Annotated in this window: 48 protein-coding genes, 2 tRNA genes, 1 other RNA gene and 1 riboswitch (1 of these 52 running past the window's edge); of the genes, 26 read left to right on the plus strand and 25 right to left on the minus strand. The window is 52.5% G+C overall.

Features of this window, described 5'->3' with window-relative positions:
- A partial coding sequence (locus tag F605_RS11030; protein ID WP_156005280.1) for an LPXTG cell wall anchor domain-containing protein occupies nt 1–1075 on the plus strand: 1075 nt, incomplete at its 5' end.
- A 97-nt stretch (nt 1076–1172) separates the two neighbouring features.
- Here F605_RS11030 and F605_RS0105185 read toward each other — a convergent pair.
- Nucleotides 1173–2690: a xylulokinase gene (locus F605_RS0105185; RefSeq protein WP_022864836.1), complete on the minus strand. Its 1518-nt coding sequence runs from the start codon at nt 2688–2690 to the stop codon at nt 1173–1175.
- 221 nt (nt 2691–2911) lie between these two features.
- Nucleotides 2912–2999 (minus strand) — tRNA-Ser (locus F605_RS0105190).
- A gap of 187 nt (nt 3000–3186) precedes the next feature.
- On the opposite strand from F605_RS0105190, the gene ffs reads away from it, so the two are divergent.
- The 5 genes from ffs to F605_RS0105210 all read left to right on the plus strand — a co-directional run bounded on the left by ffs (nt 3187) and on the right by F605_RS0105210 (nt 9134).
- An RNA gene (gene ffs, locus F605_RS11305) (signal recognition particle sRNA small type) lies at nt 3187–3282 on the plus strand.
- 55 nt (nt 3283–3337) lie between these two features.
- Nucleotides 3338–5992, plus strand: a complete 2655-nt coding sequence (locus tag F605_RS0105195) for a DNA polymerase III subunit gamma and tau (protein WP_022864837.1) — start codon at nt 3338–3340, stop codon at nt 5990–5992.
- A gap of 5 nt (nt 5993–5997) precedes the next feature.
- A complete protein-coding gene (gene recR, locus F605_RS0105200; RefSeq protein WP_022864838.1) occupies nt 5998–6594 on the plus strand; it encodes a recombination mediator RecR in 597 nt (198 codons plus the stop codon).
- 186 nt (nt 6595–6780) lie between these two features.
- Nucleotides 6781–8088 carry an aspartate kinase gene (locus F605_RS0105205; RefSeq protein WP_022864839.1) on the plus strand — a complete coding sequence of 436 codons (1308 nt, stop codon included), beginning with the start codon at nt 6781–6783 and terminating at the stop codon, nt 8086–8088.
- Complete coding sequence (locus F605_RS0105210) at nt 8085–9134, plus strand: aspartate-semialdehyde dehydrogenase (RefSeq protein WP_022864840.1); 1050 nt, start codon at nt 8085–8087, stop codon at nt 9132–9134. Before F605_RS0105205 ends, F605_RS0105210 begins: the two co-directional genes overlap by 4 nt.
- Nucleotides 9135–9265: 131 nt before the next feature.
- Here the strand turns inward: F605_RS0105210 and F605_RS0105215 are convergent, their stop codons facing one another.
- Together F605_RS0105215 and F605_RS10020 are read right to left on the minus strand one after the other, a co-directional pair.
- Nucleotides 9266–10516 carry a variant leucine-rich repeat-containing protein gene (locus tag F605_RS0105215; RefSeq protein ID WP_146001731.1) on the minus strand — a complete coding sequence of 417 codons (1251 nt, stop codon included), beginning with the start codon at nt 10514–10516 and terminating at the stop codon, nt 9266–9268.
- Nucleotides 10517–10680: 164 nt separating this feature from the next.
- A complete protein-coding gene (locus tag F605_RS10020) occupies nt 10681–11400 on the minus strand; it encodes a TetR/AcrR family transcriptional regulator (RefSeq protein ID WP_022864842.1) in 720 nt (239 codons plus the stop codon).
- 312 nt (nt 11401–11712) lie between these two features.
- On the opposite strand from F605_RS10020, the gene efeU reads away from it, so the two are divergent.
- The 6 genes from efeU to F605_RS10025 all read left to right on the plus strand — a co-directional run bounded on the left by efeU (nt 11713) and on the right by F605_RS10025 (nt 21004).
- On the plus strand, nt 11713–12699 hold the full coding sequence (gene efeU / locus F605_RS0105225; RefSeq protein ID WP_022864843.1) for an iron uptake transporter permease EfeU: 987 nt from the start codon (nt 11713–11715) through the stop codon (nt 12697–12699).
- Nucleotides 12700–12761: 62 nt separating this feature from the next.
- Nucleotides 12762–14000 carry an iron uptake system protein EfeO gene (efeO, locus tag F605_RS0105230; RefSeq protein WP_022864844.1) on the plus strand — a complete coding sequence of 413 codons (1239 nt, stop codon included), beginning with the start codon at nt 12762–12764 and terminating at the stop codon, nt 13998–14000.
- Between the two features lie 12 nt (nt 14001–14012).
- The gene (gene efeB, locus F605_RS0105235) at nt 14013–15377 is read left to right on the plus strand and encodes an iron uptake transporter deferrochelatase/peroxidase subunit (protein ID WP_022864845.1); all 1365 of its coding nucleotides are present in this window, start codon (nt 14013–14015) and stop codon (nt 15375–15377) included.
- A gap of 191 nt (nt 15378–15568) precedes the next feature.
- Nucleotides 15569–16759, plus strand: coding sequence for an MFS transporter (locus F605_RS0105240; RefSeq protein ID WP_022864846.1), 1191 nt, complete (start codon nt 15569–15571; stop codon nt 16757–16759).
- A 97-nt stretch (nt 16760–16856) separates the two neighbouring features.
- The gene (locus F605_RS0105245; protein WP_022864847.1) at nt 16857–18098 is read left to right on the plus strand and encodes an MFS transporter; all 1242 of its coding nucleotides are present in this window, start codon (nt 16857–16859) and stop codon (nt 18096–18098) included.
- 278 nt (nt 18099–18376) lie between these two features.
- Nucleotides 18377–21004: an aldehyde dehydrogenase family protein gene (locus F605_RS10025; RefSeq protein WP_022864848.1), complete on the plus strand. Its 2628-nt coding sequence runs from the start codon at nt 18377–18379 to the stop codon at nt 21002–21004.
- Between the two features lie 84 nt (nt 21005–21088).
- Here the strand turns inward: F605_RS10025 and F605_RS0105255 are convergent, their stop codons facing one another.
- The 7 genes from F605_RS0105255 to F605_RS0105290 all read right to left on the minus strand — a co-directional run bounded on the left by F605_RS0105255 (nt 21089) and on the right by F605_RS0105290 (nt 28710).
- Nucleotides 21089–22045 carry a carbohydrate kinase family protein gene (locus F605_RS0105255; protein ID WP_156005312.1) on the minus strand — a complete coding sequence of 319 codons (957 nt, stop codon included), beginning with the start codon at nt 22043–22045 and terminating at the stop codon, nt 21089–21091.
- 269 nt (nt 22046–22314) lie between these two features.
- On the minus strand, nt 22315–23178 hold the full coding sequence (locus tag F605_RS0105265) for a metal ABC transporter permease (RefSeq protein WP_022864850.1): 864 nt from the start codon (nt 23176–23178) through the stop codon (nt 22315–22317).
- Nucleotides 23175–24320: a metal ABC transporter permease gene (locus F605_RS10030; RefSeq protein WP_022864851.1), complete on the minus strand. Its 1146-nt coding sequence runs from the start codon at nt 24318–24320 to the stop codon at nt 23175–23177. Before F605_RS10030 ends, F605_RS0105265 begins: the two co-directional genes overlap by 4 nt.
- Nucleotides 24317–25105: a metal ABC transporter ATP-binding protein gene (locus F605_RS0105275; protein ID WP_022864852.1), complete on the minus strand. Its 789-nt coding sequence runs from the start codon at nt 25103–25105 to the stop codon at nt 24317–24319. Before F605_RS0105275 ends, F605_RS10030 begins: the two co-directional genes overlap by 4 nt.
- Before the next feature lie 115 nt (nt 25106–25220).
- The gene (locus F605_RS0105280; RefSeq protein WP_022864853.1) at nt 25221–26159 is read right to left on the minus strand and encodes a metal ABC transporter substrate-binding protein; all 939 of its coding nucleotides are present in this window, start codon (nt 26157–26159) and stop codon (nt 25221–25223) included.
- 382 nt (nt 26160–26541) lie between these two features.
- Nucleotides 26542–27999 carry an FtsX-like permease family protein gene (locus F605_RS0105285; RefSeq protein WP_022864854.1) on the minus strand — a complete coding sequence of 486 codons (1458 nt, stop codon included), beginning with the start codon at nt 27997–27999 and terminating at the stop codon, nt 26542–26544.
- On the minus strand, nt 28000–28710 hold the full coding sequence (locus F605_RS0105290; protein WP_022864855.1) for an ABC transporter ATP-binding protein: 711 nt from the start codon (nt 28708–28710) through the stop codon (nt 28000–28002).
- Between the two features lie 109 nt (nt 28711–28819).
- Between F605_RS0105290 and F605_RS11535 the strand changes: the two genes are divergently transcribed.
- From F605_RS11535 to F605_RS11310, 4 genes are all read left to right on the plus strand, one after another.
- On the plus strand, nt 28820–29215 hold the full coding sequence (locus F605_RS11535; protein ID WP_022864856.1) for a hypothetical protein: 396 nt from the start codon (nt 28820–28822) through the stop codon (nt 29213–29215).
- 193 nt (nt 29216–29408) lie between these two features.
- Nucleotides 29409–31034 (plus strand): ATP-binding cassette domain-containing protein, encoded by a 1626-nt coding sequence (locus F605_RS0105300; protein ID WP_022864857.1) that lies wholly within the window; start codon nt 29409–29411, stop codon nt 31032–31034.
- 204 nt (nt 31035–31238) lie between these two features.
- Complete coding sequence (locus tag F605_RS0105305; RefSeq protein ID WP_022864858.1) at nt 31239–31511, plus strand: type II toxin-antitoxin system RelB/DinJ family antitoxin; 273 nt, start codon at nt 31239–31241, stop codon at nt 31509–31511.
- A complete protein-coding gene (locus tag F605_RS11310) occupies nt 31508–31813 on the plus strand; it encodes a type II toxin-antitoxin system YafQ family toxin (protein WP_022864859.1) in 306 nt (101 codons plus the stop codon). Before F605_RS0105305 ends, F605_RS11310 begins: the two co-directional genes overlap by 4 nt.
- A gap of 463 nt (nt 31814–32276) precedes the next feature.
- Here the strand turns inward: F605_RS11310 and F605_RS0105315 are convergent, their stop codons facing one another.
- The 4 genes from F605_RS0105315 to F605_RS0105325 are packed head-to-tail and all read right to left on the minus strand — an operon-like array spanning nt 32277 to nt 33538.
- Nucleotides 32277–32639 (minus strand): hypothetical protein, encoded by a 363-nt coding sequence (locus F605_RS0105315; protein ID WP_022864860.1) that lies wholly within the window; start codon nt 32637–32639, stop codon nt 32277–32279.
- Nucleotides 32640–32678: 39 nt separating this feature from the next.
- Nucleotides 32679–33026, minus strand: a complete 348-nt coding sequence (locus F605_RS11315; RefSeq protein WP_081639148.1) for a GIY-YIG nuclease family protein — start codon at nt 33024–33026, stop codon at nt 32679–32681.
- The gene (locus F605_RS0105320) at nt 33013–33297 is read right to left on the minus strand and encodes a type II toxin-antitoxin system YafQ family toxin (RefSeq protein ID WP_022864861.1); all 285 of its coding nucleotides are present in this window, start codon (nt 33295–33297) and stop codon (nt 33013–33015) included. Before F605_RS0105320 ends, F605_RS11315 begins: the two co-directional genes overlap by 14 nt.
- Nucleotides 33284–33538 (minus strand): type II toxin-antitoxin system RelB/DinJ family antitoxin, encoded by a 255-nt coding sequence (locus tag F605_RS0105325; RefSeq protein WP_022864862.1) that lies wholly within the window; start codon nt 33536–33538, stop codon nt 33284–33286. Before F605_RS0105325 ends, F605_RS0105320 begins: the two co-directional genes overlap by 14 nt.
- Nucleotides 33539–33962: 424 nt before the next feature.
- Here F605_RS0105325 and F605_RS0105330 point away from each other — a divergent pair, with 424 nt between their 5' ends.
- Nucleotides 33963–35672: an LPXTG cell wall anchor domain-containing protein gene (locus tag F605_RS0105330; protein WP_162138275.1), complete on the plus strand. Its 1710-nt coding sequence runs from the start codon at nt 33963–33965 to the stop codon at nt 35670–35672.
- Nucleotides 35673–36047: 375 nt separating this feature from the next.
- Here the strand turns inward: F605_RS0105330 and F605_RS0105340 are convergent.
- Nucleotides 36048–36118: transfer RNA gene (locus F605_RS0105340), tRNA-Gly, on the minus strand.
- A 135-nt stretch (nt 36119–36253) separates the two neighbouring features.
- On the opposite strand from F605_RS0105340, the gene F605_RS10040 reads away from it, so the two are divergent.
- On the plus strand, nt 36254–36730 hold the full coding sequence (locus F605_RS10040) for an NUDIX domain-containing protein (RefSeq protein ID WP_022864865.1): 477 nt from the start codon (nt 36254–36256) through the stop codon (nt 36728–36730).
- Nucleotides 36731–36732: 2 nt separating this feature from the next.
- Here F605_RS10040 and F605_RS0105350 read toward each other — a convergent pair whose 3' ends face one another.
- The 7 genes from F605_RS0105350 to F605_RS10045 form a co-directional block, all read right to left on the minus strand.
- Nucleotides 36733–37980, minus strand: coding sequence for an anaerobic glycerol-3-phosphate dehydrogenase subunit C (locus tag F605_RS0105350; protein ID WP_022864866.1), 1248 nt, complete (start codon nt 37978–37980; stop codon nt 36733–36735).
- Nucleotides 37973–39220: a glycerol-3-phosphate dehydrogenase subunit GlpB gene (glpB, locus tag F605_RS0105355; protein WP_022864867.1), complete on the minus strand. Its 1248-nt coding sequence runs from the start codon at nt 39218–39220 to the stop codon at nt 37973–37975. The genes F605_RS0105350 and glpB overlap by 8 nt, the downstream gene beginning before the upstream one ends.
- Entirely contained in the window at nt 39217–40863 is a 1647-nt protein-coding gene (gene glpA / locus F605_RS0105360; protein WP_022864868.1) for an anaerobic glycerol-3-phosphate dehydrogenase subunit GlpA, read from the minus strand. Before glpA ends, glpB begins: the two co-directional genes overlap by 4 nt.
- 357 nt (nt 40864–41220) lie before the next feature.
- Nucleotides 41221–42342: an ABC transporter ATP-binding protein gene (locus F605_RS0105370; protein ID WP_022864870.1), complete on the minus strand. Its 1122-nt coding sequence runs from the start codon at nt 42340–42342 to the stop codon at nt 41221–41223.
- Between the two features lie 38 nt (nt 42343–42380).
- Nucleotides 42381–43682, minus strand: coding sequence for an ABC transporter substrate-binding protein (locus F605_RS0105375; protein ID WP_022864871.1), 1302 nt, complete (start codon nt 43680–43682; stop codon nt 42381–42383).
- A 23-nt stretch (nt 43683–43705) separates the two neighbouring features.
- A complete protein-coding gene (locus F605_RS0105380; RefSeq protein ID WP_022864872.1) occupies nt 43706–44593 on the minus strand; it encodes a carbohydrate ABC transporter permease in 888 nt (295 codons plus the stop codon).
- Nucleotides 44590–45573 (minus strand): carbohydrate ABC transporter permease, encoded by a 984-nt coding sequence (locus F605_RS10045; RefSeq protein WP_022864873.1) that lies wholly within the window; start codon nt 45571–45573, stop codon nt 44590–44592. The genes F605_RS0105380 and F605_RS10045 overlap by 4 nt, the downstream gene beginning before the upstream one ends.
- 188 nt (nt 45574–45761) lie before the next feature.
- Between F605_RS10045 and dcd the strand changes: the two genes are divergently transcribed.
- The 7 genes from dcd (at nt 45762) to F605_RS10065 (ending at nt 53672) form a co-directional block, all read left to right on the plus strand.
- Nucleotides 45762–46358 (plus strand): dCTP deaminase, encoded by a 597-nt coding sequence (gene dcd / locus F605_RS0105390; protein ID WP_022864874.1) that lies wholly within the window; start codon nt 45762–45764, stop codon nt 46356–46358.
- Nucleotides 46355–47506 (plus strand): hypothetical protein, encoded by a 1152-nt coding sequence (locus F605_RS0105395; RefSeq protein WP_022864875.1) that lies wholly within the window; start codon nt 46355–46357, stop codon nt 47504–47506. The genes dcd and F605_RS0105395 overlap by 4 nt, the downstream gene beginning before the upstream one ends.
- Before the next feature lie 165 nt (nt 47507–47671).
- Nucleotides 47672–49408 (plus strand): MDR family MFS transporter, encoded by a 1737-nt coding sequence (locus F605_RS10050; protein ID WP_022864876.1) that lies wholly within the window; start codon nt 47672–47674, stop codon nt 49406–49408.
- A gap of 34 nt (nt 49409–49442) precedes the next feature.
- Nucleotides 49443–49712 carry a DUF4235 domain-containing protein gene (locus F605_RS0105410; protein ID WP_022864877.1) on the plus strand — a complete coding sequence of 90 codons (270 nt, stop codon included), beginning with the start codon at nt 49443–49445 and terminating at the stop codon, nt 49710–49712.
- A 78-nt stretch (nt 49713–49790) separates the two neighbouring features.
- A riboswitch (TPP riboswitch) is annotated at nt 49791–49892 on the plus strand.
- A gap of 36 nt (nt 49893–49928) precedes the next feature.
- The gene (locus F605_RS10055) at nt 49929–50984 is read left to right on the plus strand and encodes a thiamine ABC transporter substrate-binding protein (RefSeq protein WP_022864878.1); all 1056 of its coding nucleotides are present in this window, start codon (nt 49929–49931) and stop codon (nt 50982–50984) included.
- 7 nt (nt 50985–50991) lie between these two features.
- On the plus strand, nt 50992–52662 hold the full coding sequence (locus tag F605_RS10060) for an ABC transporter permease (protein ID WP_022864879.1): 1671 nt from the start codon (nt 50992–50994) through the stop codon (nt 52660–52662).
- On the plus strand, nt 52662–53672 hold the full coding sequence (locus F605_RS10065) for an ABC transporter ATP-binding protein (protein WP_022864880.1): 1011 nt from the start codon (nt 52662–52664) through the stop codon (nt 53670–53672). The genes F605_RS10060 and F605_RS10065 overlap by 1 nt, the downstream gene beginning before the upstream one ends.
- On the opposite strand, the gene F605_RS0105430 is transcribed toward F605_RS10065, so the two are convergent.
- Nucleotides 53633–55372, minus strand: coding sequence for an outer membrane protein assembly factor BamB family protein (locus tag F605_RS0105430; protein ID WP_022864881.1), 1740 nt, complete (start codon nt 55370–55372; stop codon nt 53633–53635). The genes F605_RS10065 and F605_RS0105430 overlap by 40 nt on opposite strands.
- A 298-nt stretch (nt 55373–55670) precedes the next feature.
- On the opposite strand from F605_RS0105430, the gene F605_RS10070 reads away from it, so the two are divergent.
- Complete coding sequence (locus F605_RS10070; protein ID WP_022864882.1) at nt 55671–56513, plus strand: glycosyltransferase family 2 protein; 843 nt, start codon at nt 55671–55673, stop codon at nt 56511–56513.
- On the opposite strand, the gene F605_RS0105440 is transcribed toward F605_RS10070, so the two are convergent.
- Nucleotides 56456–57671, minus strand: the end of a protein-coding gene (locus tag F605_RS0105440; RefSeq protein WP_156005286.1) for a hypothetical protein. It continues 3383 nt past the right edge of the window; only the last 1216 of its 4599 coding nucleotides appear in the window; the start codon falls outside the window, past its right edge; its stop codon occupies nt 56456–56458. The genes F605_RS10070 and F605_RS0105440 overlap by 58 nt on opposite strands.

A 57671-nucleotide genomic window follows, 5' to 3' on the forward strand; every position in this document is an offset into this window, starting at 1 on the left:
GGCCGGTACCGACATTGGCCCAGATGGCAAGGTCGTCAAGGATGAGAACGGTAAGCCGAAGGTTGATGATTCTAAGGCCACCAAGACTGACCCGACCAAACCTGACACTGATGAGGATGGGGTTAATGAGGGTAAGGATGCTTCCTCGGATCAATGCCCGCTTCTAGCTGGCCCGTCCTCTAATAAGGGATGTCCGGCTTGGGGTGACGGTAGTGGCGCTCCGGGTACGGATGTGACCTTGACTAAGGATCCGGCGAATGGCAAGTTGCCGAAGACGGTTAAGTGTGAGGCTGATAAGGGTGCGACCTGTGCTTTCGATAACGATGGCAACGTTAAGGTCACTGTTCCTGCCGATGCTGCCTCCGGAACTACTATCACGGTTACCGTTAAGGATGGCGACAAGACCCTGGATAGTTCCACGGTGACGGTCACTAAGCCCAGTGCGGATGATAGTGATGGTGACGGTGTTAGCGATGAGCGGGAAAAGGAACTTGGTACTGACCCGAAGAATCCTGATACTGATGGTGACGGCTTGACTGATGGTCAAGAGGCCGGAACTGACGTTGACAAGGATGGTAAGGCCGTCAAGGATGAGAACGGTAAACCGAAGGTTGATGATTCTAAGGCCACCAAGACCGACCCCACCAAGGCTGATACTGATGGTGATGGCATTAATGATGGTGACGAGGTAAATGGCACCAAGAATCCGTTCAAGGGTGATAAGGCTGATCCGAACGGTAAGCCCGGAAATACTGACCCGAACAATGCCGACACTGATGGTGATGGCATTAATGATGGTGACGAGGTGACCGGAGCTAAGAACGGTGGTAAAGCCACTAACCCGAACAAGGCTGACACCGACGGTGACGGCATCAATGATGGTAAAGAAATCAAAGATGGTACCGATCCGCTAGATCCGAACGATCCCGGCAAGAAGGGCAAAGGCACTACCAAGGTAGTCAAGGTGTGGCAGAAGCTGCCCAAGACTGGTTCCGCGGCAGTGCCGGCACTGGCGCTAGGGTTACTAGCCATTGGCGCGGGTGCAGTCATGGTTCGCCGTCGTAAACAGCAGTAACCATTAAGAACAACTAAATAGCAGTTTGGGTCGCCCCTCAAAAAAGGGGCGACCCAAATTTATTGTCTTCTTCGCACCATGTCCTAGTGCCTAGTGCTTAGTGCAAGGGGTGCCGCAAAGAGAACTGGTACTGCCTATCCATAATCGCTTTCAAGGCCGGATAGGCCTGGTTTTGCAGCTCCGCTAGTTCCAGATAGATTTCATGGTTCTTAAGGTTCGGTTCCGAGGTGTCGCCCAAGGCCGCCATCCCTTTCGAAGCCTCTTCCACGGAATCGTAGGCATCAGTTTGCGCCATCGCCATCACCGCGGCGCCCATAGCCGAAATCTCTTCGGTATCGCAACTGGTAAGCGGCAGCCCGATACAGTCCGTCATAATCGCGCGCCATAGGGGAGAACGCTGCCCGCCACCCATTACCCGCACCGACCGCAAAGGCACCCCGGTAGTATTAGCGAGGGCGTGCAGGTTGGTAGCCATAGTTAAGGAGATACCTTCCAGGATAGAGCGGTAGATTTCCGCCCTCCCATAGGCCCCAGCCAACCCGATGATGGCGCCGTGAGCAATCGGATCCCAGAAAGGTGACTGCACTGCATTCCAATAGGGCATGGTTACCAGCCCGCCACAGCCGGTCGCCACCTGGGCGGCCGCTTTATCTAGTTCCGGATCCGGGCGCCCCTCCAGTTCAGGATTACCCAGTTCGCTGCGGAACCAGCCCGCCAAGTGGGCACCAGAGTTTTGTACGATTTCCAGCACATATTGGCCGGGAATACCCGCCACATCGGTACGGAACACGTCGGCTATCTGATAGCGAGGTGAATGCACTCCGGCTACCAGGGCAGTCCCCATATTCAGGTAGGCTTCCTCCATACCGATAGCCCCGGCACCCAATGCGGCTGCTTGCCCGTCCCCGCAGGCGGCCACCAGTTCTATCGACTGTTTGATTCCCCAGTTGTCTAGCACCGATTTCTTGATCGGGGCAATGATCGAGGCTGCGGGAACCAGATCTGCAAGCTGGTCACGTTTGATTCCGATTAGATCGAGCAACTCTGCAGAGTAGTCCAATTTTGCAGAATCTAGGAATCCGAGAGAATCGGCAGTTGCCACCGAATCAACCCATTGCCCGGTCAGAGCATGAGTCAGGTAGCCGTGCACGCCCACGATCTTGTGGGCAGCAGCTAGTTTTTCTGGTTCGTGCTCTTTTAACCAGGCAATCTTGTATATCGAGGGGGTGGTATCAGGTTGGAAACCAGAAAGTTCATGTACTCGCCGACTACCAATCTTTTTAACCTGCTCCGCGGCTCTGCCATCGAGCCATAAAATCCCAGGACGAAGAGGCGTGCCTTCCGAATCCACCAGCGCGAATGATTGGCGCTGAATAGTGGCGCAGAGAAATTTGATGCGGCCGCGATCAGTGTTGCTAAGCTGCGCAACTGCCTGCCCTACCGCCTCATTGGTGCTCTTCCACCAGTCGCGAGGGTCTTGTTCATAAAAGTCCACTCTGGGGGTGGACATTGCGAACTCTACCTTTGCCTGTGAAAGTACCGACCCGGCACTGTCGACAATAATCGCCTTGGTACTGGTGGTAGAGGAATCTACTGCGATTACTAAACTACCCATGCTGATTGAACCTCCTCATTGCGGTTTACTCACAGGTGATTCTACTTTGCTAGTTAACAGAATTGGGTGAATTGGTAGGTGAAAGTAGGAAATGGGGTTAGCGGATCCCCGTGGGTATCTGCAGAAAAACTGGTTAAAATCGCTAGCAGTTAAGGCGCCTTTTATTTTGAATACACAACGTAGACACAGCAATAAAGATTTATTGACTTAATCGTTTCTATTGGCGGAGGTAGGGGGATTCGAACCCCCGAGGGCTTGCACCCAACCCGCTTTCCAAGCGAGCGCCATAGGCCACTAGGCGATACCTCCAGGCACAAGTTTGAGTTTACCTAAATGATCTCGCTAATGTCGATTCTGGAAATGAGGAGTCGAACACAGCCCGGCAATAAGAGCGGCGTTACTTCCGTAGAAACCCCGCACGCATCCTCGGTAGTTACCTTCTCGCCCCGCGCTGACCCTAGCGTTTCCAGTTAGCGCCCTCCTAAGCTAAACTGGGAGAGATCCTTCACGCGGCGATATCATTCGAACCTCCCCAGGGCCGGAAGGCAGCAAGGATAAGGGTGCGCTATCGGGTGCGTGAAGGGTCTTTTTTATCGCAATCCTCTCTAGGCACCCCGCTTATCGCTGGGCTTTAGTACAGTAGATCCGTGAGCATCGCACTTTATCGCCGCTACCGGCCAGACACTTTCCAAGACGTGATTGGGCAAGATCACGTGGTTAAGCCGTTAATGGCGGCGCTGCGCTCTGGGCGGATAAGCCATGCGTACCTCTTTTCTGGGCCGCGCGGGTGTGGGAAAACCACTTCGGCGCGAATCATGGCGCGCTGTCTGAACTGCGCAGAAGGCCCCACCGATACTCCTTGCGGAAAATGCGAATCCTGTAAAGACCTAGCTACCGGGGGTTCTGGTTCCCTTGATGTGGTAGAAATTGATGCTGCCAGTCATAACGGGGTAGATGATGCGCGGGAACTGCGCGAGCGGGCAGGGTTTGCCCCGGTGCGTGACCGCTACAAAATTTTTATACTAGACGAAGCCCATATGGTCACTCAGCAGGGATTTAACGCCCTGCTAAAAATCGTGGAAGAACCCCCCGAACACGTAAAGTTCATTTTCGCGACCACCGAACCCGACAAGGTAATCGGCACGATTCGTTCCCGAACTCATCACTATCCGTTCCGCCTGGTACCGCCAGAAATAATGGAAAAATATATGGCGAAACTTTGCGAGGCAGAAAACATCGAACCTGCCCCCGGGGTGTTACAACTGGTAATGAGGGCGGGCGCAGGCTCGGTCCGTGACTCGCTTTCAGTGCTAGACCAGTTAATGGCGGGCGCTGAGGATGGCAAGCTGGAATATGGGACTGCCGCGGCACTACTGGGATACACCGATAGCTCTATTTTGGAGCGTTCGGTAGATGCCATTATTGACCGGGATGGCTCCGCCCTGTTCGAGGTAATCGCCAAGATGGTTGAGGGCGGGCATGAGCCTCGGCGCTATCTGGAAGATTTGCTGTTGCACCTGCGGGACCTGCTGGTACTTTCGGTTTCTTCTCCGGAGGATGCCCAGACAGCCCTGGCGGGGACTCCGGCAGACCAATTAGCGGCGATGCAATCCCAAGCGCAGCGTTGGGGGACTACCGGGATTTCCCATGCCAGCGACCTCACCAATACCGCTTTAACCGAACTTACGGGAGCAACCGCCCCGCGCCTACAAGTAGAGCTGTTGGCGGCAAGGCTATTATTGCCAGAGCAGAGCCCGGCAGTTGCAGGTGAACCCAGTTCCACCCCGTCGGGATTGAGCGGGGCAGAGGCCGCAATGGCAGCCTTGCATCGTCCGGGACAGAAGCGTCCTCAGAATACTGCAAATGCCATACCGGGATCTACAGCTCCCGCAGCGCCTAGAACTCCGGAAGCTCCTGCTGAACCAGCCCCAGCGGCTCCCCGCGCTAACGCGGCCCCAGCGGCTCCCCGCGGAGGTAACGAGGCGCCAGAACTGGCTGCTCCGCGCCCGCAGATGACGGATAGTAAACCGTCTGCTCCAACTGTAGATAAACAGGAAAACCAGCAAGAACCGGCTCCCCGCAATGAAGTAGCGGAGCAGGAATCCTCTCCCAAGGAGGCTGCGGCTAGCAGTTCCCTGCGCGAGGTGCCGGAAGTAGAAAAAGGGGAGCAATACTGGCAGATACTGCAATCGTGGGGTAAGGTTTCTGCGTGTTTGCGGCACACTGATCAGCGGCTGTGGTCGACTTGCAATCGCCACCTGCAGCTTGGCGGTGCCCAAAACCGGCAAGTTACCTTGTTGGCAGATACTCCGCAGACCGTTGAATACTTGGAAAAACAACTGGCTCCGATAGAAAAGTGCTTACAGGAGGAGCTGTCAGATTCCTGGACGGTGCAGGTGCTTGCGGGAAGCGATGATAGCCGCGCGCCCGCTATGAGCGAGGTGCTATCCCGGATCAAACTAGATGCTTCCTCGGGAGAAGAGAAAACGCTGCCCCAGGAGGCACCCCCGGAAGAAGAGGAATATCCTCCCGAAGGCGCGGATCCGGCAGATGGCAGTGAAGAGATTTCCTATCCAGAACCAGTGGATGGTGCAGCAAACCCTGCTCCCGCCTCTAGCGCCTCCCAGGACGCTGCAAACTCAAATGCGGAAACTGCAGGTGAGGCTCCAAAAGCAGTGGGTAAACCCGGGGATAAACCTGGGCAAGAAAGTGACCCGGCATCTCTAAATGGTGACTGGATCATTGCTAATCCCACAGGGTCAGAATCCGTTTCTAAGGAAAATGATCAGGGCGCAGAGGACGCGGCGCATCCGGTAGCATCGGAGCCTGCGACACCATTTGCGGCAGCGCCCTCACCGTTCGGGGCGCCAGCGGCAGAAATGGCAGCGCCTCGCCCCGAAACCTCTGTTTCGCCGGCACCTGGCAGGGATAATGCGGTGATGGCGGCACCCCGTGACTTTGCCGAGGAACTAGTCGCTCCCAGAGCAGACCAATCTGCGGCACCCTTTGAAGCTACTGCCTCTACGCCCCTAGCAGCGCCGCGTGAGCAGATTTTAGAGCCGGATATCCCAGCTGCTCCCCGGGGGCCGGCCGCCACAGGCGCGGACGCTGAAAGCGCTTCCCCAGCACCGGGCGCACCTCCCAGCTATGAAGACGAAGATATCCCCGACCTCTCCGATCCTGATGTTTCGCTCGATGAAAGCGGCGGACGTTGGGGGGTCGAGGTCGCAAAATCTTTGCTTGGTGGCAAGATAATTGAGACGGTAGATAATTCTGGCGGCAGCGGGAAAGCGGGTATTTAACTTATATGTATGACGGCGCTTTGCAAGATCTAATCGATGCTTTAGGGCGGCTGCCGGGGATTGGACCAAAATCAGCCCAGCGCATCGCGTTCTATGTGCTGTCGCGTCCCAAAGCTGAAGCAGAACTCTTGGCGCAGGCCTTAATCGACGCGAAAGAAAAGATTCGTTTTTGCGCTAAATGCGGCAATATTGCCCAAGAAGAACTCTGCGCCATTTGCCGCAATCCCAAACGGGATCAGGCGGTTATTTGCGTAGTTGAAGAAGCTAAAGATGTGGGGGCGATTGAACGTACCCGCAGCTATCGTGGTCTTTACCATGTGCTGGGAGGGGCAATCGACCCCATTAACGGGATCGGCCCTGAACAGTTACGTTTGCGGGAGCTCCTAACCCGCCTGTCGGGCGATACCGTACAAGAGATCATTATCGCCACTAACCCTAATATTGAGGGCGAGGCTACGGCCACCTACCTGACCCGCACCATCTCCCCGCTGGGGTTAAAAGTTACCCGCCTGGCCTCGGGGCTACCGGTAGGCGGGGATCTGGAATACGCTGATGAAGTTACTCTGGGGCGTGCTCTGGAGGGCAGGCGCTCCGCCGAATAACCGCTAGCGCCAGCGCCCATAAACCGCTGAGCAGTGGCAAAAGTCCCAGGAGTAGCCGGGGCAGTACGGATGATTTTGTGCGTTTGCTTACCTACCAGCAAATTTGAGACGCTAAAGCCGAGAAATCGCTAGCTTCTTAGAATAATTGCAGAAGACAGCTAATCGCTAGGCATACAAGGGGAACAAATGGCACTGATTGTGCAAAAGTATGGCGGATCCTCGGTTGCCGACACCCAGTCGTTGCAGCGGGTTGCGCGCAGAATTGTGCAAACCCGTCAAGCCGGGCATCAAGTGGTGGTCGTGGTCTCCGCTATGGGAGATACTACCGACGACCTGATTGATATGGCGGCCGAACTTAATGCTCATGCTCCCGCTCGGGAAATGGATATTTTACTGTCTGCGGGTGAACGTATCTCCATGTCTTTACTGTCTATGGCCATCTCCGCGCAAGGAGTACCGGCGATGGCTTTTACCGGCGCGCAAGCCGGTATCCGTACCGACGCCAAGTATGGTAAAGCCCAGATTGTAGGGATGGTTCCGGAAAGAATCGCCCGCGTAATCCGGGACAATAATGTGGCGATTGTAGCCGGGTTCCAGGGAGTCAACGATGCCGAAGATGTTACTACTCTGGGGCGTGGCGGCTCGGATACTACCGCCGTGGCGCTAGCGGCCGCCCTGCATGCGGATGTGTGTGAAATCTACACCGATGTTGACGGATTGTTCACCGCTGATCCGCGCCTGGTACCGACCGCCCGGGCGTTGCACTCCCTCGACTATGAGGAAACTTTAGAGCTAGCAGCAAATGGCGCCAAGATTTTGCATTTGCGAGCAGTAGAGTTTGCCCGGCGCTACCGGGTGCCCTTGCATGTAAGGTCTAGTTTTTCCGATAAAGATGGCACTTGGATTGCCCAAGGTCCGGCCCCGAAATCATTGCGGGGGATTGTCCCTGCTAAAGCCCTTGAGGAGGAAAACGTGGAAGCTCCCGTTATCTCTGGTATCGCCCATGATCGTTCCCAGGAAAAGCTGACTGTGGTGGGTTTGCCTGACCGCCCGGGGGTGGCCGCTGATCTGTTCGCGGCGGTGGCAAAAGTCGGTGCCAATATCGACATGATCGTACAAAACATTTCTGAGGCGCGCCCTGGCAGGGCTAATATTTCGATCACTATGCCGGCGGAAGATATTCCGGGAGTGATGGAAGAACTGCAGCACGAAAAGAGTGCTCTGGATTTCATCCGCATTGACCACGACACCAACGTGGGGAAGGTATCCCTAGTTGGGGCTGGTATGCGTAACAATCCGGGTATTTCGGCGTGCTTTTTCCAGGCGCTATCGGACGCCGGGATCAACGTCGATATTATTTCTACTTCGGAAGTGCGTATCTCCGTGCTGATCAGTTTAGATCGGCTCGATGATGCAGTGTTGGCCATCCATAAAGCTTTCGATTTAGATTCCGAAGAAACTGAAGCCGTGGTCTATGGAGGTACCGGACGATGATTAAAGAACTAACCGTGGCCTTAGTCGGAGCAACCGGACAGGTCGGACGGGTGATGCGGACTCTGCTGGAAGATAGAAATTTCCCCGCAGCGGGTATTCGTCTGTTCGCCACCTCGCGTAGCGCGGGCAAGCAGCTTTCTTTCCGCGGTCAGCAAATAACTGTAGAGGACGTGGAGGGCGCAGACCTGGAGGGGATCGATATTGCGATTTTTTCCGCCGGAGGGTCAGCGTCGCGTACCTATGCTCCCCGTTTTGCTGCTGCCGGGGCAGTGGTAGTCGATAATTCCTCCGCGTGGCGCAAAGACCCCGAGGTTCCCCTGGTAGTTTCCGAGGTCAACCCGGAAGATATCAAGGATCGCCCTAAGGGGATTATCGCCAACCCTAATTGCACCACGATGGCGGCAATGCCTACGGTGAAAGTACTTCATGAGCTCTTCGGCTTGGAGAGTTTGGTGGCTTCGTCCTATCAGGCGGTGTCGGGCTCGGGCAGAGCCGGGGTGCAAGAACTTTCTTCCCAGCTGGAAGCGAGCGTAGACCGTTGTGAAGAACTAGCTTTAGACGGAGTCGCTATAGAGTTTCCCGCGCCGAAAACCTATGTGCGCCCGATCGCGTTCAACGCGGTGCCGGTAGCCGGAAACTTCGTTGACGACGGCTCTCACGAAACCGATGAGGAGCAAAAGCTACGTAATGAGTCGCGGCGGATCCTGCATTTGCCAGAGCTCGCGGCCTCCTGTACCTGCGTGAGGATCCCGGTGATGACCGCGCATCTGTTGTCTCTAAATGCGCGTTTTAATAACCCGGTTGATTTAGCACAGGCGCAGGCGGCATTAGAGCAGGCTGAGGGAGTACAACTAGTAGAAGTGCCCAACCCCTTGGATGCTGCTGGCCGAGATGGGACTTTCACGGGACGCTTGCGCATTGATCAGGCAGTTCCGGATGGTAAAGGTCTAGCCTTTATCTGTTGCGCTGATAACCTGCGTAAAGGGGCGGCACTTAACGCCATCCAGATCGCAGAATTGGTTGCTCGCGAACTTTTGGAAGCCTAGTTACAACCTCTCTGCGGGTACCCAGGTTGGCTGCTTGAGCACTAGGACGAGAAGCAAATAGATTACGCTGGCGCTACCGCGCTCGAGGAGGCGGTAGCGCCAGATATCTCTGCTCGGAATAATGGAAAAGCTTAGTTACCGGGGGCTTTAACTTTAGGTTGGTAGGCTTCGGCGCTATTAACCGTCAGTTTGAGTCCGAATCCGGTCTGCAGATTCCAGCAGTCAACCCCGGATCCGGAGGACTCGCAAGCATAGGCTCCTGAGGCGGCCGCAGCACCCCTAGCGAGTACGGTCTGTGAAACTTCGTTATCTTTAACCCCTAAATCTTCGGGCGGCTTTGCGCCATCAGCTCCTAGGGTGAACTTGACGGTTGCTCCCGGGTTTTGCCCAATATTTCCGGTAAAGCTAAAGACGTTACAAATTACTTCATTACCGATGGTGCACTTGATGGGGGCATCAGGGAGTGAAAACTCAGCTACCTGGTAGGCACCGTTTGGTAGTCCTTTTGCTTGCCCAATCTGGTTGGTGGGAGCGGGAGCTATCTGACGTCCCTCGGTTTTCACATCCAGTTGGGCACCGGCGTTACCGTTTTTGTGCTTAGTGTCCTGGCCGGCGGCATGCTTATTGCCGGTACCGTTTGCCCCATTTTCTTGGTCATCGGGAATCCCGTTATTGTTGTGGTCGCGGTTTAGATCGGAATCTCCGAAGATACGCGCGATCACTCCGTCCTTCCCGTACCAACTCTTTGAGCCGTCACCACCGGTGAGACGATCCGCTAAGTTACCTCCGATCGAGAGTACTAAACCGATCAACACGGCAATCACGATCACGAAAATCTTGCTTTTTCGCGAAGCAGTTTTTTCTTCGACCGGTGAAAAGTCCTCTAAATCTTCCTCGTCCGCAAGTTTAAGTTTCTCAGCCTTAGTTTTTTCCGATGCCTCAGTATCAGCGGTAACTGCGGTTTCCGGTTTATCCGCTGGCTTAACGATGGTGGTATCCGCGGCTGTTTCGAGGGGGACGGTAGGGAAATCTGGGGAAGTTTCATCTCGAACCGCGTTTATAGCTGCGGTGGCATTGGTAGGTGTCAGCGGGGAAGCGCTCTGCGGCTCTCCTGCTGGTGCCACCGAGGGAACAGGGGAGGATACCGGGACAGGGGAATGGTTCTTTGCTCGAGCTGCCCGGTCAAGCCGGTTTTGGCGGCGCTGTAAGGCAGCGGCAATCTCCGGATCAGAAAACTCGCTTAACCACTGCAAAAGTTCCGGATAGGTGGAGGGATTCTCGGCAATGAGAGGCCGCAAGGAAGGATGATTTTGAGCGAGATATTGTAATTCTTCCAGCGGCGTCGCGGGATCGCTTGCCCGCTGAACCGGGTCCATGCTCATATCTCCTCCTTTAGCCCTCTTAAGCGATTATAGATTACCGAGAGACCAAAATGATTCGCGCCTGGCCATAACTGCCTGCTCAGCCAATAGACACCGCTAATATCCGGCCTCTCACAGCCCGGGCCGGTGCAACTGGCAGCCCGCTATTTAGCAGAAAACTGCGTCTAACTGGCGCGATGGATAGGACAGGCGGAAACCACCATCCCCTCGCCCCCGCGGGAAGAAAAAGGATTTTCGTCTAGATCTATACGCCGTCCCAAGAAACGTTTTGCGTTCGGTAACGGAGCTAAGGTGTGGCTGGCGCCTAAAGAGCGCAATATATACGCCTGTATGCAGTGGATCAGATATTCCCGCTGAATCGGGTCTTTCGGGAGGGATCTACCCGCAAGGGACGCATTTACCATTGAGATCGCAATAGGTAAGTTCTGGGGAGGAAGCGTGCCTTCATTAATGGCTTTCCGTAAGATTTGACGTAAAATATTTTCTACAATCTGCGCATGAAGGCGCAGTTCGGAGCTGGTTTCATTCGATACTTGACGGCGAAGATCCAGTCCGGGCGCTAGGTGGTAAGAAGAGCCGAGAGCGAGTTGTTCCCGGACGTAAATCCGCAGCATTTTTATGGGGGAGGAGACCCCGGACAGAGCGCGGTTTAAACGCACTGAATATTGTCCCGTTTCGTAGGCGATAAATGCCAGGAGGAGTGCTTCTTTATCTTGGAAATGGTTATAGACCGCGGTGCGTCCCACTCCCGCTTCTTGGGCGATCTTCGCCATGGTTAGCGATTCAAAAGTGCTGGTCTGGAGGAGGCGCGAGAGCGCATCAAAGAGCTGCTGGCGGGTCTTCTTGCGATGCTCTTCCAGGGTTTCCCCGATAATCCTTGGCATGTAGGCATTCTTTCATTTAATGACATTTTTAGTCTAATTGTCTTGAAAGATTGCTTAAGTTTAAGGAAATAGCTGGCGAGTTGCGGTAATGGGTGCTGATTGGAGCAAGCAAGGTTGACCTTAGTTTATTTGCCGATAAGTCCCTAAAATGCTGCTTGTATATTTTCTTTAAATCTGCTGTTATCGGTTAGGTTAGTGAAAGTTGTTCTAATTAGCGCCCTCTTGACAGGGTGGGTTGAATAAAATAGGTTAGGCGTGCCTTAGCTAAGGAATTATAGGTTTTAGCTAACTGATTCGCGGACTGAAGAGAAAATGCTCGGCGCTTTGCTAATTGCGTTACGGGAAGGTTTGGAAGCTGTTTTAATAGTTTCCATTCTTTATGCCTATATAAAGAAAGTTGAGCGTGAGGATCTTCTGCCAAAACTATGGCTAGGGATAGTGGTGGGGGCGGTAGTTCCCATGAGCGTAGGTGCTTACCTGGTTTGGGGTACCTATACCCTTACCACCCAAGCCCAAGAAGCGCTCGGAGGCTTTCTTTCCCTATTCGCGGTCGCCCTCATCACCTGGATGATTTTTTGGATGGCCGAGCATTCCGCCGGAATGGCGGCTCGAATGCAATCCCAAGTCAAGGAAGCTCTCTCGAAAGGTAGCGGAGCCGGCTGGTCATTGTTTGTAATCGCCTTGATTACCGTGGGTCGAGAAGGACTGGAAACCGCGATTTTCATCTGGCCGATGTTCAAGAATGCCAGCGACAATGAAAATGGCACCAGCCTGGTTGTCGGAGTGTTGGTGGGAATAGCAATCGCCATCGCGCTGGGATACCTGATTTATCGGGGAGTAGCGCGTATCAACTTGCGGATATTTTTTGAGGTAACCGGGTATTTACTGATTTTTGTGGCCGCCGGGGTATGCTCCTACGGCTTCCACGATTTACAAGAAGCCGGGGTTATCCCCATGACCGCGCCCCTATTCGATATCACCACTTATATTCCCGCCCTGGTTTATAACGGCGGTCTCTATGACGTGCTGGTAGCCATTTTCCAGTTCTCACCTAGCCCCACCGCCTTGCAGTTCTTTAGCTGGCTGATCTACCTGGTGGTAGTGGGCACGCTGTTCTACTTTTACAACCGCAATAAGAAGTTGTTTTTAGCGGTCAAAAGGCCGCAGCAACAAGCTGCTGGTGCCTCAGAAGAAGCCGTAGCTAACGCGGGAAGCAAGGGGGCGGCTAACCTGTCCGATGAGGCTGCGGCAACAGTGGAAACAAGTAACAAGACCAAAACGTCAGTTGCAGTTGACTGAACGTTTTCCCGAGGGCGCGCTCGCGTCCTCGACGCAAAAATGCACACCTAAGGAGACAAATAATGCATATGCGTAAGATTGCCGTTGCTTTCGTGGGCGCGGCGCTGGCAGTCACTATGACTGGTTGTGTAAAGAATGACAGCAGCGCCGCCGGGGATGGCGCGGCGGGCAGCGCTAAACCAATCGAGGTGAAAATCGCTGACGACAAGTGCGAACTATCTGCAAACACCGCTCCTTCCGGCACCATTAAGTTCTCCCTAAGTAACGAGGGGCCGGCTCGCAACGAGTTTGAAGTGCTTGCCAAAGACAAGCTGCAAATTATGGGAGAGATGGAAAATCTGGCTGCCGGGGATAAACGCGACTTCACCGTGCAGCTAGAGGAAGGTACCTACTACACCGCCTGCAAGAAAAACATGGTCGGATCACTCGTGGGGCTAAAAGAGTTCAAAGTAACCAAGGGTGAAGGCGTGAAGATCAGCGCCGATGACAAGAAACTGCACGATGAGGCGGTTACCAAGTACACCGCTTACGTCAAGGATCAGGCTGGCCAGTTGGTATCAGCCACCCAAGAATTTGTGGATGCCTACAAAGCGGGCGATAACGAAAAGGCAAAGAAGCTGTATCCACTGGCACGTATGCATTACGAACGCATTGAGCCCACCGCCGAGTCTTTCGGCGATTTGGATCCGAAGCTGGATGAGCGCGAAGCTGACTACCAGCAAGCTGATGATGCTGACGGGCGGGAATGGACCGGTTGGCACCGCTTAGAAAAAGACCTGTGGACCGATCAGAAGCTATCTGCCGCAGATCGCACCAAGTTCGCCGATCTGCTGATGAAAGACACCCAGGATCTCCATAAAGCGGTTTACGCTGCTGACTTCAAACTGAAGCTCGACGATATTTCCAATGGCGCTATTGGTCTACTAGAAGAGGTAGCCACCACCAAGATTACGGGGGAAGAAGAGATCTTCTCGCACACCGACCTCTATGATTTCCAGGCCAACTTGGAGGGCGCTCGGGTAGCTTACGGTAACGTCCAGGCTTTAGCAGAAAAGAAAGATCCGGAACTGGCGAAGAAGATTGATGCCAAGATGAAAGATCTCGAAGACACTATTGCTTCCTACAACCGCGCCAGTGGCGATAATCAGTGGGATTTCCCGCCCTACACCGATATCGCGACTGTAGCCATCGGTTTGGAGAAAACTCCCGAGAAGTACACCAAGAAGCAAAAAGAGCTTTCCGATAAGGTAAATGCGCTGCGCGCTCCGCTAGCGAAGCTGACGGAATCTATCCTGAAATAAGGTGAATATTCATTGAGTAAAGATTCTGTTAACCATCACTCCGAGGAGGTAACCGACGAGGCCGCCTCCTCGGGGGAAACCCCGAAAGATACTGCTAAGGTTCCGGGGATTTCCCGCCGTAATGTCCTGATCGGCGGGGGTATCGCTGCCCTCGCAGGTATTGGCATCGGGGGAATGGGAGGCTTCGCTTATGGTAAATCCAAAGGCGAGGCCGCCGGGCAAGCGGCTTCCGACGTGATGAAGATTTCCTATCCTTTCAGAGGTAAGCATCAGCCGGGAATTCTCACCCCCCAGCAACAGCAGATGATGATGGCTGCCTATGACTTGACCACTGAAAGTCGAGATCTGGTTATTCAGTTGCTGAAAGACTGGTCATTGGCCGCTGAGCGGATGATGGCTGGTAATCCGGTCAATGATCCGAAAGTGTCCAAACTGGCACCCCCGGATGATACTGGTGAAGCCTATGATCTCGGACCTGGCGCCCTCACGATCACTATTGGTTTTGGGGAAAGTTTCTTCCTGAAAGATGGAAAAGATCGCCTCGGGATTGCCGATAGAATGCCGGAACCCCTAAAGGGTGGGATTCCCCGGATGGCGGCAGAGAAACTGGACCCGGATCAGTGCTACGGGGATATCGTGGTGCAAGCCTGTTCGGAAGACCCCATGATTTCCATGCACGCGATTCACAACCTCAGCCGCCTGGCCTTCGGTACTGCCACCGTTCGCTGGACGCAACTGGGATATGGGCGTACTTCCTCTACCTCTACCGGCCAGAAAACTCCCCGCAACCTGTTTGGTTTCAAGGATGGAACTTCTAATATTAAAAAGGAAGACTCCGACGCGGAACTAAATAAGCATCTGTGGATTCAGCCCGGTGATTCGGGTGGGAAATATTTTGCAGGTGGCAGCTATCTGTGTACCCGTAAGATCAAGCAGATGATGGAAGTTTGGGACGAACTGGTCTTGCAAGAGCAAGAAGACACCATTGGACGCGACAAACTAGAGGGAGCGCCCCAGTCCGGAGGAACCGAATTTACCGATCCCGACTTCGAGAAGAAGGGGGAAGACGGGGAACCCCTGATTCCTTTGGATTCGCACTTAGCGATGGTGCATCCCGATCATAACGGGGGAGCCCGGATGCTCAGGCGCGGATACAACTATATGGAGGGCACCGACAGCTTGGGGCGGCTAGAAGGTGGGCTGATGTTTATCGCCTATGTTCGTAACCCCCAAACCAACTTCATTCCCATACTGAAGAAGATGTCTGGGGATGCTATGACCGAATACCTGCAGCATATAGCCACCAGTATGTGGGTGATGCCGCCCGGTGTAGGGCAGGGAGAAGAATACGTGGGGCAAAAACTCTTTGAAGCCTAAACTGTTACCTCCAGAAAAATAGGCTTTGGGGAAACCTAAAGCCGAGGAACGGGTCTTGCTGATTGCTTTCAGCAAGACCCGTAACTTTTTCTGCACTAGAGAGGTATTTCTCTAAGTTTGCGCTCAGTCAAAAGCTCTAATGAAATATGAATTTTCGACCGTAACTGATAGCTTTCAGGTGAGGAGGCACCGTGACAAACTTACTGCTAGCCCTGATATATCTGGCCTTTATTAGTTTGGGATTACCTGATTCTTTGCTGGGGTCTGCCTGGCCCGAGATCTATCCAGGTTTCGGGGTTCCGGTTTCCTATGCGGGGATTATCTCCATGATTATCTCTTTGGGGACTGTTACTTCTAGCCTGCTCTCAGATCGGATAATCTCCCGGCTAGGTACCGGGAAAGTGATCGTCATTTCGGGGTTGTTAACTGCTCTGGCTATCCTAGGCTTCGCCCTCGCCCCTAACTTTTGGGTATTGTGTCTCTGCTCGATTCCCTATGGGCTGGGAGCAGGAAGCGTGGATGTGGCTCTCAACAACTACGTAGCGCTGCATTTTAAGAGTACCCACATGAACTGGTTGCACTGCTGCTGGGGGATCGGCGCCACCATTGGTCCTTACGTGATGGGGATTGCGCTTTCTGGGGGCGGCAGCTGGCAGAGTGGGTACTGGTATATTGCCTTAACGCAGCTGGGAATTACTGCGCTATTATTTTTTAGTTTGCCGCTTTGGAAACGTCATGAACAGGAAGATTCTAGTGTCAGCGCGGAAGAAAGCCCGGGGTCGGATTCTGACTCGGAGCCTGCGCGTCCGCTAAAACTTTCGCAGACAGTGCGGATTACGGGAGTAAAAGAGGTAATGACCTGTTTCTTCTGCTACGCCCTGATGGAACAAACCGCCGGAGTGTGGGGAGGGACCTATCTGAAACTATTCAAAGGTATGGACGGCGCTGCTGCAGCCGCTTTTGCGGGAATGCTGTTCTTGGGAATAACTCTAGGACGAGCAGCCAGCGGATTCTTGGCTATCCGCTATTCTGACCAGCAGCTAATCCGTATGGGGATAATCTTAACTGCAGTAGGAATACTGATTCTGGTAATACCAGGGTCTGCAATAATCGCGGTTTGTGGAATCATGATAATTGGACTGGGCTGTGCACCGATGTATCCGGCGATGATCCATGCCGCCCCCCAGATCTTTGGGAGAGATCGCTCGCGAGCGGTAATTGGAGTACAGATGGCCAGCTACTTTGTGGGAGTTTTTGTGCTGCCGCCACTATTTGGCCTAATAGCCCAGTATTTGTCTGTCGGTTTTTTACCTGTCTACCTGGCTCTGTCTCTGGGAGTATTCGCCTTGATGCAGCGCCGCTTGGCTCCCTTGTATGTCTAACAGTGGTGCTTGCACCAGCTTGAGGGCCAGGAAAATGTAGCCTTTTCAGGCAATATGTGGAGGCTTAAAACTGATAGTTTTAAGCCAGGAGGAACCCTTGACTAACTTATTACTGGCACTGATTTATCTGGCTTTCATCAGCTTAGGGCTGCCTGACGCTCTACTAGGGTCGGCTTGGCCAGCAATTTATTCAGATTTTATGGTTACGGTTTCCTACGCTGGGATTGTCTCAGTGATTATTTCCCTAGGAACCATTGTTTCCTCCCTGCTATCAGATCGTTTGATTTCCTGGCTAGGCACCGGGAAAATCACGGCCATTTCAGTGGGGCTAACTGCGGTAGCTATTCTGGGCTTCGGGTTGGCTCCCAATTTCTGGGTGCTTTGCCTCTGTGCTATTCCCTACGGACTGGGAGCTGGCAGTATCGATGTGGCGCTAAATAACTATGTGGCACTACATTTTAAGAGTTCCCACATGAATTGGCTGCACTGCTGCTGGGGGATTGGTGCCACGATTGGTCCTTACATTATGGGAGCCGCCCTTGCGGGAGGCAGCGGCTGGCGCGGGGGATACTGGTATGCCGCCTGCATACAGCTGGCCATAACTGCGATATTGTTCCTAAGCCTGCCCTTGTGGAAACGCGGTGAACAGGCCGACTCTGCGGCTGTTTCTAGTAGCCATCCTGACAGAGGAGCAGAAAATGATGCGCCCGTAAAAGCTCAGGAAATTCCGGAGCCGAAAGTTCAACCTGCGCCCCCTCGGCATCTGAAACTTTCCGAAGTGGTGCAGATTCCGGGAGTGAAAGCCATGATGGTCTGCTTCTTCTGTTATTCCGCGTTAGAACACACCATCGGGTTGTGGGCAGCAACTTACTTGCGGTTATTTAAAAACATGGATGCAGCTGCGGCTGCTGCCTTCGCTAGCATGGTGTTCTTAGGGATCACCCTAGGGCGAGCCATCAGCGGTTTTCTGGCTATGCGTTACTCAGATCAGCAGATGATCCGCTCGGGAATGATCCTGACAGCTTTGGGACTGCTAATGCTGCTTATTCCCGGCTCAGCCTCGCTGGCAGTGTGCGGGATCATGGCTGTCGGACTTGGATGTTCTCCTATTTATCCAGCGATGATTCATTCCACCCCGCAAATTTTTGGGAAAGAGCGCTCGCGGGCAATCACCGGGGTGCAAATGTCCTGTTTCTTTGTGGGAGTCCTGATTATGCCACCGTTATTTGGGATTGTGGCTGATCATCTATCAGTGGGGTTACTCCCGGTATATTTGAGTATTGCTCTTGGGGTAATGGCGTTTATGCAATCTCGGCTAGTTCGCCGAATGGTTCGGTAAGTTTGGTATTAATTCCTTCCTTACCATCAGCTGCCTCTGGGAGATAAGGAAAGTCTTTGCGGGATCTCTGAGGCTATGTATCTCTAAGTTTAGACATTTGTCCCAGGAGTCTGCATAAATGTGCATAAATATTTAGGAAGATTGCAAACCTATGCTCGGAGCCAAATTTGATTTTATTCAAGATAATATTTTTATTAGGTAAATTTTTCTAAACAGAGTTGTTGACCGTAGTAAAGCACATCCAATTTATTTAATCGGTGTACAGAAAAGAGTTAGCCATGTCCCAAAAAGAGTTGAGTGCCGCCCCAACCGAACAGGCTGCCGACAAAACAGCCATCGATGCACTCGTAGCAAATGCCCAACAGGCACTGGCAGAATTTGAGAATCTCGATCAGCGTACCGTAGATATTATTGTGGAAACCGCCGCCCGAAAAGCGCGGGAAGCCCATGCGGTGCTGGCCGCCGAGGCCGTAACTGAAACCAAACGCGGCAACTTTGAAGACAAAACCGTAAAAAATATTTTCGCTTCCGAAGTTATTGCCCAAGACTTAGAAGGGCAAAAAACCGTAGGAGTGATTTCCCGTGATGAGTTCTCCGGGATCGTGGAAGTTGCGGAGCCAGTCGGGGTGGTAGCGGGGCTAACCCCGGTCACTAATCCCACCTCGACCACTATTTTTAAAGCCTTGATCTGTCTGAAGACTCGTAACCCGATTATCTTTGCGTTCCACCCCTTTGCGCAGAACTGTTCGGCTCATGCCGCCAAAATAGTTTACGAGGCCGCGCTGGAAGCTGGAGCGCCTAAAGGATGCGTACAGTGGATTACCGCTCCTTCAATGCAGGCCACTACGGAGCTAATCAACCATCCGGGAGTGGCGGTTATTTTAGCTACCGGCGGTAACGCCATGGTCAAAAGTGCTTATTCTTGTGGAAAACCGGCGCTAGGTGTGGGGGCCGGAAACTGTCCTGCCTATATCCACGAAAGCGCCGTGGTTAAAAACGCCGTTAATGATGTCACCATTTCTAAGTCTTTCGATAACGGCATGATTTGCGCTGCCGAGCAGGCAGTGATCCTCGACGAAGCTATTGCTGACCAGGCGCTGGCAGAGTTTCAATCTCTTGGATGTTACCTGGCAAACGCGGAGGAGAAAGCGAAATTAGAAGAGCTGCTTTTCGGGGCGCGTGCGGGAAGTGAAGAGTGTAAGAACGCCAAATTGAATGCGGCGATTGTGGGACAGAAAGCCTCGAAGATAGCAGAAATGGCCGGTTTTAGCGTCCCCGAAGATACCCCGGCTATTTTGGTGCCCTGCTCGGAAGTTAGTTACGACGAGCCGCTGACCCGAGAAAAGCTCTCCCCAATCTTGGCGGTATTGCGTGCGAAAAATGCCGCGGAAGGTATTGATTTGTCCCGCCAGATGGTGGAACAAGATGGGCTGGGACACAGCGCGGCCATTCATTGCCGCAAATGGGAAGTTATTGACAAGTTCGCCACAGAAGTTAACGCAGTGCGGGTTATTGAAAATTCCCCGAGTGCTTTCGGTGCTATCGGGGGTCTTTATAACGCGATGGTGCCCTCGCTGACTCTCGGCTGTGGCTCTTATGGACATAACTCCGTGTCGAACAATATCAGTGCAGTTAACCTGCTTAATATCAAACGGCTAGCCAGGAGGAACCCGGTAATGATGCCTTTCCAAGTGCCTAATCAAATTTATCTCGGATCTGGCTATATTCGGCAGCTAGCTAATCTGGAGCTGGGTAACAAAATTACGGTGATTACCAATCAGCGTGCCGCCAATAGCGGGCAATTGGATGTGGTGATGCAACTACTGTATGCCCGCAGCAATAAAATATCTGTTCAGGTTATTGATGATGCGGAAAGGCATTTCAGGACCCAATATCTGGAGAAAAAAGTACGTGAAATCGCTGGGTACGCCCCGCAGACGGTTATTGCGGTGGGGGAGCGAAGCGTTATCAATGCTGCTAAATTCCTACGTCTGTTCGCGGCCTGCCCCGAGTTATCGGTTAAGGAAGTATGTGCTGGGCATATTGCTTTGCCAGCCCACATTAATTCTCCGCAGCTTATCTGCGTTCCTACTATTACCGGAGGGCGCGCTTCAGTTGCGCCTTCGGCTGCCATTACTGATGTGAATACGGGGTTTGCGCGTCCAGTTAAATCGACCGCATTCTTGCCGCAAATTGTGGTTATGGATACCAGCTTGGCTCCCTATAGCCGAAAAGATACTCTGCGGCGCGGTTTCCAGGGGGTCGCCTGCGCGATCGAGGCTTATACTTCGACCCAAGCCAGTGAATATACCGATTCTTTGGCCCTGCATGGCCTAGAGAATGTCTATAAGGCGCTGTCGCAGGTGGTTAGTGCTGCGGAAGAGAGTCAAGAATTAGCTGACCAGCGAGAAAAGGTGATTGAAGGGGCGTTCTTGATTTCTACCGCCCAGGGGAATACCGCAATGGGGTTGGCCGGTTCGCTGACCAAGACTTTTGCTGCCGCTTTTGGAGGCAGTAATCAGGAATATTTCCCAGCAGTACTACCCAATGTGGTGCGGTTCTTAGGAGGACGGCCGCGCAAGTTTGTGGCTTCTCCGAACTATCTGCGTTTCCAGGCGCCCCAACAGCTGGCTGAGATTTGTCGTCGACTCGGAATCGAAGCTCGAGAAGAGGACGCTGGTGCGGCTCTTGCCCAGGCTTTGGAAAACTTGGTTTCCACCTTTGGGGTGCCGTTAAAGGTACAAGACTTCGAGATTTCGGAAGCCGATTTCCTGGCGCAACTGCCCGAGCTAGCCCAGCGTACTTTCGATCGCGAGTCCTACTCGGGTACGCCCCGTAAAGCTACCATGGCGGAAATAGAAAGTATGCTCAAGGCCTGCTATTACGGGAAAGAGTTCGTTTCTTAACAGCCAACAATAGGTCGGCGGGGACGTTTTGGGAGCGTCCCCGCCGACCTATATTCGTTATGGTTCCTAACGCGCTTGCCTCAGCTAGAGGGTGGGGTCAGCGGCGATTACCTCTGCTATCTCAGCTTGCGTAGGGGCGTAAGCACCCACCTTACTTACCGTAAGTCCCGAGGTAATAGTTGCCCGGTGTAGGGCTGCTTGGATATCGCTGAGGCGAGCTTGCCGGAGCCGTTGTTTGGCTTCGGTCGAGCCCAGCATTCCCGCATCTAGCAGTCCTGAAATCAGGCCGGCCATAAAGGAATCCCCGGCTCCTACCGTGTCTTTGACCTTGATGTTTAGCGGATCGACCGCCAGCATATCCCGATCATTAGCGCACAGGGCATAGGACGCCCACGGTCCCCGGGTAGCCACAATCAGACCCGGTCCCATAGTCTTCCACTTTTGCAATACAGTTTCGATGGGAGTGTCCTTGCCGTAGAGCCAAGCAATATCCTCATCGCTGGCTTTTACCACATCAGCTAGGCTGATTAGTTCTTCGATCCGCGGACGCACTTCCTCGGGAGTGCCCATCAAAGTAGGGCGCACATTGGGGTCATAGCTGACGGTTCCTTGAGATGACATGGCCTTGACCGCCGCGACCACTGCAGAGGCGCCCGGTGCCAAAGTGGCGGCGAAACTTCCGGTATGCAGGTGGCTGAGACCACTGACCTCCGGCAGGGGCGGGACTTGCCATTCCAGGTCGAAATCATAGGTCGCTTGCCCATTATCGTCGATTTGAGCGTTAGCTATCGGGGTTTTCTGAGCGTTAGCGCTACCAGGCACCACGCTAACCCCGGCGGAAGCTAACTTTGCTTCTAGGTTCTTACCGCGCTCGTCTTTGCCCCACCAAGAAGCCAAGGAGGTGGGGTGGCCTAAACTAGCGACTCCGCACGCTACGTTAAAAACGCTGCCCCCAACTTTTTCTTCCACAGTACCTGCACGTTTAATAACATCAATCAGGGCTTCACCCAGGCAAAGTACGGGACGCTCAGTTGGTTTCATATCGGTCATGATAATTACTCCACACCTAGTTTCTTGGACATTTCTGCAAGGGGAATCCCTTTGGTTTCCGGCATGGCGTTTAGTACCCACAGCAGCTGGCCGCACATGCACAGGAAGAAGATCAGGAATGACCAGCCGTGTTTATCTTAGCAAATGCAGTTAATGCCTGGATGGAGTTATTAGGTCAGTAAGGGCTGTCCCGGTAACCGCCTTTGGTTACCGGGACAGCCCTTAGCAACTATTTGGAGTAGGTACCAGCTGGGATAGTTCTATGCGTGTTTCTTGACACGGGCGCGTGCCCGGCTGATCAGTAGAACTATTAGGAATAAGACCCCATCGGTAAATGCCATCATCGCCGAGGTGGCAAGGTTGAAATGCCAAGCGGTTATAAAACCGATTATTGCGCTGATTACCGCAATAATCAGGGTGAAAGCAAATATTTTCGGGAGAGAATTAGAAAGTAGAATCGCAGTGGCTGCTGGGGTTACCAGTAGGGCAATCACTAGAATGGCGCCCGCAGTAGAAAAAGCCACCACAATAGTTAAGGCCACCAGAACCATGAATATAGTTTCCACCGTGCGGATGGGGAACCCGATGACTCGGGCTGATTCCCTATCGAAAGTCACAAGCTGCATAACTTTATAGGTGAGCAGTAAAAATAGTGCGTTCGCTAAGAAAATTATCAGCAGCATCCACATAGCGCGCGGACCAAAATCATAATTGCTGATTATCAACCTTTCGGTATCTAAAGCCAGCAGGTTCAGGTCGCCGGTCAGTACCGTATCCTCGCAGATATGTACATGTGCCAGCGCGGTGGACAGTAAAATTACTCCGCCCGAAAATAGCAGGGGGAAGATAACTCCTTGACTGGCATCCTTAGGTAGTAAACCGGTGGATTGGAGATAGTTAGCTCCCAAAACTACGATCAACCCAAAACCGGCGGCAAGAACCACCATTATCGGAGAATAAGTGGATCCAGAAAGCAACGCTCCCAGCACGATTCCGGGTAGGACTGCGTGGCTCATGGCGTCCACCAGCATGGATTGACGACGCAACACCAAGAAGGTGCCGGGCAGGGCGCAAGTTACCGAGGTAGTAATTGCTAGTAATAAGGCTGCAAGTACAAAACTCATTTCAGATTAACCTCGGGGTCTAGCTGGGACTTGTGACTTAATGTTCCGGTTGATTGGACAAGCGCGGAGGGAGTGCCTCCTTCCTCCACCTTTGTCGGTGAGAAACATAGATGGTTAGCTATTACCGCAGGATTAGTAGGCTGTTCTTTCCAGGAATTACCCTGAGCGAGGGAGGCGTTATCTTCCTGCTCGTGCTTTATATTTTGGATATGCCGGCGGCGGCGATACCGGTAAGCCAGCAAAGAGCGGTGCGGAGAGAAAACTAAAGAAATAGCTAGAACCAGCGAAAGGATGACTACGATTACCGGTCCAGTAGGCACCTTACCGATGGATACTGCCAGATAAGAACCAAAACCGCCGCTAAGTGCGCCTATTGCTCCAGCTAGTAGGAATAACACCGGTAGATGATCGGTCCACTGCCGGGCGGCAGCTGCGGGGATGATAGCAAAAGCAACCATCAATACTACCCCTACAGATTTAACCCCAATCACGATACCTACGGTGGTGCACAAGGTGACAATGGCGATCAAAAGGTTACCGGAAAAGCCAGCTGCCTTGGCGCCTACGGGGTCAAAAGCAAAGAGTGAGATCTCCTTCCAGAAAATCGCGACGATCAATAGAGCGGTAAAACCTAGGATAGCAACGGTGAACACATCGATTTGACGCATAGTGGCGGCATTGCCGAACAGGTATTGTGCAATACCAGAGCGTCCAGAGAAATGGGAAAAGGATAATAGCCTCAAGGCCACCATGCCGCCGCCATAATAGATGGCCAGAGAAATTGCCATGGCGGCTTCCACTCCCACTTTGGATTTTTCTGCTATTAGATTGGTGGTGGCAACAGCCAGCAAGCCGGAAATTGTGGCTCCAATCGTCAAAACTAGGATCGATTGTCCATCCGCGCCCATTAGCGAAGCAATTACGAAGGCTCCCACAATCCCGGCAATGGAACTATGCCCAATAACGTCAGAAACTAGGGATTGTTTACGCACGTAAAGTAGGGATCCGAGGGTTCCGGCGAAGAAACCCACCAGGATTGCTCCCGCGGTCATCACACGAAAACTGTAGGTTCCCCAAAAATCACTTAGAGAGATTAGTTCCTGGGGGAAAAGGCTAGAGAGGTTGGTGAGGGCGAGCTTCATGCCAGCGCTCCCTCGATTCCGTATGCCTGGGAAATGTTCTTAGCGGTAAAGGTAGTGTCTAGGGGGCCGGAAGCCACCAAGTTTCCTTCGCGAAGCAGCAATACTGAGGAACAAAACTCTCTTACAGTAGCTAAATCATGGTGTACCAGGAGTACGGTTTTCCCTGAGCTAGCTAGAGAACGCAGTACCTGTAAAATCGTCTTTTCGGACTTCATATCAACCCCAGCGAAGGGTTCATCCATAACTAATAGATCAGCATCGGCGGCCAGGGCGCGCGCCACGAAGGTGCGTTGTTTTTGTCCTCCGGAAAGCTCAGAAATCTGGCGGCTCGCTAGATCGGAGATATCTAGTTGTTCCATAGCTGCTTGCGCCGCCTGATGCTCTTTTTTCCCCGGGCGGCGCAGCCATCCTAAGTGGGTATAGGTTCCCATTAACACCACGTCTTTTACTCGTGCGGGAAAATCCCAGTCAATTGAGGCAGACTGGGGCATATAGGCAATGCGCTTGCGTACCCGGCTTAAGTTTTTCCCAAAGAATTCAGCTTTCCCGCTGACCCGGGGAATCAGTTCCAGCATCGCTTTGATCAAAGTAGATTTTCCGGCTCCATTAGGGCCAAGAATCGCCATGATTTCTCCGCTGGGGACGGTAAAACTCACCCCGGAGAGGGCAAGACGATCTCGGTAAGCGGCGCTGATGTTTTCCACCACGCAAGGGGGAGTGCTCACTGGTACGCTGGCAGTCTGTTCTCGGGAGTCTTCTGGGGAAGAAGTGTTTTTGGAAGTCATGGAGTTAATACCTTTAACGAAGATAACTGAATGATTTGGGAAGAAAGAGGATGGGCGCTAGGAAACTTGGAGACGGCGAAACCTAGCGCCCATCCTGGCACTCAGATCGCGTTCTCTATGAGAGTGCCTTTACAATAGCTTCCACATTGTGCTGGAAAGCTCCCAGATAGGTGTTGGTGGGGGCTTTCTCGCCAAGGGTGTCTGCATAGAGCTCGGTGTCGGAGAGTTTAACTTCCCAACCTTTGGACTTCACCATTTCTTGGAGGTGCTTTACTACTTCCGGGCTCTTGAGGTTGTCATAGAAGATAACCGGAACTTTTTTGCTAGCAATAGTGTTTGCCAGTTCTTCCAGCTGTACCGCAGAGATTTCCGATTCAGAAGAAACCATATCGGTAGCCATAATGTCTAGTCCGTAGGTGCGTCCCAGGTAGTTGAAGGCGTCGTGACCGGTTACCAGAGTGCGGTGATCGGCAGGAATTTTTTCAAATGCAGCTTTGGCCTTTTCGTGCATGGCCTGAATCTTGGCGTTATATTCTTTGCCGTTCTTGAGGTATTTGTCGGCGTTAGCTTTATCTAGTTTCGCGATTTTTTCGGCGGTAGCGGTTACCGCGTATTGCCATCCGATCGGGTCATTCCACACGTGAGGGTCATGACCTTGGATCTTGCCATCTTCTTCCCAGTCCAGCAGCATTTTTTTCGGAATGGCTTCTGCGGCGGGCAAGGATTTATCGCCCAGACCATCGAACTGGCCCATCATTTTGTGTTCCATGTCGTGACTGGTCCAAACCACCAGGTCCGCTTTTTGGATTTTTTCAGTGTCTTTGGTGGTGAGTTCTTGAGTGTGGGGATCGCCTCCGGGGGCTACCAGGGTAGTAATCTCGGCGTCGGGGGCTATGTTTTTCACCGCGTCGGCGAGGTAACCGGTGGTGGCAACAATTTTTAGCTTTCCATTAGCTTCATCCGCATTATCGGCGGCACCATCTTTGGCGCAACCTCCCAGGGAAGCTGCTAGTGCCAGGGCGCAGATACCGGAGACTACGGCTTTCAGTTTCATGTATCCTCATCTTTCATATTATTCGGTCACCCGAAATATTGGTTTAGGTTAGGTGAACCTGATAATAAAGATAGTTATCAATTGGAAAAAAGAAAACTGACGTTTGTCCTATAGGGGGTGCTTGCTGTGTTGACCTGCATAAAATCCCTACTCTATGAGGTTTTTCATAAACTAGGGGCTGCTGGTGAATCTCGGGTGTGGAGTGAATAGTTGGAGGGTGTAAATTTAGGGGATCCTGAGTTAGTAATTAATTTTGTCGGACTTTCCTATGTGGGAAAGTCCGACAAAATCTTTGCTGGGTGATTAGATTTCTTGGTAACTTCTCTAAGGTTCCGCGCTAGTTATGTAACCGCGCGAATGCCCATTAGAGCCTGACTAACCGCTAGTCATTGGCGCGTTGCTGCAGCAGACGTAAACGTCGATGTAGCGGGTGGCTGGCAAAAATTGAGGCGGCTGTAACCGCCAAACCAGCCAGCATTAACAGGCTCATTTGGGCTACGGAATTCTCTGGAGTTTGCCCGGTATGTTCCTTTAGCATTTGCACCATCGGCATGGCTGCTGCTAGTCCCAAAATGGCTCCTCCCAGCACGGATACCGCTAGGGGGCCCAGGGTTTCCAGCCACATCGAGCGCAGTTCGAAGCCGCGCGGGGCGCCCATTTTTGCTAAAGCCCGGGACTGCTCGGCATTTTCAATCACCGTTGCCGCTTGGGTAATCAACATGGCACAGGCACAAAGCGCGAAACTGACCGCCAAGGTAATCATGGTGCCAGTTTGGAAATCCCAACGGGTGGCTGTAATAAAGTTGTCAGCCAGGCGATCAGAATCTTCCCCATTGACCAGTACTGGCGACATGGCTACGAAACCCGCGAGAAAAGCTAAGAACCCCATACCGCTGACGCGCCGCCAAGTAGTCTTGGGGTCGGCCACTATTCGCCGAGACGCCAGTACCATCGCAGGAATCGGCATCTTTGCCAGCAAGCGGGCATTTAGTTGCAACAGGTAGGGTCCTAGTAAATTGAACCCTAAAATAACTACCAGGATAATGCCCGAGACTATCGCTATCGTCCAGGTTTTTGATAGCCCTACGGTTGCCTGACTGACTATGAAAGCGGCGGAAAAAATAGCTACCGCAGCTACCAGTCGCCAAATGCGCAGCGCCGGTTGGCTCGCCCGGCGGGTTACTCCCAAGGGAGAAACTCTTACCTGCTGCATTCCCCACCAGGAAGAAAGCTGCCCCAGCAAGATAATTACCGCTAGCACTATCAACAGCAGCCACCAGGGCAGCAGCATTTCTTTAACCGTTATATATTTGGCTTCTATTTCAAGAAATGTCCAGGCGGGCAGGGTAGCTAAATAAAGGGCAGTACCGATCAGGGAACCGATAGCTGCTTGGATTAGGGTATCTAACAGAGTCATCTTGGTGACCTCCGCAGAGGACACCCCCAATAGTCGCAAGGAGGCTAAACGCTTTTCGCGTCCTCGTGCCCCCAATACAGCTGCCTTAGTAGCAAGCGAGCTTAGAGAGGGGAGGATCAGGGCGCAGGCTAAAACGGCTAACAGGAAATAGAACTTTAGAATGATTTCGAAACTTGCGTCCGCTTCAAGTAGCTGGGCGGCAATTCCCGTTGGGGACATCCAGCGGTTATAAAACATATAGGTGCCGCCAGCAACTGTTAATGCCAAGCCGGTACATACCGTGTAGGCCAGGATGGATGCTAAATAAAGCAGAGATTCACCCTGGCGAGAGCGGAAACGGGCTTTAGTGAGATGCCAGGTTAACCAGTTTAGGTTTTGTGCGCGTGCGGGGGTAACCAGGGTGGCTGTAGTAGTACTCGACATTTACGCCCTCCCGGATTGTGGAGCTAGCGCGCGATCGGAATGGATTTGGCCGTCCCGAATCTCGATCAGACGCGAACACCATTGCGCAACGTTGATGTCGTGGGTTACCAGCACTAATGCTGCTCCGCATCGTTGAACTTCCCGGGTTAAGATTTCCATCATTTCGTATCCGGTAGCTTGATCGAGGGCGCCAGAAGGTTCATCAGCAAAAACTACTTTCGGGTTGCCGATGAGGGCGCGAGCAATTGCTACCCGCTGTGCTTGACCGCCAGACATATCTCCGGGACGCCGCTTTTTCAGCTCAGGAAGTCCCAGTTGGGCGAGTAGTTGATCTGCGCGCTTTAAAGCTTTTGGCAGCAGGGTGCCGGTCAAGACCAGGGGGAGTGCCACGTTTTCGCGGGCAGGCAGCTCGGGGATGAGTTGCCCGTCTTGGAACACAAACCCGAACTGGCTAAGCCGCAGCCGGGAGCGCGTTACATCTTTTTGTGCCGCGATATCCTCGCCCCGGAATAAAACTTTTCCGGATTCGGGAACCAGGACGCCGGATAGGCAATGCAAAAGGGTCGATTTTCCGGACCCAGATGGTCCCATGATTGCCACCGACTCGCCCTCGTGAATTTGGAGAGAAACCCCGGAGAGAGCGTGGACGTTTCCAAAACTTTTTGTAATGTTATCGGTGCTGAGCACCTCTTTTTCTTTATCTTGATTCATACCTTCTATTTCAGTCCGCCTGCCGGGCCCAGGGAACAGTGCTGAAACTGATTTTTAGGTATTGCCAAAACCTACCCGGAGGTAGAGCTGCCACTACCTAAAAGGAAGAGTGCGCCCTCCGAATGCTTTTCGTTGCGGACGAGAGTTTCCCCGGCAGGGTCTGATTCCCTTTGAAGAATGGGAGCCCCGAAAGATGGGCGCAGTAACCCACTTTGGGCAGGTGGCTAAGAAACTGAGTTTACGTCCTCTAAAAATAGCGAGGAAACCAATAGTTTGTGTGGCTCCCTATGAGTATCGTGGAAATATGAAGTTCGGTATGCGAAAACCTAGTCCTAAGCGTTCCTACAAGGCAGCGACCTCAGGTAGAGCTAAAAGAGCCGCTAAGCGCGCAGTTAATCCCCTATATGGCAAGAAGGGAATGGGATTGTTGAAGGATCCGTCGCGTGCGATCAAAAACGCTATTTATCGGCGCACCACCTTCGGTTGGCGCGACCTCTTTAAGTAGCCCGTAGCTTGCTGCCTGCCTGAAGCGGAAACAAGCTGTAGCTATTCGGCAAGGGGTTGGCTAAAATCAAGGTAGGTAACGGGCTAGGTGCTCGTTATGTTATCCAAGCGGGGAGCTAAAATCCGATGACTTTGTAATCTCTACTCAGCTCAGCTGAGACGCCGCCCTTAATCGTTGCGTCCTGGAGATTATTATGCCTGCCATCATTCTCGAAAATATTTCTTTTGCATACTCCTCTAAACCGCTGCTCGAAAACATTAATTTGCAGGTAGGGGAGGGTGAGCGTGCCTGTTTGATTGGTCCCAATGGTTGCGGGAAAACCACCCTGCTTCGCATCGCTTCCCAGGATCTTTTGCCAGAACAAGGCAAGGTCAAGATCGTGGGAACAAACACTGAGTTCTTCCAGGTGCCGGCGATTGAACATTATCGTGGAAGTGCCAGAGATTACCTCGAATGCGCGTTGTGTCCTCTGCGAAATATCGCTACCCAGTTTCAGGACGCAACCAATCAAATTAGCCAGGGAGATAGTGCTGTTCATGCGGAACAGTGTTATGACCGGCTGCTTGCCTTAATGAGCTGTTTTGATATTTGGTCGCTCGAGGTGCGGCTCACTGAAGTTCTGACGAGGATTGGCTTGGGGGTGCTCACAGGATCAGGATGTGACCGCAGTTTAAGCAGTATGTCCCCGGGGGAGCGGGGGAGGCTGCAACTGGCGGTCACGCTAATCATGAAGCCCGAGGTGTTAATTTTGGATGAACCCACCAACCATTTAGACGCGCGTGCCATCGATTTTCTAGTAGAAACCGTTAATAAGTGGAGAGGCGCGGTTTTGATGTCGAGTCACGACCGGGCGTTTATTGAGGACACTGCCACGGTTATTTACGATATGGACGTAGCACTATGGAATGAACTAGCTAAAGCTACTGGTAGTAGTCAGGTTACTGGTCTTTATCGCTGCGCGGGCGCCTACTCGAAATATTTAGCCGAAAAAACGAATGCCCGCCGCAAGCGTCGGGAATTACATGCAGCTCAGCAGGCCGAGAAACGGTTACTGAGAAAACATCGCCAGGAAGCTAGCAAGATAGCTCGCGGGGGCTTACGCCTGGCGAGCGCTGAGGGTAAAGCCAAGAAGTTTTTCGCGGATCGCGCTGCTGCCACCGCGCAGCGCCGAATGCGAAATGACGATAAACGAGGCGAGCATCTTAGCAACCAGGAAGTGCGTAGACCCCGTAGCTACGACCTGTCTTTCGAGCTCAATCAACCCGCTGTAAGCACCGGAATCGCGGTGGCTGCGCGTCATGCCGCAGTTGCCGGACGTCTGGCGCCGGTCAGTTTTGATCTTTCCTACGGAGAGCATCTACTGGTCACTGGTGCTAATGGGTCAGGTAAATCTACCTTATTGAATTGGATCTATAGTGGGCAGCCACCCGAGAGCGCGCAAAGTAGCGGCACAATCACCGGCGAGCGGAAGGTCGGACTGGTTCCTCAGCAGCTTCCTCAGGAAGGCGACCCCGGATTCACTAGCCCTATTTGGGAAAACGGTATTGGCGAGGCCGGGAAAGGCGTCCTCCATCCTTCCCTGTGGACTAAGCCCATTCCGGAACTTTCAGCCGGTAACCAGCGGCGAGCCCAAATTGCGTTAGCGCTGGCCACCTCTCCCGCCTTGCTTGTAATTGATGAGCCCACTAACTACCTGGACTTGGAGACGATGCAAGCGCTGGAAGAAGCCATGAAGGCGTGGACGGGAACTCTAGTTGTAGCAAGCCATGACCGGTGGCTAATCGACCATTGGAAAAGTAGAAAAATTTATATTCACTAGCGCTTGCTATAGTTTTCATCTTTCATAGATATCGCGGCGGTGTCCCAAAACATTTTTTCCGTGCCATAGCGAGCCGTATTTTTCTGGCCTTGCAGGCATGTGCAATTCTTGGCGGTGATTCCGTAAGGGAAGCAAGGGAAAGCTCTTGAATTTGTACTGACAGATATTTTAAAATGTATGTGCAAATGTTGAAAGGAGGGGCTGATGGGAGCTAGCACTTTAACTGTCAGAATTGATAGCGGGTTAAAAGAAGAAACAGCGAAAGTGGTGGAGAACTACGGTCTTGATTTGTCGTCGGTGATCCGCGCATTTTTCACTGAAATAGTTAACACTGAGTCCATCCCGCTATCCCTCGACTATCGGCGACCTAATGCCGCGAGTCTGGAAGCTATTCGTGAAACCGAGCAGATGATCGCGCGCGGTGAAGGGCAAACTTATGAAACTGGCCGGGATGTTATCAAAGCAGCGTTAGCATGAATGGGAGGCTTACAGCCAAGTTCACTTCTGCTTTTAGTAGGGATCTAAAGAAAAAAGCTGCTAAAAGACAGTGGAATCTCGATGAACTTGAGGCTGTCATTGATCTGATTTTAGAAAACTCGCGTGAATCGCGCGGTATTCTGAAGCAACGCCACAGAATGCATAAGCTCTCGGGTCAATGGGGTGGGAGCAATGAGTGCCACGTGGCTAATGCGGGTGATTGGTTGGTGATTTGGAGAACCTGCGGCCAGGTTGCCTATTTTCAACGAACCGGAACTCACGATGAACTTTTTCGTAGGTAAAGAATGGATAGTGGGGGCAACTTAAAATGTGGGGGGGGCAGCCACAAGTCATCTAAAACTGGGCGGTGATTTTAATGGTTCCGCCGCATGGAAAGTTTCTTTAACTTGTGCTGACGGTTATTTATGTTCTGCGTACAAAAACCTTTAGAGGTGGGAAGGGGTTAGCTTTATCTATAAACCAGTTAGATTCTGATGCTTTCAATCTCTATTCATGTGGAGGTTATTTTCGAGAGCAAACTGGTAGATATCTCTGGTTAGTGCTTGTGAATGCCAGCGGACAAACCTTCCAGAGGAACTTTGACGCATGGCTTGCAACGCAAAAGTTCTAGCACCTTGTAATATTTTCGGATATTTTGGCAGATTCTTTTTAAGTCACCGCTGTTAAACACTACTTGGTCGGCGGACGTTGAGTCGTAGTTTATTCGGTCAACAAAGAACCCTCGGGTATTACGCTTCCAAGGTGTCAATAGGGAGAGCAGCCTGCTATGCGAAAACGTTCCGACAGGATATTGAGACAGGAAAGTCCCGAGGCCTCCCTTCTCGGGAAGAAAAGAAGTTCCAGAGTCCCGGTAATTAGTGTTGCCCAACGACCTCCTGCAGTACTCGGATAATCTGAAATCGTCCAATATAGTCCTTCAAGCTTGATAGCTTCGGGAACCAGATTTGTTAAAGCAAAAACCAAATCGGCGAGTATGAGATCTCGGAATTCATCAGGAACCTGTTTTAGAAACTTCGAGGATTCATTTCCCAAAGAAGGTAATTTTTCTTTGATGCCGCACAAATCGTATGGACCATCCCCAAGTACCCAAGAATGTTGTTCCTCCACCGGTACTGCTTTATCCAGTGTTGACGGTTGATTGTGACCTTAGTTCAGAGCACGATTCCGCAAAGGCTTACCAGATTCCCGAAATCTGCGAATTTCGCTATTTTCTATTCTGGTCAAGTCCAAGTCTTGGGGTACAGGCATGAACCATAACTTCTCTATGTCATCCCAAGCTTCATGATGATTGGTATGACTATGCCGGTGCTGAGCAAAACGCGTCACTACATTCTGTGCTTGACCGACATAAAACTCACCGTTGAAAAACTGGAGGATATAGATACCACGGCGCCGTTCTGGAATTAACGCCGAAATTGATTTCAACTGGGAGACATTAAAACGCAAATACTTAAGGTTCATTTGACCAAGACTTGTACTATCAGAATAGGTCATCGTGTGATCCGGTTCGGGTTAGTATCAGAAGCAGCTCGCTTCGCTCGACACGGTATATCAGTAACCAATCTCCCTCGAGGTGAATTTCGCGATATCCCTTCCACTGTCCCTGCAGTGCGTGGTCACGATAGCGGGTTTGCAACTCGTCGCGATCCTGAGCCATTAGGGCTGCAACTGCGTGTGCCAGCTTCGACGGATCGTAATGCCTTTTGAACAGTGCTTTCGCGTCGCGTTTGAACTGGGAGGTGCGAAAGACTTTAGTTAGCTTCATTAAGATCCGCCATTAACTCGGTGACGGTATCAAAGGAAGCTCCGGTGCGGGATTCGGCTTCAGCACGAGCCAGTAGGTTGGCTGAATTTTCCCGGCGCGGCGTGAACGGAATACCGTTGCTGGCAATCGACTGCCTCAGAAACATGTTAATTGCAGTGCTCATATCTAACCCCAGTTCGCGGAACAGCTCCGCTGCCTGTGTCTTGGTCTGGTCATCAGTTCGGAACGATATATTGGCCACCAGAAACACCTCATTTCAGGCAATTGCTACTACTATGTGCCTACATTAGCATTAATTTTGCGCGTAATTAATAGCTTTGAAAATATCTTTACTGCATGAATGTTCCCGATAGAGGGTTAATTACGTGGATGACATGCTGTCAGATTGGCATTCAAGGGGAGCGGGTAGTTGCACCTGCGGTGCCTACCCTTACTTTGCTCGGATTGGAAACGGGAAAGCGAACTTTCGTCTCAGCTATCCGAATTTTAGCGTTATCCCGATTTCCTGTATCTATGTAAATCTGCAGATAAATCAAGTATAATCACCGGTGAGTTGGATTTTTATGTATGTAGAATCCGCATTTAATCGAGAGAGGAAAATTATGATTCTTGATAGACCTCGGCATAGATTGTTTCTTGCCGGCAGCTTAAGTTTACTTTTAGCCTTGAGTGCAACTACTCCCGCTTTAGCAGCCGGAGGCGCGCAGTCGTCCGCAGTTAATACTGTAGAAAGCGGCGCAGATCCGGCAGCTAACAATCTGCACAAAACCGAAAATTATGTTAATTCAGACCTCTCGGTTCTGCCGGATAATGTGAATTGGGATGGTAAGCGTAAGGGGTTAGGGGATACTAATACTTTCTACGAGGCCGTTAAACTACCCGACGGTGCAACTCCCTACAGTGTTGTAGATATGCGAAAGTTTCCCGGGGTAAATGAGCCTCTGATTAAGAATGCTAAAGAGTTTGGCTGGGATCTAAACAAGGGTGCCATCAGCATTTCCAAGGAAGGAAAAGCGTTTAAGAACGGCACCGGGGAATCGGGAATTATTAATCCGGAAAATAAGAAAAATATATTTTGGTTCGGAAAATACCGTAAAAGTGCAGAACCAGGAATTAAGAAAAACGAGAACAAGGACTTGATTGCTAAGCTCGCATGGGATCCCTGGATTGCTGCAGGCTCGACCGCTATTAAAGGAGCTAAAAAATCCATCCCGCCCGCCGGTGATTACTGCAAGCTAAGCAAGCAGAAATATGAAGGGTTCACGTTTTGGGACACATGCGATAGTCCCGACGTTAATAAGGACACCAAACAGTTCTTTGAAGATTACAGTGCCGCGAAAATCGGTAGATATGAGATGTTGGCGCGCGCAGATTTAGAGGATGGTACGCACCTCATATTTTCTTTTACTCGTACAGTTTATCCTCGATTTAATTCCGGGGTTAAACAGGCAGTCGATGTCACCCCTGGAAGTGAAATAGTTATTACCCCATCTTGGGTATCCAATGGAAATAAGGGCGGCACTGACCAACTACAGCTGCGAATCTATGACGCTACCGGAAAACAAATTTCTGATTACCCAGACTGGAACACAGATCGTCCGGTAATGCTCTACAAGGGTGATACCAATAGGCCAGAAGTTGGAACCCAAGGTTTTGTTTGGAAAGTCCCGAAAGGGGTGACCCGAATTTTCACCACTTTCCGGCAAGCAGATGAAACTAAGGATCATACTGGTCTTGCAAAGAAGAGCGCGGTTGCTCTCACCGGTTTCACTGGTGCAACTGTCACCACCGGATCGCATCTCACCATGTCTAATGCGGGTAGCAACGATGCCTCGAAACAGATCGTGAATAAGCCGTTCGATTTCTCCTTGGGGATTGTAAATGACGGCTTTGCGGCAACCGCGAACGGAGAGTTCTCCGCGTCCCTGCCCAAAGGCGTTACTGCCAAGGCAGTATCTGTACTGGCAGGAGGGAAAGAAGTCCCGGGAACGATCAAGGATGGGAAAATTACTGTTCCTCTTGGAAAAATTGAAGTGGGGCAAAAAGTAGTTATTAAACTGCGTGGCCTAGTACTTCCTAATACTAAAAAGTGGAGTTTGGAAAATCCGAAACTGGCATACAATACCTTCGCACTAAACGGAGGTTACACCGATGCAGCTGAGTTCCAAGATCCCTTCCATATTGTGCATCCGTACACGATTTCTTTGATGGCAAACCAAGCACCTAGTGCAGCCCCGTCAACGGAGTCCAAGCCCGCCAAGAAGAAAGCCCTACCGGGAACTGGTGCCATAGCAACAGAAATTATGGTACTAGCTGGGATATTTACCCTAGCCGGGATTACGTTACTTGTCGTTCGGCGTAAATACGGAAAATAACAATTAAATAATTTAAGGTAAGGGCTCTGGATGTTATTCCAGAGCCCTTACCTATATCCGATGGATAAGCTGCGTAAATTTGGTACTAACCCCACCTCAGAGCGGGTGTTCGGTCGCTGCGCTCCCTGCGACCCTTCTTCGCTCGTCGAATAAGCAAAAAGAGCAAGCTCTTTTTGCTTGCTCTCCTCTCTTCGAGCGGGTAGTAGCACCCTTGGTGCCTACCCTTCCTCACTCCGGTCACAAGCATTCAAGCACGTTCCGCGCTTGTGCTTGCACCTCCGTTCAGAGCGGGTAGTTGCACCTGTGGTGCCTACCCTCCTCGTTCGTCGAATAAGCAAAAAGAGCAAGCTCTTTTTGCTTGCTCTCCTCACTTCGAGCGGGTGACGAGAATCGAACTCGCCTCTACAGCTTGGGAAGCTGTCGTTCTACCGATGAACTACACCCGCGTTGGCATCTAGCCGCCTTTAGAGTATAACCAGTACCGGCGCTCCACTCAAAACGAGCGGTTAAAGTGAGAACAAATGACCGACAATGAAGGAGTATGCGGCTAACTTGGACTCATCAACACCAGGGAGGGACAAATGACTTTCGTAGTAGCGTTAGCGGCGATCTGCGACGGGAAACTACTGTGCGCGCAGCGTTCCTACCCGGAAAAACTACGCGGCAAATGGGAACTACCGGGCGGGAAAGTGCGCGAGGGTGAGGAACCGATAGCAGCGTTAGTGCGGGAAATAAAAGAGGAACTCGATTGGGAGATTCCTCCCTCGCAGCTGGGGCAGATCTTACCCGGCCCGCTCCCGGCGGGGAACTGGCCGCTACTAAAAGGTGCCCAGATGCGAGTAATGCTTTACCATCCCCGGGAGCTACCTGCCCTGCAAGCAGGGGATTCGCACCTAAGCTTACAGTGGAGTCCGGCAGAAAAAGTAACGCAGCTAGACTGGCTAGAACCCGATTTGCCTATCGCCGAAGCGTTAAGTCGCCTCCTCAAAAAAAACCAGCCTAGCTGCGTCCTCAACATAGCTAACAAGCCAGCGGAGCCTAGACCCCAGCTAACTTAGCATTAACTATCTTTTAGCCCCATGGCCTCAAACAACAGGTAGATTGGGTGGACAGCCGGCTTGCCGCCGCCCTTCTCCAGTTGCCAGCGGCAAGTCTCGGTATCCGAAACTACCAGGTCAGAGTTGGTGCTCTTAATCTTGTCGAAGGCGGTCTTACCTACTGCCTGCGCAATATCGTACTTTTCGCGTTTCAACCCGTAGGTGCCGGCAATCCCGCAGCAGGTGGCTCCCGATTCGTGGACGGTCAGCCCGGGAATCTTATCCAGTAGCTGCTTGCCCGGGGTACCGATCCCCGTGGATTTGAGCTGGCAGGGAGCGTGATAAGTAACCGTCAGGTTCATCGGCTCCAGATTATCCAGGTCCAGTTCTCCCCGGTCGTATAGATCCAGCAGGAACTCGGAAATATCCCAGATGCGCCGCGAAACCTGCTCGAGCTCCTCATCTTGAACTCCCAGAATCTCGCGGGCTTCATGCTTGACCATGCCCACGCAGGAACCGGAAGAACCAACTATCGTTAGGTCATCCCCGGGGACATTCAAATCATGTGCCAGTTTGCGAATCAGCTTCTTGGCCCCGTCGTAAAGACCGTTAGACTGCTGCGCTAGACCGCAGCAGCCATGAGGCGGTACCAGCACTTCGTATCCCAGGTGCTCGAGGATCTGCACCGAGCGTATAGAGGTGGTGGTTTCGAAGAATTCACCTGCACAACCGTGGAAGAACACGATCTTGCCCTTGGTGGGAGCAGGGGCAGTGCGGGTGTGCTTCTTAAACCATTTTTCAAAACTGAACCCGTCAGCCACTGGCATCGGTGCTTCATGGTGAATCCCGAAAGTCTTCTCCACGATCTGACGGATCGGCTTTTGTCGGAGCGCCCAGTTCGCCAGCGGCGCCACCGGGGTCATCGCCTTACCCATAAACATGGTGTTCGAAATCAGCACGTCCCGCAGCGGACGTCCATTTTGCTGCTTCATCGCGGCACGCGCCACGTTGTTGAGCTCTGCAACCTTCACGCCTTGCGGGCATACCAAGGTACAAGTCCCGCAGCTGGAACAGTAATCAATGGTGTGGTCAACCGAAAGCCCCTTGCGGAAACGCTCCGCCTGCGGACCGACATATTTTGGCCCCGGGAAAAGGGGAGTGACCGCTGCTACCGGGCATTGGGTTTCACAAATCGTGCATTTGACGCAAGCATCCAAGCTGGCGCGCATTAACGGATTGAACTCGGGTTTATTACGTAAATCCTTAGTCATTGGTATCCCCCAAAATCGTGTCACAAGCCCGCAAAGCGGAAGCTAGAGCAATGCCGTCACCGGACTTTTCCCGCCACCGGGTGGCTCCTGCTAGCAACCCGCCAGCGGCATACAGGTTCTGATATAGCGGATCCCCGGAAGCATCCAGTACCCGCATCTGGGAATCAACCTGCACCCCCACTTCGAACAGGGGCTGGTCTGGACCCCAATAGTCTTCGTGCACCAGCGGTCCTTCTGGTATTGCCAGCGGTAAATTAAAGGCTCTTTCGGTAACGTTCCAGTAAGAATCCACATGTAAAGTACCGGATTCAAAGCCGCCACCAGCGTAGATGAAGTGCTTAGCTTTAAGGGTCGTCTCCGAGCCAGCAGAATCGAAGGTCACGGATTCAACCCGGCCATCACTAACGTTAAGGCCGGTTACTTCACTGCCAATAATGTAGCGTACTCCCAGATCCCGTACCATTTGGGTGAGGGTCTCGTTAATCCGCATCCCCGGAATAGAGGGCGGTAGAATCGGGATCTCGAACACCTCGTGTCCCAAGCGGTGGGCGATATCCTTCCAGGCGTTCCGATCTTTCAATCCCAACACCGCGGGCAAACCGACTACTTCCCCGTCTTTCAAATGACGTTTAATCTCGTCACAGAATTTGGCGCGGAAATCTGCGGTGTCGAGGGCGCGGGCGAAGTTCAACCCGGAAGTGTCGGCCTCGTCATGGCGTACCGGGATATCGATCCAGATATGCCGGGCAGAAACTTTACCTCCGCCGGGAATCTCTTCTTTTTCCAGATTTTCGGCTACCAATTGGGGATAAAAGTCTTTGAGACGGCGCAGTCCCACGATTACGTACTTCTTGCCGTCCTCAGGCGCTCCCGCCAGCATGGAAGGCTGGGGCAAGCAGGTGGGGCGCCAAGCACCTAGGCAGGTAGGCAAGAATACGTTCTTATCGGGGTTGCCGGCGAGCAATTCTGTCCCTAGCTGCTCTTTCAGCCAGTTAGCAGCATCGGCCACCGCCTGAGAGCCCAGTTTCCCGTAAGGGTGGGACTGCGGTAACTTGTCGATCGCCGTTAGCGGGTTATCTACTCGCTCCGGGCTGTATCCATATAGGTCAATAGTGCCTTGACCCAGCTGGATACCCCCGATACCTTTGGTGATTAAATCAACTTCCCGTCCGGCCTTAAGGAGTCGAACTGCAGCGCTAAGACCGGAAAGGCCAGCACCGATTACTACTACGTCTCTCACGCTAGTGCCTCCTTTACGGCTTCACGTTCCTGTTTGTCGCGTTCTTGCTCGACCGGGTTGAGTGCGACCTCGCTCAGTTGTCCTTTGCCGGGTGCGTGCTCCAGGTCGAAAATGCCCTGCATAATCCAGTTGTCGAGGGCGGTTTCGCGGGTAGACTCCCCGAAAAGAATCGGTTTAATACCAATCCAACGGTTCTTCATAAATAGGGAAATCATATTGGTTGCCCGCTCAACTGAGGCGGCGCCCTGCTCGTTAACGATGCCGGCGCAACGCATGGAGCAGAATCCGCCTTGACACGGTCCCATTCCTATCCGGAGTTGACGACGGAGATCATCGAGAGAAGCACTCGGGAATTCCTTAATGGTTTCTTCCACCATCCGCCGAGAGACCAGTTCGCATTCGCAAATAATCTGGTCTTTATTCCACTCTTTTTCCCGTGCCTGCAGGCGGTCAGTGAGTCGGTGCTGCCGGGCACCCTCTTGACCGGGAACCGCTTCCTGGGCGGTGCGACAAGGACGATCATCCTTCATAATGTCGCACATAATGTTCACAGCGCGCTCGGCCATCAGGCGGCAGGTAGTTAGCTTGCCGCCCGCAACGGTAAGCATGCCTTTGACCCCGTCGCGTTCCTCATGATCCATAACCGACATGCCGCGGGACATATGGCGCGAATCAGTCGCTGCCACCCGGTTGTCTTTTACCAGCGGGCGAGCCCCTACCCATACGTGCAGAGGACGAGAATGACGGAATCCCGGCAGGAGGGCGTCCCCGGCATCTAGCATTTGCTGGACTTCTTTGTCTTTTATCTGTAGGAAGTCAGCGCTAGGCGCCACCTGGTCGGTGGTGCCGATAATCGCAACCTGATGGGCAGGAACAATCAAGTCTCCATCCGAAGGATAGATACAACGATTAATTACGTGTTGGCAGATGCGGTGATTCATGGCGATCATGATCCCGGCACCCGGAACCACGTTCACATCATGGCAGCCTGCCATAGCAGCGATTTCTCCAGCCCAAGGACCGCCACAGTTGATGATGAACTTACAGTCGATGTGGACTTTTTCCCCACCGTTCTTATGATCCTCGCAGGTGACAGCGCTGACTGCTCCGTTGGTGACTTCAATACCGGTAACCCAGTGGTAGGGGAGGATTTTGGCACCATACTCTTTAGCGGAGTGGGCAAATCCCCACACCATCTTCCAACCATCAATAGTGGCGTCCTGCACCGCGAAAGCTCGCTTAAGTTTCGGGTCGAGACGAGGCTCGCGTTTTAACGCTTCGGCCGGCGAAATTTCGTAGGCCGGAACTTTGGTTTTATTGGCACAGTCCAGGAAAATATCTGCGTGCTCTTCGCTATCTTTCGAGGTAGTAACGAAGAGTCCACCGGTATCTTCAATGGCATGGGGAACGACTTTACGTAAAATTTCGTTCTCTTCTGCACATTCAGTTGCGGATTCGGGATCCGATTTTACGTAGCGTCCTCCCGAATGCAGTAATCCGTGGAACCTAGCAGTGGTACCTTGGGCTAAATCCACCCGGTCTACCAGTGCGGCTTTGAATCCGCGCATGGCAACGTCGCGTACTACGGCACTGCCGGTGGCTCCACCACCAATCACCACCACATCGACTTCTAGTTTTCTCACCCTTTGCCTCCAGAATCGAACGCAGCCTCGCTGCCGCGCGTCAATGACTGCCCCAGAATCTGCTCCTGTGGCTCTTTTTTAGGGTATCGCTCACGCTTAAATCTCGTGCGGATAGTGAAGAGTTTGCACATATTCGCGCCGGATTTTTTTGTAAATACACGTCCTCTCATAAGCTGAAAGACTTTTAGCTGCAATTGGTTCCCCCGATGGGTTTGCACAGATTTGCAAACCCATCGGGGGAAGGGATTATTTTCTGAACTGCGCGTTAACCAGGGGAGGAGGGAACAAAAAGTTTAGGCATCTTCCGCGCTGATTTTCGTGATTGTTTAAGTTAACTGCCCGGTTTTATGACCCTGATTAACTCACTTCCGGAACCGCCAAAGATGCCCCCTCGGACACGGCCTGCCCTGTAGCTGGATCGAAGAAATAAAGTTCTTCTAAGTTGGGTTTAGTTCGATAGCTCCCGCCCCGATCAGGGAATATCCCTCGCGGCAGCAACACGGCAGTTCGATCCGGGGCGGCAGCTACCTTTTCTGGGGGTTGCCCGTAAAGGAATGCCTGACTACCTAAACGTTCGATTATCTGGGTAGTTAAGGTAAGCGCTGGCTCCTCGCTGCTGGCGGGTAGCCAAGATTCCGGGCGCACCCCTAATATCACTTGCTCTTTTACCTGGGAGCGCACCGTTCTAGGAATCGGTACTGGCAAGTCCCCCAACAGGGCTTGACCTTCAGAATTAATAGGTAGAGTGAACAAGGTGATTGCCGGGGAACCGATGAAGGAAGCAACGAAAGTGTTTACCGGTTTGCGGTAAAGGTCAGTGGGGGTAGCTACCTGTTGGAGGACCCCTGACTCCATCACCGCTACTCGATGCCCCATAGTCATGGCTTCCACTTGATCATGGGTGACATAAACGGTGGTTACTCCCAGTTCTCTTTGTAAAGATGCAATTTCTCCCCGCATCGAAACCCGCAGTTTTGCATCCAGGTTTGATAGTGGTTCATCCATGCAGAAGACAGTGGGTTTGCGGACAATGGCGCGTCCCATAGCGACCCTTTGTCTTTGCCCTCCGCTCATGGCACCAGGTTTGCGATCCAGCAAATCTTCCAGCTGCAAAAGCCGGGCTGCCCACTGCACCCGTTCCTTAATTTTATTCTTGGGTATCCCCTTATTTTCCAGGGCGAAACCCATATTTTGAGCGACTGTCATATTGGGGTAGAGGGCATAGCTTTGGAATACCATCGCCACGTCCCGCGAGCGCGGGCGTGCCCCGGTCATGTCTTTGCCGCCGATCAGGATGCGCCCGGAGGTGGCCGGTTCTAGGCCGGCCACCATCCGCAGCGATGTGGATTTGCCACAGCCAGACGGTCCCACTAAGACTACGCATTCACCGTCCTCAATATGGAGGTTCAGGGAGTCAACCGCCGGTTTGGCTGCCCCTGAAAACAGGCGGGATGCATTTTCGAAAGTCACGCTAGCCACGGCATTTCCTTTCCTTGTGGCGCCGGGCGCCCTAATAGTTACTTCTTCTTATCCAGTTTTGGTTTGATCTGGCTGTCAATGATCTTCTGCAGATCCTTTTGCAAAGCATCGAAAGTGGACTGTACGTCCTCGCCTTGCGCAATCTTGTCTAAAGCGGCACCAATCTTTTGACCGCCTCCCGAGACATAAGCGCGGGCAGCATCTTGAGCTTTGGTCTTGGGTAGCTGATCGAGAGCGGTCTGGAAGTTCGGGTGTTCTTTGATATAGGACTTAGTTTCTTCCGAGTCAACCGCAGAGGTTCTTACGGGCATATATCCGGTAGCCTGCGAGAACTTTACAGTATTCTCGGTATTGGTGAGGAAAGCAATGAACTTGGCGGCCGCCTCTTGATTCTTAGAGTTAGCGGGGATTGCTAGGCCACACCCACCGGTAGATACTCCCGGTACGCCCTCGGGAGTAGGTAGAAAAGCGGTACCTACGTTAACTTTTCCGTCTTCTTCAACGCCTTGCAGTGAGCCGGTAGATTCCAGCATCGCGGCTGCTTGTCCGGTAGTGAACGGAACAGTCGCGTCTTTGGTGGCTTTGAAGTAATCGTTCTTGAACTGGTCTTGCAGGAACTTGCCGGCAGCCACGCCTTTTTCATCGGCAACGTTGACGGTCAGATCTTGGGAATAGGAACCGCCCATCGACCAGATCATGCCCTGGAAGTACCAATCCAAATAGTTGGATCCGTCAGGAATGGACAGGGGCAGCACTCCGGAGGCTTTTAGCTTAGGCGCGAAATCCTTATTCCATTCCTCCCAGGTCTTCGGACCGCGGTCGGGAACTCCGGCTTTCTTGAAGAGGTCTTTGTTGTAGTAGAAAAGCGGAGTTGAACGCGCATAGGGAACCGCGTAGTGCTTGTCATCAATGGTGTATTCATCGTAAAGCGACTTTACGTAGTCATCGGGGTTTGCATCCACCTTTTTCATCAAGTCATCTAGGGGAGCAAAATTATCGTTCAGTGCGAAGTTGTACCAGGTAACGTCGGAAGCAACCACCACGTCCGGGGTTTGTCCACCGGTGAGGGCGGCGTTGAACTTTTGCGCCACTTCCTCGTAATCTTTTCCGGCGTCGGTGAGCTTAATCTTGATATTGGGGTTTTCTTTCTCGAAAGCGGCAATAATCTCTTTCTCGGTATCTTTGGAGTTAGCCGGGTGGTTCGACCAAACGTCCAGGGTCACCTTACCATTCGGGTCATTTTGCTCGACAGATCCCGAGGAGGAAGTGCCGGCGCATCCCGACAGCACCAGGGATGCAACTGCGGCTCCGGTCAGGAGCAGTTTCCGTGTGTGATTCATTTTTACCTTTCTGCTTGTTGGGGTCAGCCTTTAACTGCCCCGGTAGTAAGTCCCTTGATCATGTTCTTCTGCAATACGAAAAATACGATCAAGAGGGGAATCACGGCTAGCACTGTGCCAGCCATGACCGGGCCCCAATTGGTGAGACCCTCGTTGTTTTGAAGGAAAGTTAATCCGATTTGGATAGGAGCGGTACGTTCGTCCTCTGACATCAAAAATGGCCACAGGTATTCGTTCCAATCATTAACGATGGTGATCAGGGCGAATGCGGACAGGGTCGGCCACGACATGGGTAATACGACTCGCCACAGCAGCTTTAAGGGGCCGGCGCCATCCATCCGAGCCGCTTCGATCACTTCGGTAGGCAGCGACAGGAAATGGTTACGCATGAGGAAGGTACCGAAAGCGGTACCGGCCAGAGGCAAGATAATCCCGGCAAAGGTATTGCGCATGTTCATTCCCGCGATTAGCGAATAGTTTGAAATAACCGTGATCTGGTTTGGCACCAGTAAGGAGGCGATAATCAAGATGAAAACCAGGTTGCGGCCGGGGAAGCGCAGGAGCGCTAAGGCATAAGCCGAGAGCACCCCCAGGAGGATTTTCACCGCGGAAAGCACGACGGTAATAATCAACGAGTTCCGCAGGTAGGTGAGCAAGGGAATCTCACTGCTTACTGCCCGGTAGTTCTCAGTGGTAAAGGGGTTGGTGATATAGGTTGCCGGATGCGTGTAAATATCGCCTTGAGTTTTAAATGAGGTCAGCACGATCCAATAAATCGGGATCATGATTCCCAGAAAGGCGATTAGCATCGCGATATAACCGATTATTTTGAATGCGACTGAGGTGTGCACGGTTTCTTCGGGGGTGTGCGCTTTCGCTTTCTGTTTGCGGAATGCCAGTTTGTTACTCATTGGTTATCCCTGTCCATAACTCGCACCTGCAGCAGAGTGATCACCAGCAGTATTAAGAACATGATGGTGGCCACGGTGGCTCCATATCCTGCGCGGGAGTTGACGAATGTTTCTTGGTAGATTTGGTAAACCATCGTGGTGGTGCCGGTACCCTGCGGACCGCCGTGGGTCATCACATTGATGATGTCGAATACTTGCATTGAGTTGAGAAGTACGGTGATCGACAAGAAGAATGTAGTAGGACGTAGCTGTGGCAACAGGACTTTAGTGAAACGTCGCCAGGGGGAGGCTCCATCTATCTCTGCCGCCTCGTCTAGATCTATTCGTCTAGCTTGGAGGGCAGCTAGATAGATTACGAAGGTGTAGCCTAGATTTTTCCAAATGTAAGTTACGGTCACCATGAATAGCGCCCATTTGGGGTTTTGGTAGAAGTCGGGGATAGCAGTGAATCCCAGGCGAGTCATGATGTCTTGGATGAGGCCGACGCTGGGGTCGAAAACGAATTGAAAAGCCACTCCAATGGCGGCTCCGGAAATAATATAGGGCGCGAAAACCACGGAGCGGACTAGGTTACGTCCGAAGAGCTTTTGATCCAAGATCATCGCCATAACCAAACCCAGGACTAGCGATCCGACCACGGTGGCGAAGGTAAAAATCACCGTATTTAGTACGATGCACACGGTGGAATCAGCCTGAAACCATTCAATATAATTTGCCAGTCCAATAAAGGTGGCCTGGGGAGAGGAAATGTTCCAGTCCATAAAAGACAGGCGGATATTGTCTACCAGTGGCCGGTAGGTAAAAACCATCAGCAATATCAGGTTGGGGATAAGTAACGCTGCTGCTAGCCAGCCTTCGTTCCGGTCTGGACGGTCAGAGCGTTTCGCCGGACCCGCGGGATTTTTTCCTGCTTTGGGGGGTACCGGGGGAGAGGACGCTGGGGAAACAGAGCCGGCCCGCTTAACGTTTTCAGTTGACACGTCTCATTGATAAGCCACCAGTATTAACTGTCAGGAACGAAAAGTTTAGGAGTAGGCGTCCAAGTAATAAACGTTTTATGACTGAAGAGTTAATGACCGATGACTCCTGCGCTTTTATCTTGCCGAGCTTGCTGCTTTAAGATATGAAGTTTTCCGAACCGAGCTGCTGGCTGCGTTAGACTGGGGGCATGCTTTTATCTGACCGTGACATTGCCAAACTGTGTGACAGTGGGGAAATTGAGATTGATCCCTACGACCCGCAGATGATTCAGCCCGCCTCTATTGATGTGCGCCTAGATCGCTACTTCCGCCTCTTTGACAACCATAAATACTCGGTGATCGATCCCGCTTTACCGCAAGATGACCTAACTCACCTGGTAGACGTGGGAGAGAGCGCGCCTTTCGTACTGCATCCCGGAGAGTTCGTGTTGGGATCGACCCTGGAGCGGGTACAGCTAGCGGACAATCTGGCGGCTCGCCTGGAAGGAAAATCTTCCCTGGGGCGCTTGGGCTTGCTGACTCACTCCACCGCCGGTTTTATTGACCCCGGTTTTAACGGTCACGTCACCTTGGAGCTATCAAATACCGCCACTATGCCGATCCTGCTCTACCCGGGTATGAAAATTGGTCAGCTCTGTTTCTTCCAGCTATCCTCACCGGCGGAAAAACCCTACGGATCCCAGGAGCGGGGTTCTCGCTACCAAGGTCAACGTGGCCCGACCGCCTCCCGTTCCTACCTGCGCTTTAGTTGTAGTGAAGTGCCGGAGATGGAAGACGTGCAGTGAGCGAAAGTCCGCTTACTGATACCTCAACCTTCGCGCGGATAGAAACCGGAAAAATTCGCGCAGTAAGGATAACTGAGCAGGGATTACAAGCCCAAAAACAAGCAGCCGCTATTAATCCGGGAGCATCCTATATGCGCTCGCAGGGAATGCTGCCAGCAAGCGACTTTACCGAGATCGGTTGCCCGCAACTGGTGGTTTTCCCTGCGGAAGTTACCCCGGACGAAGTGGAAGCACTAGCGGTTTCCCTTTGGGAGGACGCGGGATGGCTCGCTCCCGGCAGGTTACGTCTTAACGGACAGGCAGAACTTGCCGGTCCTTTCCAGGTTGACCAGTCAGTCCGCGAAATCTTAAAGCTACCTACATATAGTGAAATTGCCTTTCGCCTGGATTGTCCCCAGATGCGCGCCGGACAGCTAACGGAAGAACTGCGCGGAGTTGACCTGCTTACTGACGCTTTTGCCGCCAGTGAACCCATCGGATTGGAATTTGAAGTACTGAGCGGCTTGCTGGCGATCTGCCGGCGCCTTGGGGGGAGCCTGCGAGTGGGGGCAGGCAGTAGCGCCAAAGACGCAGCGGCGCAGATACTTTCTCCCGACCCAGACTCGGCAGTCAATTTAGCGGTGTACTCGCCCTATTGGATAGAAAAAACTAGTCTGCAAGAACTCCTAGAGCCGGTATTGGGAGAGCTAAGTTCCGACCCGGGAGTCCCCGAACGTCCCAGCCGCTCCCAGCGGCGCCTGGAGCGGGAAGCCGAATCTTTAGTTACCGCCCAATTGGGCAAAGAGAAGCTGGCCTGGATAGCGGCAGAGGCGGCTGCCTTTGATCAAGAGGTAGGTAGCCAACTGACTAATAGTGACGCTTACGCCCTTTACGGCTCCCTAGGGTTAGGTGCAGATTTCTTCTTGGGAGCGGAAGCCGGCACGCAGGTGCCGTGTGCGTTACGTTTTCATCCCGCTCATGGGAAACCGTTTGCTATCTACCAGTTGCAATGGCTCGGGCATCCGGAGGGAAACCGGCGTCTTAGCCGGGTAGAACGGGTGGCGCGAATGAAGGTGACTAATGCCTTTGAGGACGCGGCTCGCCTCTTGGGAGAGGTAGCTGCCGGAACCGTAGTGGACGAAGACTCATTCCTAGTTACTTGGAACTAGCTTGCCTATGTTCGGGTAACTAGCAGTAGCGGTAAAACCGAGCCGGTGTAATGTTCCCCTCGGCTTCCTCTCGGAAGAAAATACTGCCTATTTGGTAACTAAACTGGATAAGTTTTTCTGCCGATGACTACAATTTAACTGTTAACGCGGTTTGCAAGGAGTTGCATGATACAAAAAAACCAAGACTCCCAGCCCCGGCAATCTTCTGAGGTTCTGCAAGTTTTATCCGGACTGCTGATGGTGTTGTTTGTGGCAGTAATGTCGGTGACCATCATCGGTACCGCTTTGCCCACCATGATGTCAGCCCTTAGTGGGAGCGAATCGCAATACACCTGGATAGTAACGGCCATGATGCTGGCCTCTACAGTAGCCACCCCGGTTTCGGGAAAACTGGCAGATATGTATGACTCAAAGAAACTCTTGATGGGGGCAATCGGGCTGTTTACTTTGGGATCTCTGCTTTCGGGGGCGGTTACTGAGGCTTGGCAACTGATTTTCACCCGCATTGTGCAGGGCTTAGGGATGGGCTCAATCATGTCGCTGACCCAAGTGGTTATGGCGCTGATTATTCCTCCTCGTGAACGCGGTCGCTATAACGGGTATATCGGAGCAGTCATGGCGGTCGCCAATGTCTCCGGTCCCCTAGTGGGAGGGTTTATCGTGGCCGCCCCGTGGCTAGGGTGGCGGTGGTGTCTGTGGGTTTCGATCCCCTTTTCTCTGGCAGCTATGGCGGTGCTTTGGCGTTTTTTGAAGGTTCCAGCCGCGCAGATTAGTAAACCGCGTATCGATTTCCTGGGAACTGGTCTGATAACTGCGGCGGTATCAGCCGCCCTGATTTGGTTGTCTCTAGCGGGTAAAACCTTCGCTTTTGCCTCCTGGCAAACCGCGGTGATGCTGGCTTTAGCGGCACTTTTCCTGGTGGCTTTCGTGTTGTGGGAGCTGCATTTTCCCGAGCCCATCATACCCATGTGGATGTTTACTCAGCGCACCGCGCTGCTGGCAATTTTAGGTTCCATATCGGTAGGAACCGCGCTTAATGCTCCGCCTTTGTTTTTCACCCAGTTCTTCCAAATTGCCAAGGGGATGAATCCGGCGCTCGCGGGGATGGCGTTGCTTCCCGGGATGGTCGGTACTTTTATTGCCTCAACTTTGATCGGGTTGCTGGTTTCCCGAATAGGGCGCTGGAAACGTTTCGTAGTCGGCGGTTTCGTGGTGATGTGTCTCGGGATTTTCCTCATTACCCTGATTGATAAAAATAGTCCCTACTGGTTCTGCGCGCTGGGAATGTTCCTATTGGGAGCCGGACAAGGTGCCAGTATGCAAAACCTGGTGCTAGCGGTACAAAACGGGGTGAAACTGCGCGATATGGGCGCTGCTACCTCGACAGTTACTTTTTGCCGCTCGATGGGCGGCGCGATCGGGATACAAATCTGCGGTTTCGTATTCACCTGGGAGATTGCTCGGCAAGTTAGTGCCGGGATGGCAAAGCTAGGGAAGAAAGGTGCCGCTATGGCGGATCTATCTACTCTGGAACTGGATAAACTTACCGCTGCCCAACAACAGGTGGTTCGGGATGCCTATGCCAGCGCCCTCGGAGATATTTTTGTGCCGCTGCTGGTACTTTCCCTTATCGGCTTGGTTTGCGTCTGCCTGATGAAAGGCAGCGAGCTGATTTCGGAATATGCCGAGCATGAAGCGCAAAATCATCAGGCAACGGAACGGGAACGCGAGCTGGTGCGCCGCGCCCTCGAAAAGGATCAAGTGAGCCGGGAACTTGCCCAGCTTAAGCAGCAAAAACATCCAAATAAACCCCAGGATCAATCCGCTAGTAAGGGAGAGGATCGAGATAATCCCCCAGAAGATGAGGATGATTTGGGAACAGATAATGACCACCTAGGGTAGGTTAGTAATAACTATCAAAGCGGAAAGGCAAACCATGGATATTGGCTGGAAAGTAGCAAGCGCGGCCAGCTTGGCGGGCGCCGGGCTGGTAGCAAACCTGGTAATTAACGCCGGCTGGAAGCTGGTGACCGGGCACAAACCTCCCCAGGATGGGGAAGAGGCAGCCCAGTCTTCGCTGCTAGAGGTAGTGCTTTTTGCCGCTATTTCAGGAGTGGCAGTTACCCTAATCCAGCGAGCCGCGATGCGTCGCACTAACAGCTGGTACGGAGGACGTCATAAAGATGTCCTCGACCTGGGGAACTAACTTTTCTAGGACGCGTTTTACCCGGTTGGACGGCACCTTTTAGCGGCAATAGATTCACCGGTGATAGGCTCTAGGTGACCGTAACGACAGGGGAGCCGCATAGGCTGAGAGTGTCCAGTTGGACAGACCCTCGCACCTGAACCAGGTAATGCTGGCGCAGGAAGTCGAGTCTCTTACTTGCGCCCGCAAGTCCCCTCCTGACAAATGGAGGGAGAAATGCGCAAACTCGCGCGATTTACCGCAACCCTAGCAATCGGAGCCTTGGCGCTGGGACTAAGCGGTTGTGGAAACGATAAAAATGCCACCCCCACCAAAGGGGATAGCAACCAGGTAACTATGGTTACCAATGGCAGTTGGACGCTAGGCAAAGAATCTTTAGCCAAAGCTAAAGCTGCTACTGGACAAGAAATTAAGCTGGTCAACGGGGAAGAATCAGGCACCCTCGATTCCAAATTAATCTTGCGTAAAGATTCTCCGCTGGGCGATCTGGCGGTGGGATTGACCGCCAATAACGTGGTGAAGGTAGCCAAGGCGGGGGTAATCGCGCCCTCGAAAGTAAAAGTTCCTTCTTCGGCGGAAAAATATTTGATCAAAGAGGCTGAGGGGGCGTTGCCTTTAGATCGCTCCGATGTGTGTGCCAACTACGATATTGCCTACTTTAAAGACCGTAATCTGAAAGTGCCGGAAAACTTTGATGACCTGCTGAAACCAGAATACAAAGGCTTGACGGTAATCGAGAATCCCGCCAAATCTGATACCGGCTTGGGGATGCTGCTGGCTACCGTGCAACAAAAGGGCAAAGACGGATACGTCAAGTACTGGAAAGACTTGATGGCTAACGGAAGCAAAGCCGTAAACACCTGGGATGAAGCCTATAACCAAGAGTTCACCCAAGGAGAAGGTAAAGGAAAATTCCCGATCGTAATGTCTTACTCCTCCTCCCCCTATTGGTCGGTTTCTGAGGACGGAAGTTCGGCTCCCACTGCCAATATCGCAGGTACCTGCTATCCGGCAGTCGAATATGGGGCAGTACTCAAAGGTGCCAAGAACGCCGCTGGCGCGGAAAAAGTTTTGAACTGGCTTTACAGTGAAGAAGGTCAGAGCGCCATTATGAACGAAAACATCACCTACCCCATTGACGAGCAGGTAAAACTAGATCCCAAACTAGAGAAGTTTGCTCCCCGCCCAGAAAACGATAAGCAACTTGATCCGGTACAGATTGAGCAAAACCGCGGTGAGTGGATTCGCCAGGTACAGGCGGTACTAGGATAGCGGCTTTATGAGGCTACCAGGCCGAAGTCACCTGCTGCCAGGACGAGTACTGCTTGTCCTGGCAGTGGGAATTCCTGCCGTTTTCCTGGGATTTTGTTTTTTCTATCCCGTCCTGGCACTTGCCTGGTTAGGGGTGGGGCAAGCCGGGGAAGCCGGCTATTTTTCTACTTTTTGGCGAGTCTTATCTGATTCCTTCACTTGGCGGGCGATCCGAGACACTCTCATCCTGGCGCTGGGAGGAACTTTCTTTTCTACCCTGGTGGGGCTGCCCCTCGCCTGGGTGTTGTACTGCTTGAATTTTCGCTTTAGAACCACCCTACGTGCGGCAATAACCATCCCCTTTGTGCTTCCTACTATTGGGGTGGCGGCTGCATTCAAGGCGCTCCTGGCCGAGGACGGCTGGCTATCTGGGTTAGGGCTGGACGGCACCTTTGGAGCCGTTATTTTAGCGATGGTTTTCTATAACGTTTCCCTGATAGTACGCACCGTCGGCCCGGTTTGGGCGCGGATTGATCACCGCGCCTATCAGGCAGCACGTACCTTAGGTGCCGCGCCTACCCGCGCGTTTTTCACCGTTACTTTACCGCAACTGTTAGGGGCAATCGCCTCGGCAGCTTCCCTAGTTTTTCTATACTGCTCTTCCTCCTATTCGCTGGTGATGATTCTGGGGGGAATCGGGGTCGTAACTTTAGAGAGTCAGATATACCAAACCACCTCGGTTGATTTAGATCTATCGGCGGCAGCAGTCCTAGCACTACTGCAGGTAGTAATAGTTGCGGCGGCGCTAGCCGGCTCGCAACATTTTCAAAATAAGGCACGTGGCGGAGTAAAACTTAAAGCCATCGAGAGTTCCCGACCGGCTCGCGGAAAGCAACGTTTCGCGGTCTGGGGCGCAGCCGCAGTGATTATAATCCTGATAGCCCTGCCGATGGCGCAGGTAGTGGCACGATCATTTCGGCGCCGCGGACAGTGGACCGTGCAAAACTATCTTGACCTGACCCGCCCGGATGCCTCTATCTTGATAGAACAACCGGTAATCAACTCCCTGGGGGTTTCGCTGCGAGCAGCACTTATCGGAGCAGTGGTCTCCACCTTGCTGGGTGCCCTAGTAGCAGCCGTAACCTCCCGGCAATATCGTAATCCGCGATTGCGGCGCGCCGCCGAAATTTTTGACTCTATAAATATGTTGCCCCTAGGGGTTTCCAGCGTGGTGATTGGTCTGGGATTCTTAATCACCCTCGCTGCTCCTCCCTGGAACCTGGCTGATAGTCCCTTCCTATTGCCCCTAGCCCAAGCACTCGGGGCATCTCCGCTGGTAATCAGATTAATGCGCCCCATGCTGCAAACTATTAACCCGAAGCAAAGAGAAGCTGCCGCCACCTTGGGGGCACGTCCTTCCCGGATATTCTTAACCATAGATGGTCCCTATATTTGGGGAGCGCTAGTAGTGGCTTTCGGTTTTGCTTTCGCAGTTTGTTTTGGGGAGTTTGGGGCGGCCTCTTTCCTAGTGATGCCAGAATCTTTAACTTTGCCGGTGATGATCTATAAACTCTCGGGAAGTGCGGGGCCAGCCGAAAATGGGATGGCGATGGCCGCGGCGGTTATCCTCTGTTTAACCTGTTCTCTGGTGATGAGCGCAGTAGAAGCTCTGCGAAAAAGAAAAGTTGGTGAATACTGATGGACGGCTTAACTATTTCCCAAGCGCGGGTGCAATACGGGCAGGTGGAGGCAGTCAAAGATCTCAGTATCGAGGTTCCGCTTGGTACGGTAACTGCGCTGCTGGGACCTTCGGGATGCGGAAAGTCCTCGCTACTGCGGGCGATTGCGGGACTGGAACCTTTAGCGGCAGGCAGTGTTTCTTGGCGGGGACGCAATATGGAGCAGGTGCCGGTACATCAGCGTCACTTCGGAATGATGTTCCAAGACGGACAGCTGTTCCCCAGCCGAAATGTAAGTGGCAATATCGCCTATGGAATCGCGCATCTTCCTAAGGCACAAAGGCAAGAAAAAGTTAAAGAACTACTGGATAGTGTGGGTTTAAGTGGCTATCAAGATCGCAGTATTGACACTCTCTCGGGCGGGCAAGCTCAGCGAGTGGCGCTAGCGCGCTGTCTGGCCCCCCAACCCCAGCTACTGTTGCTAGATGAACCCTTATCTGCCTTAGATCGGGCGCTGCGCGAGGAGCTGGTGATTACCCTGCGGCAGATTATCCGAGATCTAGAATTAACGGTCGTCTATGTAACTCATGATCAAGATGAAGCATTTTCCTTGGCAGACCAGATTGTGATTATGGATCAAGGTAAAATCTTGGCGGCAAATAGTGCCGAGGAAATCTGGACTCATCCCGGCTCCCAAGCTGCAGCCTCTTTCCTGGGGTATCGGCCCTTCCTCAGCGCTGCGGCTGCGGCAGAGTTTGGCATAGAAATTCCGGGGGATACGCAGCTGGCAGTAGCTCCGGGAGGATTAAAAATGTGCCTGGCGGAGCAGGGGATTGCGGCTAACGCCCGAGATTTACGGGTACGGCGGGGAAAATATTTGGCTGAAGTTGCTTGGCGACAAGGCAGCGAAGAATATTCCGGACAGGCAGAGGCGGGATTAGGTTTGCACCTGTCTAAGAAGCAAACCTCACAAGAAGTGGGTTTACAGATTCAGCGTTCGGAAACCTGCGTTGTGCCAGTTTCTTCCTGAGTATTTTTTGTCTGGATTCCTTCCACCTTGCCGGTACAAAGGGCAGAGATTTTCGGGTCAGCAATAGCACTGGTCACGGTAATGGCACTCGTTGCTTGGGGATCCTCTAAACATTTCTTCAGGTAGTCTGCCGCTGGTTTCCCACGCGCAATCTGTCCGGTATCAATGATACGGATAACTTTTTCTGCTCCTTTTAGCTCGCAGGAAACCCTATTGAATTGCACCTGATAGGAGCTGCCAGAACCATTGGTATCGCTTACTCGGATGCAAGAATCAACCGGGACAGTAAAACCGGGCTCCGCTTTATTCATCGGATTGGCGGATCCGCGACCTATTGTCTGGTTTTCCCCGACTTGTCGTCCCCAACCTTGGAAGGCTTCCGGGGCGAATATATGTAGTGTCTTATCGTCTTTTACAGACTCCAAGTAGCTGTGTGCCAAAGTGTTGATACTCCACAGTTCAATCCCATCAGCGGTGGAAATTGCTTTCAGTACGCCCTCTTCCGTGGTGTAAAGTAAAACGTCCTGGTGGAGGCGGATATCCTTGACATTTTCGTTAAAGGACCAGATTTCTTTTCCATTCTTGCGGGAATAGCAGCCGAGATGATGGTTACTGGCAACATACAGGGAATTGGTGGTGGGGAGTATCTGAGTCCCTTCTCCCAATTTCATTTCGGTTTCGTCAAATAGGGTGCGTAAGGAGCGTAAGGTTTCCCAATCCATGCGGAAAAGCTTGCCTCCTTTTTGCACCAGGTCTAATAGTTGTCCAGCGTTATCAGTAGGAACCGTAGTTCCTTCCGGTAAAGGAGTTACGTGGGTGCGCTGCGGTTGAATATATAGGGAGCGGGCGCACCCATCTGCGGGGCTGAGTACCCAAGCAGTGTCGTCAGCGTTTCGGATCAATCTTCCGGGACTGGCAGCCTGAATCTGGTTAGTTTCGGGATTCACCAAATAATTGATGCCTTTATGTCCGATAACCCACAGGGTGTCGGAAAAAGGTTCAAAAGTTTCAGGTGCTTGCTCTGTAGGTTTTCCGTCTAGATTACAGTTACCAGCATCTGGTTGTAGCTGCGGGTCAGAGGCTTTTTGGGAAACTAAGCCTTCCGCTAATTGTTCCCCTTGGTCCGACAAGCGCAGCAGGGAGAGGTCTTCTCCAACTAGGATGATTTGCGATCCGTGGGTACCAATATTGATATAGGAATCGGTGGATTCCCATATCCAACGGGCAGTCCCCATTTTTAAATCCACCACTGCTATCCCCGAACCATTCCCCGAATGGTACAGGCAGGGAAGGTAACGATGGTCCCCATCGGCACCCCCAAGTGTTTGCTGAGCGCAAGCGGCTAAGGGGGCTCCTAAGTTAACCGACCAAGACGAGGTGCCGTCGGCTGCTAGTTGCAGGACAACGCCACTACCGTCGCCAGCGACTCCCGCGGCAACTCGGTAATCCCCATAGGTTACCGGTCGGAGTGAAGATTGTGCGCCCCACAGAGGAATAAATGAGCTAATTCCATAGTCTTGGGCTCGAAAATCCTCGTGCAGCACCGGTTCAACCTTGTAGTAACCAGTTGCTTGCGCCTGTCGAGAGTTATAACGCCACCAAAGGAAGGCTCCGCCGCCGATAATCGCTAATAATGCGAGAGTGAGAACTACTATAATCAGCCGGAAAAGCCGCCGCTTTATGCGCCTGGAGCCAGCCACTGCAATCTCCCTCCCACTAATTGAAATCGACAAATCGACCTAGTTAAGTCTAACCCGCACTAGTTATTTCTAGGTCATGGCGTGGCGGGTATGCCAGTTAGACTAAGGCGGAGGGGGAGTAACCAGAATAATCAGTACTCTTCGCTGAGGTAGTGTGAGCTGGAAATAGCAACGCTACCTTTAGGTGGTCGAGAAAGAGAGCGTTGCAGCTGTCAAACAGGTTCGCAAGTTCCCTATTTGTGGTTAGAATAAAGCTATAGGTTTGGGCCTAAAAGAATAGGTAAAACTGAGGCAAAATATGCATGTAGATCCAGATAGACAAGCAGATCAGCGCGTGGCGGTAATTATTCCCGCAAAAGATGAGGCTGAGCGTATTGGGATGACCGTTAGAGCAGTAAAAGCGCTACCTTTCGTCGATCTGGAATTGATCGTAGTGGTCGATGATGGTTCTTCAGATGATACTCGCGAAGTAGCCAGACAGGCCGGGGCAGTAACTGTCCGTCACACGGTAAACCGGGGGAAAGCTTCCTCTATGGAAACGGGCGCCAAGGTAGTGGCTATGCGGGCAATCAAAGGAGAAAAACCACCGCTGCTACTATTCTTAGACGCTGACCTCGCTGATAGTGCTGCTGAGGCGGCTCCGCTAATCGAGCCGGTTATTAAGGGAGAAACTGACTGTACTATTGCGGTTTTACCCAAGCCGGCTGGGGCGGGTGGCCACGGATTTGTACTCGGTTTATCCAGATGGGCAATTAGGCGCACTACCGGATGGAATCCGCAGGCTCCGCTATCGGGGCAGCGCTGTCTCACCACCGCCGCTTTCCAAGCTGTCTTACCCTTGGCTGCTGGTTGGGGAGTCGAAACTGATATGACAATTAGTCTGCTTAGCGCAGGTTTTTCGGTGAAAGAGGTACCGGTAAACTTTACCCACCGGGTTAGTCGGAGAGATTTTAGATCCCAGATGCATCGCCTACATCAGTTTATTGACGTGGCGAAAGCTCTGGGTAGGCTACGTGCCCGCCGGGTTCACGTCAAACCCCACAAGTTCTTAGATGCCGCGTTGAAACAAAAACCGGGCAAAGTCTATCGAGCTGTGCCCCGGGAAGCTCCGGGCAAAGAGGCAAAGACTGCCGAGCAGTAAGCCAGAGCGGTCAGTAATAGTCCCGTGGCAGGTAGTTGCGTGCCGGAATCATTTAATAAATAAGCGAATAACTGGTTAATCCCGATAGCTAACAGGGTGATCCGCAGGGTACTTTCTTTTTCTGCCAGCGGGGTTTCGCCCAGGCGAGGACGTATACGCAACAAGAGCGAGGTAGCGAAGGCTCCCAGATTTGCCAGATAGGCGCGGACGCGCAGCCAATAATTCTGCTTGCCTTCTCTGTGGGGATAAGGATTAATGAGGAGGGGGGACGCCAGATTGTCCGGTAGGAAAAGGTTCGTTGGGATCACGGTTTTCGACAGCGCGGGAATCACCAGTAAACAGAAAACTAGCAGGCAACAAAGCAGTGACCAGACGTAAGTTGTTGATCCCCAGCTTGCTAGATTCGCGAAGATTTTACGGGTAAGGATCACCTGAAGGTCGCCGTTTAAAACGGACTGTACAAAGTTTCCCAAATGCGTCCTTTGGGAGGCCGGTCGCATCCAGTCGGCAATCGCCAGGCTAACGGACGCCCCGCCTGCAACCAGCAGCACCAGCGCTATCCGTTTTAGTCCTATCCGTTTCCCATTAAGTAGCAGTACCAGTATTAAGAAACCGGGCAAGAAGGATATTGGCCCCCCGAAATCAGCGCCGAAACGCGGGAGTCCGTCGATAACCATAAAGGCCATCCCTAGCAACGCGATCAACAGGTTCGATAGCCATATCTGCGATCGGGTAAGCGCTTTCTTCCCGAAGACTGCGCGTTTAGCAAGGGGAGTGAGACACCCACAGAGCAACAGCGTCCAGATGGCACATACCGAGTAGTAGACATTACCGAACCCAAAGAAACGGGCTCCTAGTAGTGAAAATGACCCGAAGGGGGAATCCATTGAAATATGGGAACCGGTGGCAACATCCAGGCAAATGAAAAAGGCGCTAAAAGCGGCCACCACCAGTGCCGGTCCGATGGGGCGGCGCCGCCAGGGGCCGGTACAGGCAACCAGAGCAAGTAGCGAGGCAATCAAGATGCTGCTAGTTATGAAAAAGGCGGTGGGTGATTCTGATTCCCACCAGGGAAGCATGGCGGCCCCTAAGCAGGCGGCGGGCAGGGCAGCGACCCCCAGGCAAAGGAACTGTCCGAGCAGGCCAAGTTGGGTTCTT

Origin of the sequence: Varibaculum cambriense DSM 15806 (genome assembly GCF_000420065.1) — a bacterium.
Lineage (GTDB): Bacteria > Actinomycetota > Actinomycetes > Actinomycetales > Actinomycetaceae > Varibaculum > Varibaculum cambriense.

Coding starts and splice junctions, on each gene's coding strand:
- F605_RS10020 (WP_022864842.1), bottom strand. CDS start 11,400: ATGCCAAGGATTATCGGGGAAACCCTGGAAGAGCATCGCAAGAAGACC.
- dcd (WP_022864874.1), top strand. CDS start 45,762: ATGCTTTTATCTGACCGTGACATTGCCAAACTGTGTGACAGTGGGGAA.
- F605_RS10040 (WP_022864865.1), top strand. CDS start 36,254: ATGACTTTCGTAGTAGCGTTAGCGGCGATCTGCGACGGGAAACTACTG.
- F605_RS10065 (WP_022864880.1), top strand. CDS start 52,662: ATGGACGGCTTAACTATTTCCCAAGCGCGGGTGCAATACGGGCAGGTG.
- F605_RS10055 (WP_022864878.1), top strand. CDS start 49,929: ATGCGCAAACTCGCGCGATTTACCGCAACCCTAGCAATCGGAGCCTTG.
- efeO (WP_022864844.1), top strand. CDS start 12,762: ATGCATATGCGTAAGATTGCCGTTGCTTTCGTGGGCGCGGCGCTGGCA.
- F605_RS0105305 (WP_022864858.1), top strand. CDS start 31,239: ATGGGAGCTAGCACTTTAACTGTCAGAATTGATAGCGGGTTAAAAGAA.
- F605_RS0105280 (WP_022864853.1), bottom strand. CDS start 26,159: ATGAAACTGAAAGCCGTAGTCTCCGGTATCTGCGCCCTGGCACTAGCA.
- F605_RS0105290 (WP_022864855.1), bottom strand. CDS start 28,710: ATGAATCAAGATAAAGAAAAAGAGGTGCTCAGCACCGATAACATTACA.
- F605_RS0105380 (WP_022864872.1), bottom strand. CDS start 44,593: ATGAGTAACAAACTGGCATTCCGCAAACAGAAAGCGAAAGCGCACACC.
- F605_RS0105410 (WP_022864877.1), top strand. CDS start 49,443: ATGGATATTGGCTGGAAAGTAGCAAGCGCGGCCAGCTTGGCGGGCGCC.
- efeU (WP_022864843.1), top strand. CDS start 11,713: ATGCTCGGCGCTTTGCTAATTGCGTTACGGGAAGGTTTGGAAGCTGTT.
- F605_RS10070 (WP_022864882.1), top strand. CDS start 55,671: ATGCATGTAGATCCAGATAGACAAGCAGATCAGCGCGTGGCGGTAATT.
- F605_RS11315 (WP_081639148.1), bottom strand. CDS start 33,026: ATGACCTATTCTGATAGTACAAGTCTTGGTCAAATGAACCTTAAGTAT.
- F605_RS0105300 (WP_022864857.1), top strand. CDS start 29,409: ATGCCTGCCATCATTCTCGAAAATATTTCTTTTGCATACTCCTCTAAA.
- F605_RS0105265 (WP_022864850.1), bottom strand. CDS start 23,178: ATGAGTTTTGTACTTGCAGCCTTATTACTAGCAATTACTACCTCGGTA.
- F605_RS0105320 (WP_022864861.1), bottom strand. CDS start 33,297: ATGAAGCTAACTAAAGTCTTTCGCACCTCCCAGTTCAAACGCGACGCG.
- F605_RS0105210 (WP_022864840.1), top strand. CDS start 8,085: ATGATTAAAGAACTAACCGTGGCCTTAGTCGGAGCAACCGGACAGGTC.
- F605_RS0105185 (WP_022864836.1), bottom strand. CDS start 2,690: ATGGGTAGTTTAGTAATCGCAGTAGATTCCTCTACCACCAGTACCAAG.
- recR (WP_022864838.1), top strand. CDS start 5,998: ATGTATGACGGCGCTTTGCAAGATCTAATCGATGCTTTAGGGCGGCTG.
- F605_RS10050 (WP_022864876.1), top strand. CDS start 47,672: ATGATACAAAAAAACCAAGACTCCCAGCCCCGGCAATCTTCTGAGGTT.
- F605_RS0105255 (WP_156005312.1), bottom strand. CDS start 22,045: ATGAAACCAACTGAGCGTCCCGTACTTTGCCTGGGTGAAGCCCTGATT.
- F605_RS11310 (WP_022864859.1), top strand. CDS start 31,508: ATGAATGGGAGGCTTACAGCCAAGTTCACTTCTGCTTTTAGTAGGGAT.
- F605_RS0105215 (WP_146001731.1), bottom strand. CDS start 10,516: ATGAGCATGGACCCGGTTCAGCGGGCAAGCGATCCCGCGACGCCGCTG.
- F605_RS10060 (WP_022864879.1), top strand. CDS start 50,992: ATGAGGCTACCAGGCCGAAGTCACCTGCTGCCAGGACGAGTACTGCTT.
- F605_RS10025 (WP_022864848.1), top strand. CDS start 18,377: ATGTCCCAAAAAGAGTTGAGTGCCGCCCCAACCGAACAGGCTGCCGAC.
- F605_RS0105285 (WP_022864854.1), bottom strand. CDS start 27,999: ATGTCGAGTACTACTACAGCCACCCTGGTTACCCCCGCACGCGCACAA.
- F605_RS0105350 (WP_022864866.1), bottom strand. CDS start 37,980: ATGACTAAGGATTTACGTAATAAACCCGAGTTCAATCCGTTAATGCGC.
- F605_RS10030 (WP_022864851.1), bottom strand. CDS start 24,320: ATGAAGCTCGCCCTCACCAACCTCTCTAGCCTTTTCCCCCAGGAACTA.
- F605_RS0105375 (WP_022864871.1), bottom strand. CDS start 43,682: ATGAATCACACACGGAAACTGCTCCTGACCGGAGCCGCAGTTGCATCC.
- F605_RS0105205 (WP_022864839.1), top strand. CDS start 6,781: ATGGCACTGATTGTGCAAAAGTATGGCGGATCCTCGGTTGCCGACACC.
- F605_RS0105275 (WP_022864852.1), bottom strand. CDS start 25,105: ATGACTTCCAAAAACACTTCTTCCCCAGAAGACTCCCGAGAACAGACT.